Origin of the sequence: Acinetobacter sp. NIPH 2100 (assembly GCF_000369805.1) — a bacterium.
Classification (GTDB): Bacteria; Pseudomonadota; Gammaproteobacteria; order Pseudomonadales; family Moraxellaceae; genus Acinetobacter.
Genome location: NZ_KB850224.1, coordinates 3,123,822 through 3,181,492, shown reverse-complemented (window position 1 = coordinate 3,181,492; position 57,671 = coordinate 3,123,822). Strand labels below are relative to the sequence as shown.

49 protein-coding genes and 5 tRNA genes (2 of these 54 cut by a window edge) are annotated in these 57,671 nt (G+C 41.7%); 34 read left to right on the top strand and 20 right to left on the bottom strand.

The genetic code is table 11. The features are described from left to right. From F887_RS03410 to F887_RS03420, 3 genes are all read left to right on the top strand, one after another. A protein-coding gene (locus F887_RS03410) for a methyl-accepting chemotaxis protein (protein WP_005296573.1) crosses the window boundary here: on the top strand, positions 1-1,132 show its 3' portion. 953 nt of this gene lie to the left of the window's left edge; only the last 1,132 of its 2,085 coding nucleotides appear in the window; its start codon lies beyond the left edge, outside the window; its stop codon occupies positions 1,130-1,132. 157 nt (positions 1,133-1,289) lie between these two features. Then, positions 1,290-6,377 carry an Hpt domain-containing protein gene (locus tag F887_RS03415; RefSeq protein WP_005296571.1) on the top strand — a complete coding sequence of 1,696 codons (5,088 nt, stop codon included), beginning with the start codon at positions 1,290-1,292 and terminating at the stop codon, positions 6,375-6,377. A gap of 14 nt (positions 6,378-6,391) precedes the next feature. Next, positions 6,392-6,847, top strand: a complete 456-nt coding sequence (locus F887_RS03420; protein ID WP_005296569.1) for a hypothetical protein — start codon at positions 6,392-6,394, stop codon at positions 6,845-6,847. A 48-nt stretch (positions 6,848-6,895) separates the two neighbouring features. Here the strand turns inward: F887_RS03420 and dapE are convergent, their stop codons facing one another. The 3 genes from dapE to F887_RS03435 all read right to left on the bottom strand — a co-directional run bounded on the left by dapE (position 6,896) and on the right by F887_RS03435 (position 9,275). Further along, positions 6,896-8,029 (bottom strand): succinyl-diaminopimelate desuccinylase, encoded by a 1,134-nt coding sequence (gene dapE, locus F887_RS03425; protein WP_005296567.1) that lies wholly within the window; start codon positions 8,027-8,029, stop codon positions 6,896-6,898. A gap of 123 nt (positions 8,030-8,152) precedes the next feature. Then, complete coding sequence (locus F887_RS03430; RefSeq protein ID WP_016541456.1) at positions 8,153-8,296, bottom strand: entericidin A/B family lipoprotein; 144 nt, start codon at positions 8,294-8,296, stop codon at positions 8,153-8,155. 121 nt (positions 8,297-8,417) lie between these two features. Further along, entirely contained in the window at positions 8,418-9,275 is an 858-nt protein-coding gene (locus F887_RS03435; RefSeq protein WP_005296565.1) for a DUF1853 family protein, read from the bottom strand. Between the two features lie 100 nt (positions 9,276-9,375). Between F887_RS03435 and F887_RS03440 the strand changes: the two genes are divergently transcribed. From F887_RS03440 to F887_RS03475, 8 genes are all read left to right on the top strand, one after another. Continuing rightward, positions 9,376-9,741 carry a YbaN family protein gene (locus F887_RS03440; RefSeq protein ID WP_005288785.1) on the top strand — a complete coding sequence of 122 codons (366 nt, stop codon included), beginning with the start codon at positions 9,376-9,378 and terminating at the stop codon, positions 9,739-9,741. A 518-nt stretch (positions 9,742-10,259) separates the two neighbouring features. Further along, positions 10,260-10,769, top strand: a complete 510-nt coding sequence (gene elsL / locus F887_RS03445; protein WP_005296564.1) for a cell wall-recycling L,D-carboxypeptidase ElsL — start codon at positions 10,260-10,262, stop codon at positions 10,767-10,769. A gap of 163 nt (positions 10,770-10,932) precedes the next feature. Beyond that, a tRNA-Val gene (locus F887_RS03450) sits at positions 10,933-11,008 on the top strand. A 23-nt stretch (positions 11,009-11,031) separates the two neighbouring features. Beyond that, positions 11,032-11,108, top strand: a tRNA-Asp gene (locus tag F887_RS03455). 96 nt (positions 11,109-11,204) lie between these two features. Then, positions 11,205-11,280, top strand: a tRNA-Val gene (locus F887_RS03460). A 40-nt stretch (positions 11,281-11,320) separates the two neighbouring features. After that, positions 11,321-11,397: transfer RNA gene (locus tag F887_RS03465), tRNA-Asp, on the top strand. Positions 11,398-11,498: 101 nt separating this feature from the next. Further along, positions 11,499-11,574, top strand: a tRNA-Val gene (locus tag F887_RS03470). Positions 11,575-11,662: 88 nt separating this feature from the next. Next, positions 11,663-12,145: a DUF2750 domain-containing protein gene (locus tag F887_RS03475; protein ID WP_005296562.1), complete on the top strand. Its 483-nt coding sequence runs from the start codon at positions 11,663-11,665 to the stop codon at positions 12,143-12,145. Between the two features lie 22 nt (positions 12,146-12,167). Here the strand turns inward: F887_RS03475 and F887_RS03480 are convergent, their stop codons facing one another. From F887_RS03480 to yccS, 4 genes are all read right to left on the bottom strand, one after another. Then, complete coding sequence (locus tag F887_RS03480; protein WP_005296560.1) at positions 12,168-12,953, bottom strand: YdcF family protein; 786 nt, start codon at positions 12,951-12,953, stop codon at positions 12,168-12,170. Between the two features lie 121 nt (positions 12,954-13,074). After that, complete coding sequence (locus tag F887_RS03485; RefSeq protein ID WP_005296558.1) at positions 13,075-15,612, bottom strand: PepSY domain-containing protein; 2,538 nt, start codon at positions 15,610-15,612, stop codon at positions 13,075-13,077. Between the two features lie 162 nt (positions 15,613-15,774). Continuing rightward, positions 15,775-16,356, bottom strand: a complete 582-nt coding sequence (locus F887_RS03490; RefSeq protein WP_005150099.1) for a YcxB family protein — start codon at positions 16,354-16,356, stop codon at positions 15,775-15,777. Between the two features lie 79 nt (positions 16,357-16,435). Continuing rightward, on the bottom strand, positions 16,436-18,610 hold the full coding sequence (gene yccS, locus F887_RS03495; protein ID WP_005296557.1) for a YccS family putative transporter: 2,175 nt from the start codon (positions 18,608-18,610) through the stop codon (positions 16,436-16,438). A 107-nt stretch (positions 18,611-18,717) separates the two neighbouring features. Here yccS and F887_RS03500 point away from each other — a divergent pair, with 107 nt between their 5' ends. Then, positions 18,718-19,932 (top strand): multidrug effflux MFS transporter, encoded by a 1,215-nt coding sequence (locus tag F887_RS03500; protein ID WP_005296555.1) that lies wholly within the window; start codon positions 18,718-18,720, stop codon positions 19,930-19,932. Positions 19,933-19,954: 22 nt separating this feature from the next. Here the strand turns inward: F887_RS03500 and F887_RS03505 are convergent, their stop codons facing one another. After that, the gene (locus F887_RS03505; protein ID WP_005296553.1) at positions 19,955-20,659 is read right to left on the bottom strand and encodes a nitroreductase; all 705 of its coding nucleotides are present in this window, start codon (positions 20,657-20,659) and stop codon (positions 19,955-19,957) included. A gap of 423 nt (positions 20,660-21,082) precedes the next feature. Here F887_RS03505 and F887_RS03510 point away from each other — a divergent pair, with 423 nt between their 5' ends. The 6 genes from F887_RS03510 (at position 21,083) to F887_RS03535 (ending at position 30,263) form a co-directional block, all read left to right on the top strand. Next, positions 21,083-22,435, top strand: coding sequence for a DcaP family trimeric outer membrane transporter (locus F887_RS03510; RefSeq protein ID WP_005296551.1), 1,353 nt, complete (start codon positions 21,083-21,085; stop codon positions 22,433-22,435). A gap of 189 nt (positions 22,436-22,624) precedes the next feature. Further along, positions 22,625-23,860 carry a sodium/glutamate symporter gene (gene gltS / locus F887_RS03515; protein WP_005296549.1) on the top strand — a complete coding sequence of 412 codons (1,236 nt, stop codon included), beginning with the start codon at positions 22,625-22,627 and terminating at the stop codon, positions 23,858-23,860. A gap of 94 nt (positions 23,861-23,954) precedes the next feature. Beyond that, positions 23,955-25,436 (top strand): alanine/glycine:cation symporter family protein, encoded by a 1,482-nt coding sequence (locus F887_RS03520; protein WP_005296547.1) that lies wholly within the window; start codon positions 23,955-23,957, stop codon positions 25,434-25,436. A 157-nt stretch (positions 25,437-25,593) separates the two neighbouring features. After that, the gene (locus F887_RS03525; protein WP_005296545.1) at positions 25,594-26,577 is read left to right on the top strand and encodes a patatin-like phospholipase family protein; all 984 of its coding nucleotides are present in this window, start codon (positions 25,594-25,596) and stop codon (positions 26,575-26,577) included. Positions 26,578-26,798: 221 nt separating this feature from the next. Beyond that, entirely contained in the window at positions 26,799-27,992 is a 1,194-nt protein-coding gene (gene sbmA, locus F887_RS03530; protein ID WP_005296544.1) for a peptide antibiotic transporter SbmA, read from the top strand. A 219-nt stretch (positions 27,993-28,211) separates the two neighbouring features. Beyond that, positions 28,212-30,263: a M13 family metallopeptidase gene (locus F887_RS03535; RefSeq protein WP_005296542.1), complete on the top strand. Its 2,052-nt coding sequence runs from the start codon at positions 28,212-28,214 to the stop codon at positions 30,261-30,263. A gap of 56 nt (positions 30,264-30,319) precedes the next feature. Here F887_RS03535 and F887_RS03540 read toward each other — a convergent pair whose 3' ends face one another. Then, positions 30,320-30,835, bottom strand: a complete 516-nt coding sequence (locus tag F887_RS03540) for a chromate transporter (protein WP_005296540.1) — start codon at positions 30,833-30,835, stop codon at positions 30,320-30,322. After that, a complete protein-coding gene (locus F887_RS03545; protein ID WP_005296539.1) occupies positions 30,832-31,404 on the bottom strand; it encodes a chromate transporter in 573 nt (190 codons plus the stop codon). The genes F887_RS03540 and F887_RS03545 overlap by 4 nt, the downstream gene beginning before the upstream one ends. A 99-nt stretch (positions 31,405-31,503) precedes the next feature. Here F887_RS03545 and F887_RS03550 point away from each other — a divergent pair, with 99 nt between their 5' ends. Then, positions 31,504-32,403, top strand: a complete 900-nt coding sequence (locus tag F887_RS03550) for a LysR family transcriptional regulator (RefSeq protein ID WP_005296537.1) — start codon at positions 31,504-31,506, stop codon at positions 32,401-32,403. 13 nt (positions 32,404-32,416) lie between these two features. Here the strand turns inward: F887_RS03550 and F887_RS03555 are convergent, their stop codons facing one another. After that, on the bottom strand, positions 32,417-33,166 hold the full coding sequence (locus F887_RS03555; RefSeq protein WP_005296534.1) for a DUF4850 domain-containing protein: 750 nt from the start codon (positions 33,164-33,166) through the stop codon (positions 32,417-32,419). A 132-nt stretch (positions 33,167-33,298) separates the two neighbouring features. Here F887_RS03555 and F887_RS03560 point away from each other — a divergent pair, with 132 nt between their 5' ends. The 3 genes from F887_RS03560 (at position 33,299) to F887_RS03570 (ending at position 35,845) form a co-directional block, all read left to right on the top strand. Next, entirely contained in the window at positions 33,299-34,363 is a 1,065-nt protein-coding gene (locus F887_RS03560) for a DUF1176 domain-containing protein (protein ID WP_005296531.1), read from the top strand. Positions 34,364-34,399: 36 nt separating this feature from the next. Continuing rightward, on the top strand, positions 34,400-35,170 hold the full coding sequence (locus F887_RS03565) for a hypothetical protein (protein ID WP_005296529.1): 771 nt from the start codon (positions 34,400-34,402) through the stop codon (positions 35,168-35,170). Positions 35,171-35,323: 153 nt separating this feature from the next. Then, positions 35,324-35,845, top strand: coding sequence for a hypothetical protein (locus F887_RS03570; protein WP_005296526.1), 522 nt, complete (start codon positions 35,324-35,326; stop codon positions 35,843-35,845). 109 nt (positions 35,846-35,954) lie between these two features. Here F887_RS03570 and F887_RS03575 read toward each other — a convergent pair whose 3' ends face one another. Continuing rightward, positions 35,955-36,434 carry a hypothetical protein gene (locus tag F887_RS03575; protein ID WP_005296524.1) on the bottom strand — a complete coding sequence of 160 codons (480 nt, stop codon included), beginning with the start codon at positions 36,432-36,434 and terminating at the stop codon, positions 35,955-35,957. 141 nt (positions 36,435-36,575) lie between these two features. Beyond that, a complete protein-coding gene (locus tag F887_RS03580) occupies positions 36,576-37,442 on the bottom strand; it encodes a metal-dependent hydrolase (RefSeq protein ID WP_005296521.1) in 867 nt (288 codons plus the stop codon). A 111-nt stretch (positions 37,443-37,553) separates the two neighbouring features. Here F887_RS03580 and F887_RS03585 point away from each other — a divergent pair, with 111 nt between their 5' ends. Further along, positions 37,554-38,174, top strand: coding sequence for a TetR/AcrR family transcriptional regulator (locus F887_RS03585; protein ID WP_005296519.1), 621 nt, complete (start codon positions 37,554-37,556; stop codon positions 38,172-38,174). 44 nt (positions 38,175-38,218) lie between these two features. Here the strand turns inward: F887_RS03585 and gatB are convergent, their stop codons facing one another. Genes gatB through gatC form a run of 3 tightly spaced genes read right to left on the bottom strand, consistent with a single transcriptional unit; the run spans position 38,219 to position 41,537 of the window. Continuing rightward, positions 38,219-39,688, bottom strand: coding sequence for an Asp-tRNA(Asn)/Glu-tRNA(Gln) amidotransferase subunit GatB (gatB, locus tag F887_RS03590; RefSeq protein ID WP_005296517.1), 1,470 nt, complete (start codon positions 39,686-39,688; stop codon positions 38,219-38,221). Beyond that, the gene (gene gatA / locus F887_RS03595) at positions 39,688-41,166 is read right to left on the bottom strand and encodes an Asp-tRNA(Asn)/Glu-tRNA(Gln) amidotransferase subunit GatA (RefSeq protein ID WP_005296515.1); all 1,479 of its coding nucleotides are present in this window, start codon (positions 41,164-41,166) and stop codon (positions 39,688-39,690) included. Before gatA ends, gatB begins: the two co-directional genes overlap by 1 nt. A gap of 53 nt (positions 41,167-41,219) precedes the next feature. After that, on the bottom strand, positions 41,220-41,537 hold the full coding sequence (gene gatC / locus F887_RS03600) for an Asp-tRNA(Asn)/Glu-tRNA(Gln) amidotransferase subunit GatC (RefSeq protein ID WP_004652310.1): 318 nt from the start codon (positions 41,535-41,537) through the stop codon (positions 41,220-41,222). A 133-nt stretch (positions 41,538-41,670) separates the two neighbouring features. Here gatC and F887_RS03605 point away from each other — a divergent pair, with 133 nt between their 5' ends. The 6 genes from F887_RS03605 (at position 41,671) to F887_RS18505 (ending at position 46,438) form a co-directional block, all read left to right on the top strand. Continuing rightward, complete coding sequence (locus F887_RS03605; RefSeq protein ID WP_004652309.1) at positions 41,671-42,711, top strand: rod shape-determining protein; 1,041 nt, start codon at positions 41,671-41,673, stop codon at positions 42,709-42,711. A 17-nt stretch (positions 42,712-42,728) separates the two neighbouring features. After that, positions 42,729-43,586 carry a rod shape-determining protein MreC gene (mreC, locus tag F887_RS03610; RefSeq protein ID WP_005150135.1) on the top strand — a complete coding sequence of 286 codons (858 nt, stop codon included), beginning with the start codon at positions 42,729-42,731 and terminating at the stop codon, positions 43,584-43,586. After that, positions 43,573-44,064, top strand: coding sequence for a rod shape-determining protein MreD (gene mreD, locus F887_RS03615; RefSeq protein WP_005296512.1), 492 nt, complete (start codon positions 43,573-43,575; stop codon positions 44,062-44,064). The genes mreC and mreD overlap by 14 nt, the downstream gene beginning before the upstream one ends. Continuing rightward, positions 44,052-44,612, top strand: a complete 561-nt coding sequence (locus tag F887_RS03620) for a Maf-like protein (RefSeq protein WP_005296510.1) — start codon at positions 44,052-44,054, stop codon at positions 44,610-44,612. Before mreD ends, F887_RS03620 begins: the two co-directional genes overlap by 13 nt. Positions 44,613-44,674: 62 nt before the next feature. Then, the gene (gene rng / locus F887_RS03625; protein ID WP_005296508.1) at positions 44,675-46,129 is read left to right on the top strand and encodes a ribonuclease G; all 1,455 of its coding nucleotides are present in this window, start codon (positions 44,675-44,677) and stop codon (positions 46,127-46,129) included. Between the two features lie 135 nt (positions 46,130-46,264). Then, positions 46,265-46,438 carry a PA1571 family protein gene (locus F887_RS18505; protein WP_005296506.1) on the top strand — a complete coding sequence of 58 codons (174 nt, stop codon included), beginning with the start codon at positions 46,265-46,267 and terminating at the stop codon, positions 46,436-46,438. A 35-nt stretch (positions 46,439-46,473) separates the two neighbouring features. On the opposite strand, the gene F887_RS03630 is transcribed toward F887_RS18505, so the two are convergent. Further along, complete coding sequence (locus tag F887_RS03630) at positions 46,474-47,859, bottom strand: WS/DGAT/MGAT family O-acyltransferase (protein ID WP_005296504.1); 1,386 nt, start codon at positions 47,857-47,859, stop codon at positions 46,474-46,476. Positions 47,860-48,045: 186 nt separating this feature from the next. Beyond that, a complete protein-coding gene (locus F887_RS03635; RefSeq protein WP_005192766.1) occupies positions 48,046-48,666 on the bottom strand; it encodes a phosphoadenosine phosphosulfate reductase domain-containing protein in 621 nt (206 codons plus the stop codon). A gap of 208 nt (positions 48,667-48,874) precedes the next feature. Here F887_RS03635 and thrH point away from each other — a divergent pair, with 208 nt between their 5' ends. Then, complete coding sequence (gene thrH / locus F887_RS03640) at positions 48,875-49,492, top strand: bifunctional phosphoserine phosphatase/homoserine phosphotransferase ThrH (RefSeq protein ID WP_005296503.1); 618 nt, start codon at positions 48,875-48,877, stop codon at positions 49,490-49,492. A gap of 75 nt (positions 49,493-49,567) precedes the next feature. On the opposite strand, the gene F887_RS03645 is transcribed toward thrH, so the two are convergent. Continuing rightward, on the bottom strand, positions 49,568-50,797 hold the full coding sequence (locus F887_RS03645; protein ID WP_005296500.1) for an OmpP1/FadL family transporter: 1,230 nt from the start codon (positions 50,795-50,797) through the stop codon (positions 49,568-49,570). A gap of 252 nt (positions 50,798-51,049) precedes the next feature. Next, the gene (locus F887_RS03650) at positions 51,050-52,372 is read right to left on the bottom strand and encodes an outer membrane protein transport protein (RefSeq protein WP_005296498.1); all 1,323 of its coding nucleotides are present in this window, start codon (positions 52,370-52,372) and stop codon (positions 51,050-51,052) included. 487 nt (positions 52,373-52,859) lie between these two features. Here F887_RS03650 and kdpA point away from each other — a divergent pair, with 487 nt between their 5' ends. The 4 genes in view from kdpA to F887_RS03670 are tightly spaced (at most 16 nt apart) and all read left to right on the top strand, a layout consistent with a single transcriptional unit that may run on beyond the window. Beyond that, positions 52,860-54,557: a potassium-transporting ATPase subunit KdpA gene (kdpA, locus tag F887_RS03655; protein WP_032862972.1), complete on the top strand. Its 1,698-nt coding sequence runs from the start codon at positions 52,860-52,862 to the stop codon at positions 54,555-54,557. 16 nt (positions 54,558-54,573) lie between these two features. Next, positions 54,574-56,586 (top strand): potassium-transporting ATPase subunit KdpB, encoded by a 2,013-nt coding sequence (gene kdpB, locus F887_RS03660; protein WP_005296492.1) that lies wholly within the window; start codon positions 54,574-54,576, stop codon positions 56,584-56,586. Between the two features lie 9 nt (positions 56,587-56,595). Then, the gene (gene kdpC / locus F887_RS03665; protein WP_005296490.1) at positions 56,596-57,207 is read left to right on the top strand and encodes a potassium-transporting ATPase subunit KdpC; all 612 of its coding nucleotides are present in this window, start codon (positions 56,596-56,598) and stop codon (positions 57,205-57,207) included. A 12-nt stretch (positions 57,208-57,219) separates the two neighbouring features. Further along, positions 57,220-57,671, top strand: the 5' end (the start) of a protein-coding gene (locus tag F887_RS03670) for a sensor histidine kinase (protein ID WP_005296487.1). It continues 2,197 nt past the right edge of the window; 452 of the gene's 2,649 nt are visible here — the first part of the coding sequence; the start codon lies at positions 57,220-57,222; its stop codon lies beyond the right edge, outside the window.

The window sequence follows — 57,671 nt, the reverse complement described above, 5'->3', positions numbered from 1 at the left end:
AGGCGGTTGGGGTAATGTCATTGCGGGTATTGTACTGATTGGCGCTTTAGGCTTGCTAGTATTCTCTGCACTACAATTACTTGCGCTACGTAGTAATACTGATAAAGAGCGTGTGACACGCTTACAAGATGAATATGACCGTAACCAGAACGCGATTTTACGTTTACTGGATGAGATTGCCGACTTAGCGGACGGTGACTTACGTTCGTATGCAACGGTATCGGAAGATTTTACCGGTGCGATTGCGGACTCGATTAACTTCGCGATTGACCAGTTACGTGACCTTGTATCTCGAATTACAGATACATCTCAAGAAGTTGCACGTTATACCCAAGATACGCAAAGCATTACCAACCAGTTGGCAGAAGCTTCTGAACATCAGGCGCAAGAAATTGCAGGTGCATCTGCGGCGATGAACGAAATGGCATTGTCGATTGACCAAGTATCGGCCAACGCTTCTGAGTCTGCTGACGTAGCACAACGTTCGGTACAAATTGCAACCAATGGTGCGCAAGTTGTAAACCGTTCGATTGAGGGTATGGATCATATTCGTGAACAGATTCAGGAAACTTCAAAACGTATTAAGCGTTTGGGTGAATCTTCTCAAGAGATTGGTAACATCGTCTCGCTGATTAACGATATTGCCGACCAAACGAACATCTTGGCATTAAATGCTGCAATCCAAGCATCGATGGCAGGTGAAGCGGGTCGTGGTTTCGCGGTCGTAGCGGATGAGGTACAACGTCTTGCAGAACGTTCTGCATCAGCAACCAAACAGATCGAAAGCTTGGTAAAAACCATTCAAACAGATACCAACGAAGCCGTAATTTCAATGGAACAAACCACGTCGGAAGTTGTGCGTGGTGCGAACTTGGCAAAAGATGCGGGTATTGCACTGGATGAGATTCAGACGGTATCGGGTGACTTGGCGAAACTGATTGCAAGCATTTCGGATGCAGCAAAACTTCAGTCTGCTTCTGCCAGTCATATTGCCACCACGATGAATGTCGTGCAGGAAATTACTTCACAAACCACAACAGCAACGTTTGATACAGCACGCTCAGTTTCTGAGTTGGCAAATATGGCTGAATCATTACGTGAATCAGTAACTGACTTTAAGTTACCTGATTAAACCGAATTGGGAAGACAGATGGGGGTGTCTGTCTTTCCATTTATTTTAGAGATGTTGGATATCTCAACAAGGTGATGGCGAAATGGAACTACATCTTGTGTGATAGATATACGTAATTTTTACCCACGATTGGTGGATAAAAACGAAAGAAGCAGCTATGAAACAAATATTAAAAACGTTAGTTGAAACGATGACGCTTCCTGAAGACAGTTATCTTGAACAAGATGCAGAGATTCTTGAAATTTTTATTGAAGAATTAGATGAGATCTTTGTTGAGTTAGAACCATTATTAGTTCAATGGACGGAACAACCACATCAGCAAGATGTGCTTACAGACATTCGTCGCCATTTTCATACGCTGAAAGGCTCTGGAAGAATGGTGGGGGCGAAGTCGTCTGGAGAGTTGGCGTGGACGGTTGAAGATACCTTAAATCGTGTCATTGCCGGTACGATCACCTTAAATACTGATATCCAAAGCTATATACAGGCAGTTTTCAATCTTTACCGTTTTAAACTGATTCATGATTTTAAAGCAGTTCAAAGTCATCTGATCGATTTCAGACCACTGGTTTTATTGGGACAACAATTACAACAACAGCAAAGTCCTGAGCCAGCATTGGTCGAGTTATTTAAGCTTGCGACTGATCTGACACATGACGATGTGCTGACAGGTCTTGAATTGGTAGATGCAGAAACAGTTGAAGAAACTGTACCTGATAGCCTTGCAGTTGAATCCCTCGCTGCTGAGACAGCAGTTCATACAGATGATGAGGTTCTTGCGAAGGAAACTTTGGCCATCTTCTTGGAAGAAGCAGAAGAACATCTTGCTACGATTGATCAATTCTTGGTGAATGAACGTCCAAGCAATGATCACTATAATACACTGATTCGAGCATTGCATACCTTACGTGGTAGCTCTGCCATGGCACATGTTGATCATGTGTTTGAGGCCAGCTCAAAAGTTGAGAATCTGTTTAAAACATTATTACAAGAAGAACTAGATTCAAGCTCAGATGAAACAGCACTACTCACGCATTATGCTCAATTTGTACGTGATTATTTACACACCATGAAACTGCAAGGTTCACAGCAGAAATTTGATGAAATCTATGCAACCTTCAATGTTGCATGGGATAGCTACGATTTCCAATTAGAAGAAAAGAATGGAACGACTGTACGACCACAAGGCTTAGTTTCTGAGTTACTCGAACTGAATATTAATGACCTCTTAGATGTCGAGTTTGATTTTGAAAAACGCGCACGTCAGGAATTTCCTCAATATATTCAGTTACTCAGCCAGCAAGCTGAGACCTTGTTACAGCACACCCATCATCATGCAACCATTGGGATGTATCAATACACCAGTCAATTGCGTTCTAGCTATCAAGATATTCTCTTTAAGCCAAGCCTACTCAATCTTGATTATGCATTTGAGCTTTATCATCAAGTACATCAACAGTTTATCCAACTGTTTGATACCTTGGCGGCAGGACAGCGTGTTACCTTAAGCAAAGCGCATGAACTTGTTTTAAATGAATTAAGTTCATTCACTCAACAAAATGTTGAGTCTTTGGAAGCCCCTGTCGTTGAAGAGACGCTGACGGTTGAAGATACCAGTACAGTTGAATTACAGGCAGCTACACCTGTTATTGCGAGCACAGATCTAGCAGCCCAGTTCGCTTTAGATAAGCAACAGTTACAGTCGGATGATGCGAATCGAGACTTTGATCCTGACTTATTGGATATCTTCCTTGAGGAAGCCGATGAATTACTGGGTGGGATTGATACTGATCTGAATACATGGACTGCGGACCATCAAAATATCAATGCCTTGAAAAATTTGATGCGCTATCTGCACACCTTAAAAGGTGGTTCAAATATGATTCAAGCGCGTCATATTGGTTTGATTGCGCATGAATTAGAAACCATTTATGAAAAGTTAATCAACCAACAGATTCAGGCAACACCACAACTGATTTCTGTGATTCGCTCGGTTCAAGATGATATTGCTGATCGAATTCAAACCATTCGTGATCAAAAAATTGATTATCCATCAACGCATACTTTAACTGTTCTAGCCAATTTAGCTCAAACAGCGCCAGCTGCTGAACTGGCGGAAACTGAATCTGAAAGCATAAAATTAGAAGATCAGTTTGAATCCATCCAAGACGATACTGTAGAAGCAGAAACGATTGTTTCTGCGGCACCTGTTCAACTTGAAGCATCATCATCTACAACGATTGATGTCACTGCATTCGCTGCACAGTTGGCCTTGGATAAGCAACAGTTACAATCCAGTGATGCAAACCGAGACTTTGATCCAGACTTATTGGATATCTTCTTAGAAGAAGCTGATGAGTTGATGGGTGGGATTGATGCTGATCTCAATACATGGACTGGTGATCATCAGAATATCAATGCTTTGAAGAACTTGATGCGTTATTTGCACACCCTCAAAGGTGGTTCAAATATGATTCAAGCGCGTCATATTGGTTTGATTGCACATGAATTGGAAACGATTTATGAAAAGCTGATCAACCAACAAATTCAGGCAACGCCACAACTGATTGCGATTATTCGATTAGTCCAAGACGATATTGCCGATCGTATCCAAACCATTCGTGATCAGCAAACCGATTATCCATCAACCCATGTGGTGCAGCTACTTCAACAGGCAGATCAAACGGTTGCTGCTGCGGCGCTTGAGCCAGTTGTTGATACTGTAGACATCTTGGAAACAGCTGAAACTGAGACAGTCGAGACTCAAACGGAAGTGCCTGAGTCCGTCGAAACTGAAATCGAAGTACAGTCGATAGCACTTGAAGAGCTAGTCAGCAGTGTTGAAGTCGAAGAGGAAGTACTTGAAGATACTTCAGCAGCTCAAACCGTTGAGACAGAGACGGCATCGGCTGAAGATGATGTTCGCTCTCTAGTTGAACAAACCTTCCTTGAAGAAGCGGAAGAGTTAATAGAGCAGGCCCAAGGCTTATTAAAACAGTGGTTTGATCAACGTGGTAACCGTAGTTTACTGTTGCAGTTACAGCGTAACGCCCACAGTCTTAAAGGCGGGGCGCGTATGGCAGAAATGGATGCGATTGCCATTATTGCCTACCACCTAGAAAATGCTTTCGAGCAATTTGGTGTACATCATTTCAACTCGAATGTGTATGACAATCTGCTTAACACTGCATTTGCATGGCTTGAGGATGCGATCTCTAAACGCCAATATGCGAACTTTGATGGTTTAAAACAAAGTTTAGAGAAGATGGAGTTTGTAGACGTTTCTGCACAACTACCACAGAAGCTTTCTGCGAAAGATATCTTTACCCCTGACTATACAATGGAGTTTGTTCAGGGCGATGGTACTGAGCCACCGTCAATGTTAGGCGAGTGGGAAACCACAGAACGCATTGAACAGAATAATGAAATGATCCGTGTCTCTGCTGACGTCATCGAGAAGATGATTGATTTGTCAGGAGAAAATGCGATCAACCGTTCACGTATCGAGATGGACTTAGGTCAGTTGGGCGGTACCTTGACGGAAATGGAACTGGCGATCAAACGTTTGGCCGATCAGTTACGCCGAATGGAAGGTGAGTTGGAAAGTCAGATTATTGCGCGCCATGGTGGTGAAAACTCGCGTTATGCTGACTTTGACCCATTGGAAATGGACCAATACTCATCATTGAACCAACTGTCTAAATCATTGGCAGAATCTGCATCGGATTTGGTTGATTTTAAAACCACGCTGTCTGAAAAGATTCGTGATACCGAAGGTTTGTTACTACAGCAGTCTCGTATCCAAGCTGAAATTCAAGAAAGTTTGATGCGGACACGTCTGGTTCCATTCTCACGCTTATTGCCGCGTTTGCAACGGATCGTGCGTCAAACTGCTTCAACGTTAAACCGTCCAACAGAGCTGGTGGTCAATAATACCGAAGGTGAATTAGACCGCAGTATTCTTGAGCGTTTGGTGGCTCCGTTTGAACATATGTTACGTAACGCGATTGACCACGGGATTGAAGATCGTGAGCAACGTTTGCAGGCACAAAAGCCAGAAACTGGACATATCGTACTGAACATTGGCCGTCAGGGTACGGATGTGGTGGTGACCTTCAGTGATGATGGTAAAGGGATTGATGTTAACCGCATTAAAGAAAAAGCCTTACAAACGGGTTTGATGACCAAAGATCAGAAGCTGGATCAGGAAGAAATTCTACAATTTATCTTCCATCCTGGCTTTAGTACCGCAGCTCAAGTCACTCAAATTTCTGGACGTGGTGTCGGTCTGGATGTGGTGCAAAGTGATATTAAAACCTTGGGCGGTCATGTCAGTGTCGACTCAACTTTAGGCAAAGGAACCACTTTTACCATTCGCGTTCCAACCACCGTGGCGGTAAGCGATGCCTTGATGGTAAAAGCAGGCGATCAACAATTTGCTTTCCCATTGGCACAGATCGATCGTATTGTCCGTATTTCGCCAATGGCATTAGAGCAGTACTTCGATAGCCAAGAAGACTACTTCAGTATCGACCAAGAACGCTATCGTTTACGTTATTTGTCGGAGTTCGTTGCAGGGCAACCAATTCCACGTTTGAGTGGTGTAGTTCACTCATTACCTGTACTGTTGATTAAAGGGGCGCAAGGTCAAACCACAGCCTTGCTGGTCGACCAACTGATTGGTTCGCGAGGACAAATTGTTGTAAAACCTGTTGGTCAACAGTTCTCAAGTATTGGGGTCATTGCGGGTGCAACGATTCTCGGTGATGGTCAAGTCTGCTTGATTCTAGATGGTCAAAACATTGCTCGACAAGCACAGTCGACTGCCCGCAGTAAACAAGCGGATGAGACTTATACCAAGCAGCGTTATGATGAACGTCGCCTGATTATGATTGTCGATGACTCGGTAACGGTACGTAAGGTGACATCTCGCTTGTTAGAACGTCAAGGTTATGATGTGGTGACTGCGAAAGATGGTGTTGATGCGATCGAGCAACTTGAGACGATTAAGCCAGATCTGATGTTGCTGGATATCGAGATGCCGCGTATGGATGGTTTTGAAGTATCGAATCTGGTACGACACCATGAAATACACCGAGATCTGCCAATCATTATGATTACGTCACGTACCGGTGAGAAGCATCGTGAACGTGCATTATCGCTCGGTGTAAACCAATATATGGGTAAACCATTCCAAGAAGAGGCACTTCTGGAAAATATTGAAAGCTTACTGGCTGTGCGCTAAGAGGTGAAAAAATAATGGCTAAGAAAAGCGCAAATTCGACACTGGGGCAGATTGACCAGCAAGAGTTACAACATTTAATCACGGTTTCAACGGGATTTATTGATGCATATATTATTCAATGCCATCAAAAAGTGCCGATGCTGTTACCACAAAATATTGTGCTATCAGCAATGGATACGCAAACCAATGTAGATCATATCGAATGGCATGATCTAAAACTTCCTGTCTATGCGGTGAATGATCCGAAGCAGAAACAGGGGGTTGCATTGGTGATTGAAGGGGACGATGTTTCTGAGCGATTTGCCCTTGTCTGTAATGAAATGCCCGAATCGATTCGTGTGCGTATTTCGGAGATTGTAGATGAAGAGCGCGAAACCGATGATGACAAAGTCTTTAAATATGTAAAAATGGGTGAACATGAATTCTATGTTCCCCATCTACAAAATATACAGACCCAGCTTGGGTTGTAATAAAAACGGAACTCATTTGAGTTCCGTTTTTATTGATATCTTTTATTTTTAAGCAAGCAGCTCGATTAAAATCTGTTCATAGATTTCAGCCAGTGGCTCAAGCTCCGCCACATTAACATGCTCATTAATCTGATGAATCGTGGCATTCAACACGCCTAATTCAAGTACTTGTGCGCCTGTGGGTGCAATAAAGCGGCCATCTGACGTTCCACCGCTGGTTGAAAGTACCGTATCAACACCCGTGACATTTTTAATTGCAGTTTTTGCCGCATTCACCAATTCACCGACAGGCGTAAGGAATGGCAAACCCGATAAAGTCCACTGAATATCATAATTCAGTTGATGTTTATCTAAGGTCTCAAGTACACGTTGTTTTAAAATGTCAGCAGTGACTTCGGTTGAATAACGGAAATTGAAAGTGACTTTTAAGGTACCTGGAATAACGTTGGTTGCGCCAGTGCCTGCTTGAATATTGGAAATTTGAAACGAAGTTGCAGGGAAATATTCATTACCATTGTCCCAAGTCGTTTCACACAATTCATTGATAGCTTTAGACGCAGAGTGAATTGGGTTTTCAGCAAGATGTGGATAGGCAACATGACCTTGCTTACCATGAACCGTAAGTAGGGCATTGAGAGAGCCACGACGGCCATTCTTAACGATATCACCCAATTGATTTGTGCTCGATGGTTCACCCACCAAACACCAAGTCATCTTTTCATTACGCGCTTCTAATGTTTCAACGACTTTAACGGTACCGTTAATCGATGGGCCTTCTTCATCAGAGGTGATCAGATAGGCGATCGAGCCTTTATGATTCGGATGTTTTGCGACAAAGCGTTCAGACGCAACAATCATTGCAGCCAAAGCCGTTTTCATGTCCGCAGAACCGCGACCATATAACTTACCATCGCGAATGCTCGGCAGGAATGGATCTGAATTCCATGCATCTAAATGGCCAGTGGGTACCACATCGGTATGTCCTGCAAAGCAGAATACTGGATTTTCAGTACCGCGACGCGCCCATAAATTATCAACATCTTCAAAACGCATGTGTTCGATATTAAAGCCAATCTTTGCCAAGCGTTCAGCCATGATGTTCTGGCAATCATGGTCTACAGGAGTAACAGAAGGTTGACGTAGGAGTTGTAAACTAAGTTCAAGCGTATCGGAATGGTTCATGCGAGATGTAGCTAAATCTGGTGAAATGTGAACCGATATAATAGGGGAATATGCAGCAGAAAGGTATGGGAAAATAAACCTTATCTAGGTTTAGATAAGGTTTTGGTAAGTTGCTTTCAGGGATTACATTTTATCTTGTGTTTTCTCCGCAGTTTGTGTGACTTTATCACCTGCCTTAGACACATCTTTACCAATACCTTTGAATGTATTACAGCCAGTTAAAACAAAAGCAGTCATGATTGAAGCAACTAAAATTTTTTTCATCATCGTCTCCATTTCAATTTAATTATGATGTACTTAAGAGGCTAAAAAAGTTAACAGGAAATGACCATGTGGGTTTGATGGTAGATATGTTATAAAATGTTAATTTGTAGAATAATAATTCACTTTATTTCATAAATAAAAGTGAAGGTTGGCGGAACATATAAAAAGCACAGGTGGGAGTTTTTTGATGATAAAGCCCATTGGTCCACCAGACTGCGGTTTGTGATGAGGGCGCTAAATCAGGACAGAGCCATTCATGCCGTTGTAAGCGATAATAAGGCGTTTGCGGGATATGCGTACCCCATTGCCCTAAACGTCGTGATGCATTAATCCAAGACGGTAAACTTAAGCTGTTTTGTGGTTCAGGTAGATAGAGTTGGCCTTTCATTACGGCAAACTTTCTTTGAATTTGATGGTGACTGGCTTCTGAAAATTGAAATTGACGTTCGGTAAAATGTTTTAACTTTCGGTGCAAAGTATCTTCTCGATTCAGTCCGTACCATTCCGCTAAATCTAATTTGTTTTCACCTAGATAATATTTTAAAGCCACTTCCCAGTGTTCAATTTCATCTGTGTGTGTATTGAGTACAACAAAATCAAGTTCGCCTAATGTCACAGCACCTGCGATTTTTTGGATACTATGTCCTAACAGCTGATAAGGATGGTAAGCATCATCTTGTAGCCAAAACCACAATAAATTTTCAAAACGCAAACCGAGGCGTGTACTTTTTAATTGTGCAAGAAAATCCATTAGGGGCTTAGGCTGCTGATCGAGCTGTTTCAATCTCTGTTCATAGTTTTGGTAATGGCTGTGCCAAATCGAATCGTGATGCAGCTCAAAATGATGCTTTACATTTAGGTCGTTGGGAATTTGAGCCAAAATATTCGGACTGGCAATACAAAACGCTAAATGTCGTACGATAGGATGCTTAAACTGTAACCACGGTTCAAAATAACTGGAAGTGGTAATCAGGTTAGACATGAATTAACTCAATCATTGAAATAATAAGTGAAGTTTAAGAAAGAACGATAAAAACACTTTATACTAGCACGGTTGTAAATCGGTGTTGGTTAATTGCTCAATGAAAACATTATTCTGGCGTAGTTTAGTCGTGATTTTTATTACGTTAGGAATTATTGGTGCAATTCTGCCAGGGATGCCAACCACTGTATTTCTGATTTTGGCAGCATGGGCGGCGTCGAAAGGCTGGCCTGAAATGGATGCATGGTTATTGAATCATCCTAAATATGGTCCGACCTTACGCAATTGGCGTGAACATGGCACGGTTCCTCGTAAAGCAAAATGGATCGCCAGTATCATGATGTTGCTCAGTGGTATTTTGATGCTATTTACCAATGCGCCATTTTGGGTAAAAGTCTTTACTGATGTCACTATGTTTATCGTGGCAGTGTGGCTGTGGTTAAGACCCGAGCCTGAGCGAGGATAAACAAAGCAACGCTTTGTCCGAGCGCAAGACGAGCAGCTATGCTGCGAGTGGCGAGTTAAGAAGAGTAACGCTCTTGCGGAATATATTCCTCATGCGCAAGACGAGAACTATGTTCGAGTAAAGGTGTTAAGAAAAGCAACGTTTTGTCCGAGCGCAAGACGAGCGGCTATGCCGTGAGTGGTGAGGATAAAACAAACTTAAAGCTTTTCCTGAATCTCAAGACCTTACGCCAAATATGGCTCATATGCCGCGAGTGGCGAGTTAAGAACAGCAACGCTCTTGCGGAATATATTCCTCATATGCAAGACGATAAGCTTAAGAAAAGCAATCCTTTCTCCTGCGAATCGATTAAAGCGCTACTTAACGCCGATCCAAAGGATCAGAACAAGATCAAATCATGTTGCATTGTTTTGTTTCTATATTTAGAACTAACGAGCAATTAAAACTACCTAAAAATACAAGAAAAAGATTGTAGTCTATGTTGAAATAAAACTGTTCTATCATCTATCGAGATAAAAATGAGCTATACCCTAGATCAGGCAGATATCGTCATTGATTTAGCAAAACAAACCTTACATTTGCCAAAACATAATAAATTCTATGTGATCTCTTCTGGTAAAAACGGTATTGGCGAACAGGAAAATAGTGGTAAAACCCCAAGAGGCTGGCATCAAGTTGCACAAAAAATTGGGGGAGATGCCCCTAAAAACGCCGTATTTATTGCACGTCAGCCTACTGGTGAAGTGTATAACCAACAATTGGCGCAGCAATTTCCACAACGTGATTGGATTTTATCTCGCATCTTATGGTTGGATGGTTTAGAAGATGGTTTTAATCATGGGGAAGGGTGCGATACCTTTAAGCGCTATATCTATATTCATGGTACGCCAGATACAGAACCGATGGGCATTCCGATGTCACATGGCTGTATTCGGATGAAGAATGATGAAATTCTTGAATTGTATGAACTCGTTTCTGAGCAAGCTGTGGTTTATATTTCTGAGCAAGCCTTAGAAAATAATGCATGAAAATGCAAATAAGTGCTTAAATAAAATACGGAAATGTTGGTTTTTTCAAAGAATTACTTATTTTTTAATCATTCACACGGTTTTTTAGGAAAAGAGTGGCAAAAGCGTTTGACAGGCTGTAAAGATTCTCTATAATGCACCTCACAAACGATGAAGACGTTAAGGGCGCTTAGCTCAGTTGGTAGAGCGTCTGCCTTACAAGCAGAATGTCGGCGGTTCGATCCCGTCAGCGCCCACCAAGCCTTTACGTTAAAACTCAAGTGCAGCGGTAGTTCAGTTGGTTAGAATATCGGCCTGTCACGCCGAGGGTCGCGGGTTCGAGCCCCGTCCGCTGCGCCACTTAAATTTGCAAGAGTGAATACCTTAGGATACAAGATGGCATACTCTGTTTTCTTGCGTCATAAAGATTGATAGTTAATCAGTTTTTATTCCTTAGGGCGCTTAGCTCAGTTGGTAGAGCGTCTGCCTTACAAGCAGAATGTCGGCGGTTCGATCCCGTCAGCGCCCACCATAATTTGTGACATTTACTTCTCGCTATGAAGTAATCCAGTGCAGCGGTAGTTCAGTTGGTTAGAATATCGGCCTGTCACGCCGAGGGTCGCGGGTTCGAGCCCCGTCCGCTGCGCCATTCTCTTGATTCCCTGTTCAAGAGGGTGAAAATGTAAGACACTACGCACTCCGTTTGTCTTGCGTCATAAAAATTGATATTTAATCAATTTTTATTCCTCAGGGCGCTTAGCTCAGTTGGTAGAGCGTCTGCCTTACAAGCAGAATGTCGGCGGTTCGATCCCGTCAGCGCCCACCATATCTCTCTTCAAAGCTCATATCATTGTAATCAATACAAAGTTATTCTATGATTAGCGTCAATAATGATTCTAATATTGAAGTACTTTATGAGAAACCCTTATCAACGCAAGGCTGCGTCGAAATCTCAAACCACACCTTCTGGTTCTTCACTCAAAGACGCTTACCGTCAGTTTATTCAAAATATTATTATGCAACGCCACGTGATTGCGCTTTATCATGACGGGTGGGCTTTATGCTCAACGCCTTCTGGACAGCATGCATTATCCGTTTGGCAGAATAAAAGTTTGGCAAAATTACTGATTAAAGACAATTGGGCGCAATACGAAATCCAAGAAGTGCCATTCGTGGCTTTTATTGAAAAGATGATTCCATTTTTAAAAGAAAACAATACGATTTTATCTTTAGATTTAACACCAGAGGGAAATAATCTGTTGGTTTCCCCTGATGCTTTATTATTGGATATTAAGAATTTTTTATATCAAGTTTATTTACAACGCCCAGATGTATTTGCTGAGTTAAAACTACCATTACCACGTGATATTCGTTTGCATAACTCAGCATCATCCTGAGATTGAGAGAATAATCTCTCAATCAATACTCATTTAACAGCCAACCACTGGCATAGGCAAAGTATTCTCTTAACCATGCGTTATAACGTGTCGCCAAAGGTGTGGTTGCACCCAGCAGGGTGATATTGCTATAACCTTGTTTCTTGGCAATTGCTGAGGCGCGTAAAGTATGGAAATCACTGGTCACGATTGCAATGGGTTGCTGGATATTGATGTGTTGTGCCTGTAATAAGGTCTGACTATTTTTGAGATTTAGCTCAGTGCTGGTACTTTTGTCTTCTAAAATAATTTGTGATGCAGGTACATGATAGTGCTGTTGTACATAGCGTGACATCACTGCAGCTTCGCTATTAGTTTCACCAAAATCAATACCACCGGTCATAACTAATTTTGCTTGGGGCTGAGCTAAAGCAACCGGCGCGGCACGGTCTAGGCGTTTCGCCAATGTGGCAGAAGGTTGTCCGTTTTCAACACCACTACCTAATACAATGATGGCTTTAACAGGAGGGACAGCTTGAGTCTGCTCATTATTGTCTGAGAGATAATCAAAAAAATAGCCCAAGCTGACGATCCAGATCCAAAAGCAAAGCCAACCAAAACGCCAAATGGAATGCAAACGGAAATGATAGAAGAAGAAACGTTCAATGTGATAATAGAAATAAGCATACAGGCAGAAAAATAACCCAAGCAGCAGCGGGAGTACGGTTCCGATATGAATCTTTTTAAAGGCGATCAGAATTGCGCCATCGATGAAAAGAATTGAACCGATAAGGGCTAAAGCAATACGAACCCATGAACTTATTTGCATAATCTTAATTGTGTCGATTTGAACCGTGCTAAGTGTATGCAAAATTCTAAGAAAGGCAAATTCTCTTATCGTCTTATGAAAAAAACGAGTGACTGGCACTCGTTTTTTAGATTGAAAAGAATTAATACACGTCTCGACGATAACGTCCAGCTTGTCTTAATGCATCAAGTTTTTCTTCACTCAGGATATCAATCAACGCTTGATCAACGCCTGAAGCCATACCTTCAATGCTACCGCAGACGTAAATCACAGCGCCTTGATCAACCCATTTAATCAGTTCATCAGCATTGTTGCGTAATACTTCCTGAACATAGATACGTTGTTCCTGATCACGAGAGAAAGCCAGATCTAGACGCTGTAGTGTTCCCATGTTTAACCAGGCTTGAATGGTTTCTTGGTAGAAGAAATCATGTTCGCGTTGGCGCTCACCAAAGATCAGCCAGTTGGCTGTGTAATTTTGTCGATTACGCTGTTGTAACAAGCTCATCAAACCAGCAATACCTGTACCATTACCAATACAGATAATCGGGCGGTTATCGTCAATTAAATGGAAGGATTCATTGGTCCGAATACGTAAAGCAACCGTTTGCTTAAGCTCTGCAAATTCGGTTAACCAACCAGAACCAAGGCCGAGTTGATCATTTTCATCGCGTTTTTGACGAACCACCAGTCGCAGTATTTGTTGCGATGGAATACTGGCAATCGAATATTCACGCGTTGGTAAAGTCGGCAACTGTTCCAGTAAATCTTCAAGCGAACTGAAAGGCTTGATTTCAACCCGCAAATTTTTATCCCAAAGTGCTTGTTCAATATTTTGGTTCAATGATTTAACGATACTGTGGGCTGGGGTTTGGTACTTGATCAAGAAGTCTTGAATTTCAGCTAGGCTATTGGCTGGTTGAATCTCAGCAATATCGCCTGCATGCCATGTCATATCAGAAGCTGTAGTGAGTTCGATGTTATACGCTGCTTGCCCTAAACTGTCTGGATTGAGCAGGGAGCGTTCGCTTAAGGTCCATTGATCAAATACTTTCTCAATATTCATCGCATGTAGCTCATGCTGAGTCACCGCAGATAAGCCTTGATTCCAACGCTGAATATCGTTGGCATTGGCATTATCCACCTCGATCAAATCGAACAATGGTTGTGCTTTGCATTGTTTTAGCCATGCATCTACGGTATAACCAAAGCTGCAATAGCTATCTGGATATTCTTTTGATCCCATTGCCAAGACTGCATATTGCATTTGACTGAGGTCAAGGTTTTGCTGCATCAGTTTCTTGCTGAAACTTGCGGCGAGATCGGGTGCCTCACCTGTACCATAAGTACTTACAACAAATAAAACTTGCTCCGCCTGCAGTAGGTCTTGCTCGGTGAGCTGTTGAATAGGTTTAACCGTGGTGGGCTGCTGTGCTTCCTGTAAACTTGTTGCAGTACGCCAAGCAATTTGTTCAGCGACGCCTGTTTGCGTTGCGTAAGTGATGAGCCACGGTGTTGCATTCGGGTCAATGCGCTGAGCGCTTAAAGACTGACGTGCAGCTTGGGTGAGCTTCTTCTGCTTGCGACGTTTAAGATATAGCATCCAACCCGTCACGAAGAATAAAGGCATGGCCAATGAAGCCAGCATGGCAATAAATTGATAGGTTGAACCAAAGAAACTGCCACGATGCACAGGCAGCATGCTGCTCATGATTTTTTCATTGAGCTTCTTGTCTTCATACAGTTCAAATTTTTCGAATTTATTCTCTTGATAGTTATAAACTGCTTGGTTACGTGCACGTTCATGTTGAGGAATGACATCGACAAAGGATAATTCAACCTTGGCATCATCGTGTTTAGGAATATTTAAAGTAAGGCTAGAATATTCACGACCAATTTGAGCATTTACACCTGTCCATGTTTGGGTGAGGATGGTATTGACCTGCGTTTTTGCCAATTCAGGTTGTTTATCTTTACCACGTTCATTATTTTGTTGATTGCGTTGTGGCTGTTCAACCCCCATGACTTTGAACATACCTGCGCGCCACCAGTCATAAGACCAATATAAACCAGTGCAGGCAAATAACAGATAGAACACGATGACCCATGTGCCAACAACGGCATGTAGATCCCAAATGAAATTTCGGCCTTTAAGTTTTGGCTTAATAAAGAACCATTGTTTAATGGTATGTTTCTTTGGAAAGCGTAGATAGATACCACTCAATACAAAGAAAATCAGCATCAGGGTAGATGCCCCAGTAATCTGTGCCCCAAACTCACCAGCGGTTAAATTACGGTGCAAACGCTGAATAAATTGCAGCGTATCACGACCTTTAACTTCAGGTAATACTGCTGCTGTATATGGGTTTACCATCATATTATAGCCACGACGCGCACCTTCTTTTTTAATATTGACGGTTGACGATTCGGTTGGATCAGCAGCGATGGTAATACTGTTAATTTCAATCTCTGGTTGTTGTTGATTGAAATGCTGATACAGCTGTGCAGGGGTGAGTTTTGGTGTTTGGGCAGCCTCAACCACATAACTGTCTTGGTTGACCCATTTTAGAATTTGTGGCTCGTAAGAGTAAATTGCACCCGTCACACCCATTAAAGAAAGAATGAGCCCCGCGGTAATCCCTAAAAACCAATGGATTTGGAAGAAAACTTTTTTAAACATGGTCAAAAAATGGAAAGATAATGAAATTCATGTAAAAAATTATAACCTAAGAATAAGAACACAATATGGATTTTGCAGGTAATATTGATTTTGATTCTCATTTGTTTTAATGGGCATTAAAAAACCTCTCATGGCGAGAGGTTTTTTATAGTGATTAAGCTATTAGATTGATTTAGGCGCACCAACCGTTTCATTCAAGTGTCTACGTACGGTATTGAACGAGAAATTCTTCGAGTCCATACGCTTTGGTAAAATATAGGCACCTTGTTGTTCTTCGCCTTTTGTTTTTACCTTAAAGTTCACTAAAATAAAGTCTGGCGAGCTATACCATTCGTAAATGTCTTTCCAGCCAATCGTTGCAGTGCCTTCCTGAAGCCCCATTTTTTGGCGCATCACGATACCATGAGGTTGCACACCTAAACGAAGCCCTTTAATTTCTTGAACAGGGAATTCGGTCATCTTGCGTTTGACATACCATTCTAGACCAAATCGTTTGATGAGGTAGAAAAGTGCCACACCGATAATCACCACCCAACAAATCACAGTTGAGTAGGTGGAGTAATATTTAATAAGTCCTGCAGCAACTAAAGAAAGCACAACTAGTGCAATCATAATCATCCATGCTTTGCGGCTGAATTTGTTAGTACTACGCCAAATCATAAGTTGAGCTTGACGTTGTTCAGCTTCAGAAACTTCGTAAGGAACAGGTTGTAGCGTATAAGCGTATAGCGTTTTGGCGGTCATAGTGTAAAAAATGAGTTTAGAACTGGATTAAGTTTAACACCTATTGGCATGCAAAGATATTATGCCAAAGGTGGATACGTTACAGAGATGCAAACTCAGTGCCATCTTCATTGGGTTCATGGCTTAAACTTTGTTTCAGCATACTTAAACGGGTCAAGACACTGAGCATCAATGAAAGCTGCTGCAAAATAATTAATGCTTTGGGATCATGATCTTCATCTGTGTTTAAACGCTCACGGATGGTTTGCATCATATTTTGTGCCGATAAATCAGGGACTTCATCTCGGAGCAGCGCACCTTGAATATCATCTAAAGCCTGATCCAGTAAGGTCAATACTTGTTGATCTTGAATTTGCTCACGATGCGCACCTAAGGCAGCAATATAACTTAAAAATGTATGACTCAGACATAAAAACTCAAATGCCAAGCTTTTTTGATTCACATCAATATTTGGTTCAGTGGCAATCGTCGAAATGAGTGATGCCACTTCCGCATCAGTATTATGTGCAGCTCGTCGAACCACCCGATAATTCAAGGCATTGTTCCGCCCCTGATGATACTGTGCAACCACTTCTGCTAGATATTTACATTGTGCCTGTAACGAGCGTTGAATCGAACGGGGCAGTCTGCGGAATTTCCAGTCTGGCCAGATAAAGCTGACACCAAACCAAGCTAAGGCACAGCCAATTACAGTATCGATTAGGCGCGGCAAACCTGCTGCAAAAGCGGAACCATCTAGATTAAAGTTGATTAACGCTAGAATGGTAATAAATGCAGTGGCTTGCGCATATTGCTTACTACGTAATTCTAAAAATAGAACACCGCTCAGCACCAGCATCACCAATTGACCTTCTATTGAAGGAATAAAGTAGATAATCGCGAGACCAACAATAATCCCAACCAAAGTTCCGACGATACGTAAATATAAACGTCGTTTGGTAGCATTGAAGTTGGGTTGGCAGACAAACAGCGCGGTGAGTAAAATCCAGTAGCCATACGCAATATTGGTGAGCTGAATAAACAGATAACCAATAAATAAGACAATCGACAAGCGGATTGCATGTCGGAATAACACGGATTCAGGGGTGAGGTGTTGTTTCACTCGAACAAGGATGTCATTCCAACCTTTCAGATCGTCGTCCTTCAACTGGTTTTCTGCATGTTGGGCATTGATCTGTTGCAGATTTCGTTCGGTCTCTAAGTTTTGTAATTGTGCATCAATCGATTTAAGGTTTTGATACAGTGCAAATAGGGCATTAATTCGCACTTGATCGTAAAGCCCCTCTTGTTTGAGCTTTTCCAGCGATAAGCGTAGATTTTCAAAAGTATGTTTAAAACGTTTGTTATGCACATATCGGGTACGGCTCAAAATGGATTGAGCCAGATCCTGACAAGCTTTACCTTGAATCGACAAGATACGCTGGAAGCGAAACAAGATGTCGCTGTGCTGAAATACTTTGGCCAGCTTTTGATAATCAATATGTGCGGAATCAGCACGTTCATGGATATCTTGTGCCACAAAATAATATTGCAGACTACGCCGTGTATCTTTTTGTCCACGGTCACCTTTTAAGCGGGTCAACAGGGACATACGCATATCATTAAAGATCGCCACCAATTTGCCGTTTTCCAAGGCAATATCAATCATGCTTTGTTGATAGCTTGAGGGCGTCATATCCACATCAAATAAATTTGATTTGGCAAATAAGAAGCTGCCCAATGCCGTATAGGAGGCAGACAACTGATCTTGTACTTTTCGCACTGGAAAAAGCAGAAAGCTAATGGTAGACAGCAGTCCATACCAAGCTGCCCCAAGCACTAACAGCGCGGGTTGTAGATACCATTGTTCAAATAAGTGTACCCCGAGCATGGTATAGACCGAGACCACCAAACACCCGTAAGCAATCGTCGCATAGCGCCGACCTAAAGAGCCGAGTAAGATCCAGCCAATACATGAGGCAATCAGTCCAATTGCAAAAGCAACAGGGTAGGGAAAGAGCAGTTGAACCGAAGCAGCAGTAATGAAGAATCCAATATAGGTATAGATCAGATTCATGATCCGTACCGAAAAGCGGTCATCAATATCACTAATCGCTGCGGCAACCACACCCAAAGTTAGTGGAATAGTTGCCAATTGATAATTTAAAAGATAGGGAACAAAAGCTGTGCCCGTAAAGGCGATTAACATGCGCACGTTATACATTAACGTGGTGTTATAGGTTGCTTGTCTTAAACGTCCGAACCAAGGATTCAAAGTTTGTCCTTTTTATATTCTGCAATCGATTTTCTGATTCTTATTATGCACAAATATGTTGAGGATGCTAAGCTTAGAATCCAGTAATAAGTGAAAAGTAGTGCATTATGCAGGCCGAGCAAACCAATCAACGTCAATATTCAACAGCATGGATTTTGTTGCTTGCTTTGTTAACCGCATTAGGGCCGTTGTCGATTGATATGTATTTACCCGCTTTGCCTCAAATGGCAGACGAGTTTGGGGTAAGTACGCAAATGGTGGCGAATACCTTACCCGCGTATTTCTTGGGGCTGGCGATTGGACAACTGATTTATGGTCCTGTCAGTGACCGCATTGGACGTAAAAAACCGCTATATTTCGGTTTAAGCCTCTACGCTATCGCCAGTTTGGCATGTGCTTTTGCGACCAATGAATGGGCGCTGATTGCCGCACGTATTTTTCAAGCTCTGGGTGGTTGTGTGGGTGTAGTGATGGCCAGAGCAGCAATTCGCGATCGACTTGATATGCAAGGTTCTGCGCAAGCATTTTCAAGCATGATGATCGTCATGGGGTTGGCACCTATTCTTGCGCCAATGTTTGGTGCATGGATTTTGAATTTTTTCCCGTGGCAGGTGATTTTCATTACGTTATCTATAATTGGTGTGATTTGCTGGTTGTGTGTCCACTTCTTCTTTAAAGAGTCATTGCCTGTCGAGCGCCGTTTAAAATTATCTGCGTATCAAGTTACGACACTCTATGCTGCCATATTAAAAGATGAAAGTTTTCGCGTACCGATGCTTGCTGGCTGTTTAACAGGTGCGGCCTTATTCTGCTATATCAGTTCGGCTTCAGCGGTCTTTATGGGGCAGTATGGATTGTCTCAGCAGCATTTCTCTTATGCATTTGCACTGAATGCAGCGGGGATCATGTTGATGTCATCCATCAATAAACATCTCAACACTCGCATGGGAATTTTTCAACGCTTGCGTTTAGGTGGCTCAATTCAATGTTTTGGTGCATTGATTGTGTTGAGTGCAGGCTTGATGGAAGACGCACCACTTTGGTTGCTCATGTCGGGTTTATTCTTGGTGATTTCAGGTATTGGTTTGACTGGCCCAAATGCAATGGCATTGGCAATGTCTCAGCAAGGCGCACGTGCGGGAACTGCCAGCGCGATTATGGGCAGTATGCAATTTGCGTGTGGTTTATTGGGTGGCGTGATTCTTAATTTTCTGATCTGGAAAGCATCATTGAATATGGGCATCATGATGTTACTATTTACCAGTGCCGGTCTGTTTGCGATTATAAAGGTTGGAAAACAGCAAAGCAGTCTCTCAGTTTAGAGAAACTGCTTGAGTTAGCAGCTTAATCGAGAAACACCGTAAAGTTTTCTACGGGTTCGCGGGGCGTAATGAAGGTATTTACAATATGCTCAGGGTCTGCATAACCCAAAGCCACTGCACAGACTAACTCTTCATCCTCAGGCGCACCTAGGATATCTAAGACGATTGGATGGAAATGATTCCACGCTGCTTGAGGACAGGTGTCTAATCCACGTGCTTTGGCAGCAACCATGACATTTTGGATCATCATGGAAATGTCCATTTTCGAACCAATGCCCATGATTTTATTCACCGTGAAATACAACGCAACAGGTGCATCAAACAATTGAAAATTGCGCAGTTGCTGTGCTGCCATTTTTTCTTTTTCGCCTTTCTGGATACCTAGTAAACCATATAGTCCCCAACCGTTGGCACGACGACGATCAATAAAAGGCGAAATCCAAGTTTCTGGATAGTACGCAAAAGTTTCTGGATACTGTGCTGCAAGCTCAGGCTTTTGAAAAAGTTCAATTTGAGCTGCACAAACACGGTTAATCATTTCTGCACGTTTTTGCCCTGTAACCACATAGACTTTCCATGGCTGTACATTGGTGCCAGAAGGTGCACGACTCGCCACGGATAAAATATCTTTAATGGTTTGTGCTTCTACCGAGGTATCTAAAAAAGCACGTACGGAGTGGCGAGATGTGATGGCTTCATCTACATGGCGGACTTGTTCCGTGTTCATAAAAATTCCTTATCATTTGATCTTGTCATCTGAGCAAGACTATAAAGCAATCTGTTATATTTGATGAGGACTTTTCGTTTATTGATCTGATTTTGTTTAAAAAATGGCCATTAAAATAAATAAATTAAGCAAAGTTGTTGTGGCTTTTTTATGTTTTGTTAAGTTTGTGTGAAAAAGAAAACTAATAGTAACATAATGAAATCGAAAAATTATTTTATGATTTTAAGTCAAATGCCAAAAACTCCTTAAATAAAAAGTACACACAATATCCGAAATTTATGCATAATACGCCCTTTTTAAAATATTGATTAGGCCTTCCTTACTGATCAGGTGAGGGGATTTTCTATTTGCAGACATCTTGAATTTATCCAATTTATGTCTGTGGGAAATGTTGAAATATACACCATATACAAGGAGCTTCTCATGAGTTTATCTCTCATCCGTAAGCCGTTCGTAATGCAAGGTTTAGCAATCACTGTTGCAGCCTTAATGATGAACAGTACACACGCTGCTAGCGAGCAAGAACAGATTCAACAACTTCGTGATGAAGTGAAGGAATTAAGAGCACTATTACAGCAATATGTTCCCCAAGCAAAACAACAAAATAGCATTGCTCAAACGCAACAGCATTCCAATCTAGCAGAAACCCATCCTGATCACCCAGCGAATGTCTCGGTGGTATCTGAAGTACCTAAAAAATCACAATTGGTATTTAATACAGCTTCTGGCGCAGAAGTGAAATTGCATGGTTTCTTACGTGGCGATGCCTCTTACCAAGCCAAAGGTGGAGACGGAATCTTTAACCGTATCAATAAAGTCGATCTAGAAGGCGCTGAAAAGAACAGTGACCGTTTCTATAGCACGGCAACAGTAACGCGTTTAGGTCTTGATTTCAAAGCACCTGTTGAAGGCGCAAATGTTGGCGGAAAACTCGAAGTCGATTTCCGTGGCGGTACCAGCAATGACACCATTCGTATTCGCCATGCTTATTTAACCTTGAATGATTGGCTATTTGGTCAAACAACTTCAACCTTCTTGGCAACAGATTTACAGCCAGAGATGCTTGATTTTAACTCGCCATTGGGAATTGGTACTTATCGTACGCCAATGGTTCGTTACAGCGGCAAGTTTAATCCAGATACAAGTTATGCGATTGCTTTAGAAAAAGGCAATGATGACAATCGTGCGCCCGCATTAACGTCAAAATTGAAATATGATTTTGCTGAAGGTCAAGGGACCACGTCTGCACGTGCCTTACTGACCGAGGCGCGTAGTAAAGCGACTTATGACAAAGATAATAACCGTCTCAATGCGGGTGACTCTGAATTGGGTTGGGGTGTCGCAGTCGGTGCAAAATATAAATTCACTGATGCATTACAAGCCATGATTGACTATTCGCATGTCAAAGGTGATAGCAAATTCTTGTTGTATACCAACAATGCTTACAATGTAAATCCAAATAACTTTGGCTTAAATTTGAATGAATTTGATGCATTAACAGTGGGTACAACTTACCAAATCACGCCGAAACTACGCAGTACATTAGCCTATGGCGCAATGTTTGCTGATGACAGTAATGACTTTGCAAAACAGGCGATTGTCGCAAAAGATACTGCGCAGAATAAAACCTTGCAACAAGGTTGGTGGAATATCATGTATTCGCCGGTAACACCGATTACGTTTGGTCTAGAGTATATCTATGGCGAACGTAAAACCTTTGATGGGCAAAAAGGGAAGGATAATCGTGTAGGGGCAATGGCTCGCTATAACTTCTAAGCCATCTATCCTGTAGGTGTAATCATCCATGAAAACTTGATAGCTTATAATCACTGGAGTTCTTGCTTGGAACTGTATGCTTTTTATTAAGTTGATTGAGTTTTCACTCATTTTGAGAGTTACTATTTTATCTGTTATGGCGTGGTGAACAATCATCGCCATAACAAATAAAATAAACGGAAAGAAGATATGGAATTTACTTTTAATGGTTTCTATACCCTAATTTCGGCGGTTATCGTCTTGTTATTAGGGCGTTTGCTCGTTAATAAAATTGACTTCTTAAGACGCTATAACATTCCTGAACCTGTTGCAGGTGGTTTGGTTGCAGCTGTACTTTCACTACTTGTACACTCATTTTGGGGTTACAGCATTGTTTTTAGTAGTGAATTACAAACCAGTTTTATGTTGATCTTCTTTGCTTCGATTGGTTTGAGTGCCAATTTTATGAAGCTCAAAGAAGGTGGCATTGGGTTAGTGATCTTCTTGATCTGTGTCGCATCATTTATTGTGGTACAGAACGCTGTGGGTATAAGCCTTGCAACGCTGTTGGGTATTGATCCTTTGGTCGGTTTGATTGCAGGTTCAATCACATTGACGGGTGGGCATGGTACCGCAGGTGCATGGGGCGAGATTCTTGAAACTCAGCATGGGATTCAAGGTGCTTTAGCTTTAGGTATGGCAAGTGCAACTTTTGGTCTGATTATCGGTGGTATTATCGGTGGTCCATTGGCGAAATTGTTGATTAACCGCTATAGCCTGTCTCAAGCACATACACCAGCAGAGATCAAAGATCGCGATACGCATTTAGATCAACATCCTGACGAGTTAGCACCATTTGAAAATCCACATCAAGTCCGTTTAATCACTGCGGATAATGCCATTACGACTTTGGGTATGTTTGCTGCATGTCTCGCATTTGCAGAATTCATGACTGGTTTTAGTAAAGGAACTTGGTTCGAGTTGCCAACATTTGTTTGGGCACTTGGCGGTGGTGTGATTTTACGTAATATCTTAGAAAGCGTGCTGAAAATTGATATTTTTGATCGCGCAATTGATGTGTTTGGTAATGCTTCATTATCACTTTACTTAGCAATGGCATTGCTGTCATTGAAATTATGGCAATTGGCAGACTTAGCTGGTCCACTTGTGGTAATTTTAGGTGCGCAAACCATTACTATGGCATTGTATGCAGCATTCGTGACCTTCCGCGTCATGGGTAAAAACTACGATGCGGCAGTCTTGGCAGCAGGGCACTGTGGTTTTGGTATGGGGGCAACACCAACTGCAGTTGCAAACATGCAAGCGATTACCAATATGTATGGACCATCTCATAAAGCATTCTTGATTGTTCCGCTTTGTGGTGCGTTCTTTGTTGATTTAATTAACGCAACAGTAATTCAATTAATTTTGAAATTCTTTGCCTAAGTCGGATCAAAAGCCCCAAGTGGGGCTTTTTTGATTCATCCATTGTTATCGTATATGTACGGATGTACATAAAATATTTAAAAGCGAATAAGTGATGAATGAAAAATTAAATGACACCCTGATGGCTTGGGTAAGTTTTTTCAATGATCCTTTATGGGACTTCCTCGTTGTTTTCCTGCTTGCTGTAGGTATTTTCTATACTGTTGCGACCAAAGCTGTACAGATTAGAATGTTCTTCCACAGTATCAAGGTCATGAAGAGCAGCCGTACTAAAGGTGAAGAGAAAGATTCACATGGACTTACACCATTTCAGGCATTTGTAACGGGGCTAGCAAGCCGTGTTGGTGTAGGTAACATTGCGGGTGTTGCGATCGCGATTGCGATTGGTGGACCGGGTGCAGTGTTCTGGATGTGGTTTACTGCGATCTTGGGGATGAGCTCAGCATTTATTGAGTCATCACTCGCGCAGTTATTTAAGGTTAGAGATAGTAATAGTAAGCAGTTCCGGGGTGGACCAGCCTACTATATTACCCAAGGCTTACGTAGCAAGACCTTTGGTGTAATCTTTGCCGTTGCATTGATCTTTACTTATGGCTTTGTATTCAACTCAGTTCAGATCAATGCGATTGCCAATGCATCTTCACATGCATGGGGTTGGGACAAAGCCAATCTGATTGCACACTTAGGTGGTGTTGATCTAGAAATTTCATGGGTCGGTCTGGCACTTGTTGTTTTGGTTGCTTTGGCAATTTTTGGTGGTATTAAACGTATTGCTAAATTTGCAGAAATGTTTGTACCGTTAAAAGCAGGTCTTTATCTTGCAGTTGCAATGTATATTGCAATCAGCAATTATGAACTTCTACCAGGTATCTTTAAACTTATTTTCACTGAAGCATTCCAGTTTAATGCGGCAGCGGGTGGTTTCTTCGGTGCAATGATCTCGATGGCGATGATGCAAGGGATCAAGCGTGGTTTGTTCTCAAACGAAGCGGGTATGGGTTCTGCACCGAATGCGGCGGCAGCATCAGATGTAAAACATCCAGTGAACCAAGGTTTGGTTCAAATGCTCGGTGTGTTCGTCGATACCTTCATTGTGTGTACCAGTACAGCGATCATTATTTTGGTATCAGGTGTGTACCATGATGCGGGCTTCGTTGGTGTTGAACTGACCCAACGTGCACTGGAGACACAAGTAGGCAGTTGGGGCGGTGACTTCCTTGCGATCTTGTTATTCTTATTCTGTTACTCAGCTGTTCTAGGCAACTATGCTTATGCAGAAAGTAATGTGCAGTTTATTAATAACAACCCGAAAGTGATGTTCATCTTCCGAATCTTTGTGTTGGTGATGGTGTATTTCGGTGCGATCGGTAGTGTTCCACTGGTTTGGTCAATGGCGGACTTGTTCATGGGTATCATGGCAACCATTAACTTGATCGCAATCTTGCTGCTCACACCAATGGCGCGCACTTTGTTGAAAGACTATACCTCGCAGCTTAAGAAAGGGATTAAAGAGCCTGAGTTTAAGATTGATAACTATCCAGAGTTGAAGAAAAGAGTCGACTCTGATATTTGGTAATTCGATTTAACTCAAGTTTCGTCATATTAAAAAAGCTCCTTTCGAGGAGCTTTTTTGTGAAGTTTTTATGAAAAATACAAAAAATTGATACAGCATTTAGACTTGGCAAGCGCTAAAATTTGCTCAAGAAATATCGTAAATATGGCAATTGTTGCGTATGAAACAGCTTAAATTATGGACGCTTGGTCTTTCAATGACGATTTTGGCAGGTTGCCAAACCACATCTCATTTGACTCCAGTTGTTGAAGATGCCCAAGCTCAAGCTGTCAGCCAACCGTTTAGTTCGATTAAACAACAGCAAAAACGTCCCGTGATTGCATTGGTATTGGGCAGTGGCGGTGCACGTGGCTATGCACATATTGGTGTGATTGAAGTATTGGAGCGACAAGGCATTCGCCCTGACTTTATTGTTGGAACCAGTGCTGGCAGTATTGTTGGTTCTATTTATGCCAGTGGGAAAAGTCCTGCCGAATTACGCGATATTGCGTTAAAACTCAAAGCCAATGATGTTCGCGAAGTGAATGTCAGTCTAAAGGGTTTTTTTGATGGTAAAAAGGTTGAGGACTATATCAATCAACAAGTGCATAACATGCCATTAGAAAAGATGAAAATTCCCATGTATGTGGTCGCGACTGAATTAAAAGATGGCACCAGAACAGTCTTTAATTACGGTAATACAGGGCAGGCAGTGCGTGCTTCTGCATCGATTCCAAGTATGTTTGTACCAACCAAAATTCAGGATGTTGAGTATGTCGATGGCGGTTTAGTCAGTCCAGTACCTGTTCAGGTTGCACGTGAGCTTGGCGCAGATGTGGTTATTGCAGTTGATATTTTGGCTCAGCCGATCCATACCGAGACGAGCAATGTGTGGGGATTATTCAACCAAAACATCAATATCATGCAAGGGCGTTTGGCTGAAGAAGAGCTAAAGGATGCAGATATCGTGATTCAACCTGACCTACGTGAGAAGGCGCATATCTTTGATGTCAAAGGCCGTGAGCTAACCATGCAGGCAGGTGCGGATGCTGCAAATGAAAAGTTAGCTGAAATTCAATGGGCAATTCAAAGTAAAACTTTTTCATCGCCAACGGAACGGCAAGATATTGCCTTGAAAATGAGTACGGCATCACCGCGTCAATAAGTCTAGGGTAGCTTCGAATGGGCTTAACTGATTGAGTCCATTTACTAAACTGATATTCAGGCAAAAACAAATTGTAAATCATCAACAAAAAGCTATTAAAAAGAGAGAAAAACAGGTAAATAACTACAAATCATAAAACTTTTTTATCAGTTAATTTTAAGTTTTAGGTCATAGGATGACCTATTCGATTAATTGCAACATGACAAGGATTGTTAAACACGATGTTTAAGTCATTCTTTCCGAACCCACGCCTATTTTTTATTTCAGTGCTTGTGTGGTTAGCACTCAATATGCTGCTCTGGTATACAGGCGGTCATAGTTGGGGTGAATATCTAGGTTTTCCCAAAGGCTATGCTGATGCGGAATTACCCATTGATGTCAGTCGCTTTTGGGCTCCTTCCTTTATTTGGTTTTATACTTGGTTTTTTACCGCAACTGCTCTATTTGCTGGTTTCTGGCGTATCTTTTCAGACAATAAATGGCAGCGTTGGTCAATCTGGGGCTCTGCTTTTATTTTGTTTAACGTTTGGTTTTCGGTACAAGTCGATGTCGTATTGAATGCTTGGTATAACCCCTTTTATTCATTAATACAGAAAATGGTTTCGAGTGGTGGTGGTGATTTAAAGCAGCTTTATAGTGGAATGTTTACTGTTATTTTGATAGCCATGGTCTATGTCACCATCGCTATATTGAATTTATTTTTTGTTAGCCATTATATCTTTCGCTGGCGTACAGCAATGAATGATTATTATACCCAGTATTGGGAGCGACTACGTCATATAGAAGGTGCATCTCAGCGTATTCAAGAAGATACGATGCGATTTGCTGGGACTTTAGAGGGGCTAGGTGTAAGTTTGATTGAGGCGATTATGACTTTAATCGCCTTTTTACCGATTTTGATCCAGCTTTCAGTTCACGTCAAAGTTTTACCTATAGTTGGCGAAATTCCCCATACACTAATGATAGCTGCTCTAGGTTGGGCAATTTTTGGAACCGTAGTCTTAATGGTAGTTGGTGCTAAGCTTCCAGGGTTGGAGTTTAATAATCAAAAGGTTGAAGCTGCATATCGTAAAGAGTTAGTTTATGGTGAAGACCATGCTGATCGAGCTGATCCTTTAACGCTAAAAGAGTTATTTAGTAAGGTACGTTTGAACTACTTTAAATTGTATTTCCACTATACCTATTTTAATTTAGTGCGGATTTGGTATTTACAATTGGATAATTTATATGGGTTTTTTATTTTAGCACCATCAATTGCAGCAGGCGCGATTACTCTAGGGATCATGATGCAAATTCTGAATGTTTTTCAACAAGTAAGAAAATCATTTCAATATCTTATTGCCTCATGGCCAACGATTATTGAGTTGCTATCAATTTATAAACGTCTTCGCACATTTGAAAAAACGTTAGATTAGTTTGAATGACCTAATTTTAGTCAGCCTTCAGTTGATGTGAAGGCTTTTTTATTGGCTATATGCTGAGTGGATTTGTTTCTTATGTGACGTTTGCATATGTATTTCTGTGAAAATGACTTTATTTGAGCGTGTGCTTTAACTATAGTCCCTTGATAAAATTAATGATCTTTTTTCATTTCTCTCTTGCATAGCTTAGAACTTAAATAAATAGGATAAATCATGAAACCTGCATTGCTCAAAAGTGCATTAGCGCTTGCACTGACTGCTTGTACCGCACATGTATGGGCAGACCAAGCAATTAAATCCTCTCCAACTCAAAAAATCTCAGGTATAGACCAGCAATATATCGATCCAAGTGTAAGTGCCCATCAGGATTTCTATGATTATGTGAATGGAACCTGGCTTAAACAAACGGAAATTCCTGCTGATAAAGCAAGTTGGGGTGCATTCAATGAGTTGCATGAATTATCAACCAATCAATTGCATCGTATCGTTGACGATTTGGCTACACAGAAATGGGCCGCAGGTACGGTCGAACAAAAAGTTGCAAGTTTGTATGCCAGCTTTATGGATGAAAAAGCGATTGAAGCGCAAGGCATCAAACCTTTACAACAGGAGTTGGCACGGGTTGATGCACTTCAAAAGAAACAAGATTTTGCTCAATTAATGGGGCATTTCTCGCGTATTGGAGTCAGAACACCATTTGATGTCAGTATCGATCAAGATATGAAACGCTCTGATGTGATGATTGCAGGTTTAGTGCAACGCCGACTCGGTTTACCAGATCGCGATTATTATTTAAAAGATGATAAAAAGTTTGTCGAAACGCGTGCCAAATATCTCAAGCATATTGAACGAATGCTTCAACTGGCAGGTGATCAGCAAGCCGCTCAGCATGCAAAAGACATTCTAAAGCTTGAAACGGAATTGGCCAAAATCCAATGGAGCAATGTTCAGAATCGTGATTTATCTAAGCGTTACAATATTTATCCGCTCAAAGACTTAACTAAGTTAAGTCATCGCTTTGATTGGGATACTTATCTAACGACTGTGGGTGTAAAAGATAAAGTTCAGACGATTCAAGTTCACCAGCTCAGCTATTTCAAAGCGTTTGATCCAGTCTTGAATAAAACACCGTTAAATGTTTGGAAAGCCTATTTCAAATGGAACTTGATCAGTAATTTTTCACCATTCTTAAACAAAGCGTTTGTAGATGAGAGTTTTGAATTTTACGGTAAAACCTTACGTGATGTCGCAGAGCAAGAAGTTCGCTGGAAGCGTGGTGTACAAACCGTGAATGCAGTATTGGGTGATGGTCTGGGCAAAATCTATGTGGAAAAACATTTTTCTGCAGATAAAAAACAGCGCATGGATACATTGGTTCAGAATCTGATACAGGCTTATGATCAAAGTATTAGTCAACTGGATTGGATGAGTCCTGAAACCAAAGTACAGGCCAAAAAGAAATTAGCCAGCTTATCGATTAAAGTGGGTTATCCAAAGAAATGGCGTGATTATTCAGCTCTGGATATTAAAGAGGGTGATTTGATTGGCAACGTGATTCGTGCCAGAGAGTTTGAACATCAAGATGATTTAGATAAGTTAGGCAAGCCAGTTGATCGTGATGAGTGGTTTATGACACCTCAAACCGTGAATGCTTATTACAATCCATCCTCAAATGAAATTGTATTTCCTGCTGCGATTTTACAACCGCCATTTTTTAATATCGATGCTGATGATGCGGTGAATTATGGTGGAATTGGCAGTGTCATTGGTCATGAGATTAGCCATGGCTTTGATGATCAGGGCAGCCAGTTTGATGAATTGGGCAATATGCGTAATTGGTGGACCACACAAGATCACAAACGCTTTAAAGCTAAAACACAGGCTTTGGTGGCGCAGTACAATGCTTATGAACCAATTGCAGGTTATCACGTCAATGGTGAACTGACTTTGGGTGAAAATATTGCAGATAACTCAGGTCTATCGATTGCTTATAAAGCCTATCAAATTTCCTTAGCAGGCAAGCCCGCACCCGTGATTGATGGGCAAACAGGTGAGCAGCGTTTCTATATGGGCTGGGCGCAAGTTTGGCGTGCCAAAACCCGTGAAGCTCAAGCGATTGTGTATTTAAAAACAGATCCACATGCACCCGATAAAGTTCGCGCCAATGGTGCTTTAGTCAACCAAGCGCCGTTCTACGATGCCTTCAAAATCAAAGAAGGGGATAAAATGTATTTGGCACCTGAACAGCGCGTCAGTATTTGGTAGTTCAATTTTTAGCAATAAAAAAACCTGCATCGGGCAGGTTTTTTATAGCTGCTGACTTAAAGGAAGGCAATTCCAAGTCCTGCACCCGCAGCCATCACCCAGAGCGGATGAATCTTTTTAAACATGCCGAGGATTGCAGTAACAATCACGATCATCACCAGTAACAGGTTTTGTGCAGATGCATCGGCAATCAACCACGCACTGACCAGAACCAAACCCACGGTAATCGGTTTCAAAGCTTTTTCAAAACGAGCACGTAACGGATTAGCTTTAAAACGCTCCCAGAATTTAAGTGCATAAATGGTAATAATTGAAGAGGGCCCAAACTTGGCCAGTGAGGTGACCAATAATCCTGCTGGCCCTGCGACATGCCAACCAACCAAAGGCACAATCATCATATTGGGGCCAGGTGCCGCTTGGGCCATCGCAAACAGTGAACTAAATTGCTCCGCAGACATCCATTGATGTACTGTTACCACCTGATGCTGCATCTCAGGCAAAATGGCATTACCGCCACCAAACGCCAGTAGGGAAAGTTGAGTGAATACAATGGCAAGGGTGAGTAGGATCATGATTTTTTCACTCCTAAAACCAACATGTTAATGGCGAGCAAAATAGCCAAAGTCAGTGCCAACGGTAGCTTGATCCAAATCATAAACACGAAGGTCAATCCAATCGTGAAAATGGTCAAATAACTTTTTAAAATGGGCCTGAGCATTTTAAATCCTGTTGCAAACAATAAGCCTGCTGCCGCTGCGGCTAGACCTTGGATCAGATGTTTGACTGCGGGGAGGTATTGAAAATACTCGTAGACTTGGTAGATGATCAGGACGATTGCAGTCGGTGCGGAGATCAAACCAAGCACTGAACTGATTGCACCTTTTACACCTTGGAATTCCATACCAATTGCAACTGACATATTGATGATGTTTCCACCCGGTAATAATTGGCAGACACCAAGTAAGTCGGTAAATTTACCTTCATCAATCCATTTGTGCTCTTCAACGATGATGCGATGTGCCAAGGGTAAAACACCCCCAAAACCCATCAATCCCAATTTCATAAATCCCGTGAATAGTGCCTTACAATCAGGAGCAGTGGTGAGGGGCTCATTCTGTATTGATAGGGCTTGGGCTTTCATTGGACGACCTTTTGTTCAACCTTGTGAGCTATAGAATGGATGATTTGTGGTATATTCACAAATGCTATTTTTGCTGTTATCTATACTTTTAAGGTATGTATGATTGATATTCACAAGCTCAATGCATTTGTTGCGGTTGTTGAAGAAAGTAATATTTCTAAAGCAGCTGTTCGGTTACACATGCAACAACCTCCACTGACCCGATTGATTAAAAGTTTGGAAGAGGAGCTAGATACCGCTTTGCTCAAACGTCTGCCACGAGGTGTGGAAGTGACCGAGGCAGGCAAAGCTTTATATCAAGAAGCGATCACGATTTTGGCGCATGCACAGTCGATTCCGAAACGGGTTAAAAACATTGCCCAAGGCTTGGAAGGACAGATCAATATCGGTTTTACTAACTCCGCAGGTTTGCATCCCTTTCTTCCTGCATTATTGCGTCAGTTCCGAGAGAAGTTTCCTGCTGTTGCCATCCATTTGGAAGAGGACAGTAGTACGGCTTTAACCGATGCGGTGATCAATGAAAAACTGGATATCGTATTTTTACGTAAACCCGCCCCAATCCATGCACAAGTACAAAGTATTCATGTTTTGAATGAACCTTTAATTGTCGCATTACCTAGCAATCATCCGTTAACGGACAAAGAGGGGGTAATCCGCTTAGTCGATTTAGAGCCTTATGAGTTTGTGCTGTATCGCCGTATTGCTGGGCAAGATCTGTTTGATAATATTTTGGCAAATTGCTATCAGGCGGGGTTTAGTCCCAATATCGTACAAGAAGCACCACGCTTAACCTCCAGCCTGAATTTGATTGCTGCGGGGATTGGGCTTTCGATTGTGCCTGCTTCGATTCAGGACTTTTGGAATAAACAGATTATCTATCGACCTTTAGAAGCAAAGAAACCCTGTATCGCACCGATTTATGCGATTTGTCGAGCCAAAGAAAATAATATTCGGGTTGAACATTTCTTGACTCTACTCAAAGCCAGTCAAGCGGTTTGAAAGCTATTGGCTGCTAATGGCTAAAGTGATAGAAGTTTAAAACCGGCCCAAGCAAGTGCTGTTGTGATTTATCCAGAGTTACGATGATTTCTCTAAAATCGAATGTGTCCTCGTCATGGTATTTGGCGACGCCATGGGTTTTATTATTCAAGTTAGGAATTTGATAACTAAAGAAAGCCACTTGTTTCGAAGGATGCACTACATTGATTAATTTCTGCGAATCTTTATAGCCGCCAAATTCATTTTCAACACTTTCTTTTAACAGGCTAGGAAAATAAAGCGTGGCATTGGGCATGCCGCAACCGACACAGAAGGATGAATCGTATAATTCTATGGCTTGTTTTTGATTTGGGCTCATTAACAGAGCCGAACCTGTACCATTTGCCCCAGCACTTGCTTCCGCGTCGCGCCAATCTTTAGGGACAAGGACCAGACCAATTTCAGGAAGCGCAAATAATTTAAGTTGCTTGGCCAGATTAGGTGCAAGCTTGAAATCAAAATGACAGCTTTTTGCGGTACAGCTTTTAAAGTCTTTGAGTAGACCATCATCAGCAGGATTGAGTGCGGTGACGCCATAAAAAGGAACGCGGACATCATTGGCAAAGGATACTTCACCAAGTGCATAAATTTGATTTATGGCTTTTCGCTCTTGGGCTGTATTTGAAAATTTGGGAAAAACTGGTGTGAAATTACGCACCTCTGCATGTGCCATTGCAGTTGAGCCAGCCAGTAAAATAATAGAGAGTAAGTGGGCTATTTTCATTTTAATTCAGTGTTTTGAGTTTCAGTTCAAATTAACATATTCTTGAATACAAGAACCTACAACCAGATCAATTGAAAAGATTTAGAATATTTTGACTGAATAATAAATAAATTGCATTGAGAAATACGTCTTATGAACAAGATCCTTTCAGCCTGTTGCTTGCTTGCGATAAGTGCCAGTGCTTTTGCCCAAGACATCAAGGGGATTTCATTCTTTCACCAAGATTGGGAAATTTATTGTAGCAACACTGGGACTTGCCGTGCCGCGGGTTATCAGAATGAAGAATATCGTAATGAACCTGCTTCTCTGCTGTTAACGCGTCAGGCTGGCGCACGACAGCCTGTTCAAGTCGAATTTGCACTGGCGCGTTATGAAGAGCCTTCTTTTCCCGCAGCCAAACTTAGAAATATTCACTTCTATGTCAATGGTAAAGATTTTGGGCCAGTTGCGGTAGAGGGAACTGAATTCCCATTGATGGGACGTTTGTCCGGACAGCAGGTCAACGCCTTATTGCAGCAGTCCAAGAAAAAGACTGAAATCATTTTTAAAAATAATACATTGCAATGGCAAATATCCGATTTGGGCATGACTGCTGTATTGCTCAAAATGGATGATTTTCAAAAACGTATTGGGACTGTGGGTGCATTGATTAAAAAGGGAAAAGCGGATGAATCACATGTCTTAACGGCACAGCCAAAATTTACGGTAAAACAGATCAAAACCCCAAATAAGCCATATTTAACTTTGCAGCCGAATCATAAACGCTATCCGGCGTTATATAGTAATTTGATGGCAGCACAGCCTATCCCAAAACAGGAGGGATTTTGTGAGGGGATTTATGATGGTGATGCAACAAAGCCTCAACCGATAGAGTTGTATAAACTGACCAATAAAAAAGTGTTGGCGATGACCTTATGTTGGCGTGGTGCCTATAACGAAGGTTATGGTGCATGGGTTTTGGATGAATCACTCGTAAACAAAGCCAGCTTTGTGACTGAACATGCTTCTGAGTTTTATGCAGGCATTATCAGTAGTTCACAAAAAGGTCGTGGCATTGGTGACTGTTGGTCGAGTGATGAATGGGTGTGGGATGGACAGAAGTTTGTACATACTAAAGATATGTGGACGGGGATGTGTAAAGGACTTGCTGCGGGTGGCGTATGGGAGCTCGATCAAGTTGAATCCATTGTCAAATAATGCGGTAAGTCTATAAAAATAGCCTAAGGAAATATCATGCTGAAGAATAAGATTGCGCTGGCTACAATGATTTTGGTGGGGACATCCGCCTGTTTTAGTACATCTGTTTTTGCTGCACCTTTACAGATTCTTGAATTTAAAAAGGGGCAATTGAGCTCAACTGAACAAAAACAACTCTGTGAACAAGTGAAAGCGCTGTGTCAGCAAGGTGTGCAATCGCGTAGCCTAAAAACTTCAGACCAAAATTTATGGATATTATCAAGCCGTAATGATATTGCTAGATTTAAATCTACATCTGCAGGTCTTAAATTAATCGGTAAATGGAGTATTGTGACAGTTGCAAGCGACGATAGTCGCCATAAGCAATATATATTTCCTAAGCTTTTTCCACTCACTCAACAGCGTTATGCGATTGCAATCATCGATCAGTTTTCTGAGATGTATTCAGGTGGTGGGGCTGGAATTGAACGAGCCAGCTTTTATGAGTTAGAGGATTCGGGCAACGAACGTCCTTTTATTAAAAATTATCCTTTTAGCTTTAATCGTATGATTCGAGCTTGTTTCTCGGAACAGGATTATGAAAGTTCTAAAGGTAAGTGCCATGATGAAGATGGTCTGAGTCTGGATATTCATCCGATCAAGCCGATGGTCTGGCAATTTCGTTATCGCTATAGTCTGGATGTCTCACCTGCATCAGATTCGGGTGGGAAATCGTTTGAAGGTAGTCGCAATCTGAATATTGATTTAAATAAAGCGCCCGAGCAGCCAAATATTCCAAAAGAATGGGATTATGCTGGTATGGAATAAATGTGCATTCAGGAATATAGGATTGTTTTAGCGGGACATTTTACATTTTGCCAAAGCTTTAAGGGCGTGGGCTTACGTAATTTACAGCGTCATAACAGATGATCTAGACAGAGCGTGGTACAAAGGGAAAGATTGCAATTTGGAACTGTGCTTATGTCTCGTGTTAATTCTTCTGCCCGTGGTAAATTTTCTCATTTGAGTCGTTCTGTGTTGATGGCTGTGGCTGTGTTGGGTACGACCCAAGTGGCAATGGCAGGGCCAACAGTTGATCAACTCAGTGATTGTTTGGTAAAAGCGACCACCGCAGCGGATAAGACTACGGTTTTGCAATGGACCTTTACTGCTTTGGCAGCGCATCCTGATTTAAAGTCTTTTAGTAATGTCACGCCTGAGCAGAAAACCCAGTTGGATCAGAAGTTGGCACAGGTGTTACAGCGTGTGATTGTAGAGCAGTGTTCGACACAGACTAAGGCTGTGATTCAGGCGGAAGGTGTGAAAGCGGTTGGAGAGGCTTTTCAGCAGTTAGGTCAGAGTGCAGGTCAGGATATTGTTAAAGATCCAGCGGTCAGACAGCAGTTGCAAGGCACCTTACGTTATATCGATTTGAATAAATTGGTGACGACTTTTTTAACCCCAGATATCTGGAATAAGTTGGGTGTGTTAAGAGGGCAGTGATTGATTTCATATTGCTGAATTTGATTTAAAAAACCCGCTTTGAAGCGGGTTTCTTATTGATTGAATTTAGCTATTTAGTTCTTCATCAATCTAAGTGGAGTTCTGTCAGTTACAGCTCACAAGCCTTACCTTCATATTCATAACGATGAACTTTATATTCTTGACCATCCCAACGATAAACTGCAAAGCAGAAACCAGGGCCACCATTTTCAATGTCAGGCCAGCCATTTTTTCCTGTCGTTTTCAGAAGTTCTGGTATACCAGAATTACTAAATAATGGCTTCCATTTCCCATTTCGTTGTTGCGAAACAATATAGTAGCCTACACCAGTTCGGCCATAACACACTGAGCTACTATCTTTAATAATCGCATCCTTTCTTCCATCACCATTTAAGTCTTTATATGTAGTGATTTCACCTATATCGCAGTTACCTTCCCAACCATATTTTGTTTTTGAAAAGCCCGCTGCTTTAAAAATAGCCTCAGTATCAGTTTTAGGAACTTGAGGTGTTTGTGCAAAATTAGAATTGCTAATTAAAAGTAAACAAGTGCTAAGAAATAATCTCTTTTTCATAAATTTAACGATCATGTTAGTTTGATTTGAAAAATTATTGTGCAGGTATTTTACCTTATAAAATAAGAAAACCCGCTATAAAAAGAGGGCTTTCTCGTAGATGTTTTCATTACTTGTCTAGCAAGACCGTTAAGGATTTTCTAACTCTAAAATCAATCAGCTTTTAAACGCACTTTTTAAAATACCATTTTCACCAAACAATTTTTCTCGATATTCTGCTTCGAGCTGCTCAGTTTGCATGTGTATGGGATTGAAATCTTTATCTCGTACATCCAACATCTCAACCATTGCTTTAGTGATAATCCCTACACGATTAATTCCTCCAAAGCCTAGATATATACCATCTTTGAGCTCTCGAAGCGAAAACTGAATATCACTCCGTCTTAATATTTTAATCCAGTAATGAAAAAGTACAGGAGAAAGAAGTTTGGTAACCCTACTGAGTGCAATCCTTCTATTTTTAGCCGTATTGCCACCTATGGCATTCAATACATCAAATGCCACAGATTTATGTTCTAACTCTTCCAGCGCATGCCATTCCCATAGGTTTCTACTGTCTTGCGTCGTTCTCTGTTTAATTAACGGATCAGTTAATAATAATCGTGCAAGCGTTGCCGTATAGTGTTCCATCACCACGGTTGCGGCTAATTGTTCAACTTTAGGAAGTTTCCGAAACTCATCTAGTCTTGCTTTGGTCTTGGCTTCTATCTCTATAACTTCTGGATAATCCGAATGAATAAGATGCTCATTTAGAGATTGATGTTCCCGACTATGAAATGCTTCTTGCGCAATAAAATTTCGGATATCTTCTAGTAATTTTTCATCTTTAATTTGATCACGGACATTTCGAATACTCTCGATAAAAAACATTTCTCCAGGTGGAAACATGGCGGAAAGAACCACAAATAATGAGGTAACAACGAGATTATCTTCATAGTAAAAAGAAAACTTTTTGCTTTTATCAAAAGGAATAATCACATTACGACGAACGATTTTTTGTAGAGATTGTGCCGCTATATTCATTTTCTTTTTCCTCAGTGGTTGATGATAATTTGAATGGTTTAAAGTTTATCGATATAATCTATCAATGAATTTATACGGAAAAAAGACGGATTTTATAAGGAGAATTTTAAAGTGGTAACTATAAGAAAACCAAAGCAAAGTAGATCAAAAAATACCTATAATTCTATAGTTGATGCAGGATTCATATCAGTAAAAAATAACGGGTTAGATCATACAACTGTGCTGAAAGTCTGTGAGATTGCAGGGGTTGGGTCAGGAAGTTTTTATGAGTATTTCAAAAACAAAGAGGCGCTGTTTATCGAGATGCAGCAACATTTCATTACTGAGTTGGCGAATGTGATTTATGCAGTCATTCCAGAGATTCAGGATATGCAAATCCCTGACGCGATCAGATCAATTTTTTTGAAAATTGGTGATTTTTTGGCGAAGGATGATAATAAATATTTTTATTGGGTGAGTGTTTCTAGTAAATATAGTACCGAAGCCAGCCATGTGAAGGCAGTCAAAGCCATCAATACCTTAGCGATTGAATATGCGGTAAAACATCCAGAGGTTTTGAGAATAAAAAATCTGAAATTGATGGTTTATATTTTAATTAACTCAAGTGTTGCGCTCACGATGAACTTCTTTTCATCTCAAAATACAGGCTTTACGTTTGAAGACTTAATTGATTGCTTAATTGATATTACGATGTCTTATATTGATGATGATCGCAATAAGTTACAAATATAAAAAAACCCGCTCTAAAGCAGGTTCTAATTTGAAATCAAATGGTATTAACCAATCAATTTTTTCATTAATTCATTCACTTGAGCTGGGTTGGCTTTACCTTTTGCAGCTTTCATGACTTGACCAACTAGGCCGTTAAAGGCTTTTTCTTTACCAGACTTGTACTCTTCGACCATTTTTTCATTGGCTGCAAGCACGTCTTTGATGATCGCTTCAATCGCACCTGTATCGGTTTCTTGCTTCAAGCCTTTCTCAGCAATAATGTCATCCGCAGATTTTCCTTCTGCTTCCCACATAAATCCAAACACTTGCTTCGCAATTTTGCCGTTAATGGTATTGTCGACAATACGTGCAATCATGCCACCTAATTGCGCAGCTGAAACAGGAGAGTCCGCCAATTCTAGGCCTGCTTTGTTTAAAGCACCTGAAAATTCACCCATCACCCAGTTTGCAGACACTTTACCTTGCTTCGCACCGCCCGCAGCAGCCACAACCGCTTCGTAGAAGTCCGCCATTTCGCGTGACAGCGTCAATACATGTGCATCGTACTCAGTCACAGCGAAGTCAGCGATAAAACGCGCACGACGCGCTTTAGGCAATTCTGGAAGGGCAGCGCGTGCCGCTTCGATCTGCTCGTCAGCAATGATCACGGGTAACAAGTCTGGATCTGGGAAGTAGCGATAGTCGTTCGCTTCTTCTTTCGAACGCATTGAACGGGTTTCCATCTTGTTTGGATCAAACAAACGGGTTTCCTGATCGATCGTGCCGCCGTATTCCAAAATTTCCATTTGGCGTTCGATTTCAACATTGATCGCTTGTTCAATGAAACGGAATGAGTTGAGGTTTTTCAACTCGCAACGCGTACCGAAGGGTTGACCCGGACGACGGAGTGACACGTTACAGTCAGCACGGAATGAACCTTCTGCCATGTTACCGTCAGAAATACCTAACCAGCGTACTAAAGTGTGAATCGATTTGATATAGGCAACCGCTTCTTCAACTGAACGCATATCTGGCTCAGATACGATTTCAAGCAATGGTGTACCCGCACGGTTTAAGTCGATACCCGACATACCTTCGAACTGGTCATGAATCGATTTACCTGCATCTTCTTCAAGATGGGCACGGGTTACGCCAATACGCTTCACAGTGCCGTCTTCAAGCTGGATGTCGATATGACCCAAGCCCACAATAGGATTGTCCATCTGGCTGATCTGGTAGCCTTTTGGAGAATCTGGATAGAAATAGTTTTTACGCGCGAATACAGACGCTTGGTCGATATAAGCATCGATACCCAAACCGAAGCGAATCGCAAGATCAACCACTTCCGCATTCAATACAGGCAATACACCCGGCATGGCCAAGTCAACAAGGCTGGCTTGCGTATTTGGGTCTTGACCAAATTCAGTCGATGAACCAGAGAAGATTTTAGACTTGGTCGCCAGCTGTGTGTGGATCTCGATCCCGATAACGACTTCCCAACCGTCAATTAACTTTAACTTTTGAGCTTCAGTCATTATGCATTCTCCTCAGCAATTGCCGCACGTTTGGTATGCCAGTCTGTATTTTGTTGATATTGATGCACAATTGAAAGCAATTGTGATTCTGACCAGTAGTTACCAATCAACTGTAAGCCTACAGGCAGGCTGTCTTTATCAAAACCAACAGGTGCGTTGATGGCGGGTAGACCTGCCAAGTTCACAGCAAGCGTATAGATATCGCCTAAATACATTTCAGTCGGGCTGAGGTTTGCACCGATTTTGTAGGCAGTGGTTGGCGCAGATGGTGCAGCAATCACGTCAACATTTTCAAATGCTTTCAAGAAATCTTGTTGGATCAAACGACGTACTTTTTGTGCTTTGACGTAGTAAGCATCGTAATAACCAGCAGAAAGGGCATAGGTCCCGATCAAGATACGACGTTGTACTTCTGCACCAAAACCTTCTGAACGTGAACGTTTGTATAAGTCCATCAGGTCCACTGGATTTTCACAACGGTAGCCATAACGAACGCCATCAAAACGTGACAGGTTCGAAGATGCTTCCGCAGGTGCGATCAAGTAGTAAGTTGGTACATAGGCTTCAGTCATGTTGAGATCAATCTCAACCAAGGTTGCACCCATGTCTTCAAGCTTTTTCAATGACTCTTCAACGCGTGCTTTCACATCTGCATCTAAACCAGCGACATTGAAGTACTGTTTTGGAATACCAATGCGTAAGCCTTTCACTGCTGTGCCGTTTAGGTTTGCAACGTAGTCATCGACTTCTTTGTTGATCGAAGTAGAGTCTTTGGCATCATGGCCTGCAATGACATTCATCAAGTACGCGCAGTCTTCCGCCGAGCGCGCCATTGGGCCGCCTTGATCCAGTGATGATGCATACGCAATCATACCGAAGCGAGACACACGACCATAAGTCGGTTTTAAGCCTGTTAAGCCACAGAATGAAGCAGGTTGACGAATTGAGCCACCTGTATCCGTGCCTGTTGCGATTGGCGCAAGATCAGCCGCCACAGCCGCTGCAGAACCACCAGATGAACCACCCGGAACATGATCTAGTGCCCAAGGGTTAGACGTTGCACCGACATACGAGTTTTCAGAGGTTGAACCCATGGCGAATTCATCCATGTTCACCTTACCTAAAGTCACGAGACCCGCAGCTTTCGCTTTTGCAACGACGGTTGCATCGTAAGGAGAAATGAAGTTATCCAGCATTTTTGAACCAGCAGTGGTTTTAATGCCTTGGGTACAAAAAATATCCTTGTGGGCAAGTGGAATACCCGCCAACGCATGTGCATGACCTGCTTTCAGTGCAGCATCGGCAGCATTTGCTTCAGCAAGGGCCTGTTCTGCAGTCACTGTTACATAACTTTTTACTTTTGGGTCAATGTGGGCAATACGCTTTAAATAATGTTCAGTCAATTCGCGTGATGAAAATTGGGCCGTTTTTAAGCCTTCAGAGAGTTCACGGATTGATAAGCGATGTAAATCTGTCATATGAAAAATTTCTTTACATTCTAAATATAAAATATTGACTAATTGAATAAATCTTATTCAATTACGCGAGGTACGAGGTACAAACCTGCTTCTGTAGCAGGCGCGACCGCTTGATATTCATCACGATGGTTGCTTTCAGTCACAACGTCAGCGCGTAACGGTTGAGGGTTGTCAAATGGGCTCTTTAAAGGCTCAACATCATCGGTATTAATGCCTTTCAAGCTTTCCATCATGCCAAGGATTTTATTTAAACTTTGAGCATATTCAGCAGATTGCGTGTCATTGAGAGATAAACGGGCAAGGTGTGCAATTTGCGATACCGTTTGCGCATTTAAGTCTGTTGTCTGCTGAGCATCTGATGATGTAGACATAACTTTACCTAATTCAGTATTAAAAAATTTCAAAATATCGTGCGTTATAATAAGCGATTGACTTGTTCAAATCATCACATTTAGTTAAAGTTGCCACCTTGTATTCACACAAAGTTTAATTGAGAACGCCCCCGTGATTCTAAAACGACTAATTGGCTTGTTTTCGCCGGATTTAGCCATTGATTTAGGTACTGCAAATACACTTATTTATGCACCAGGCCGTGGCATTATATTAAATGAACCAACTGTTGTGGCAATTCGCCATAGTGGTTCACAAAAAATTGTTGCCGCTGTAGGTATTGATGCTAAACAAATGTTAGGCCGTACACCAGCGAATATTTCAGCAATTCGTCCGATGAAAGACGGTGTGATTGCTGATTTTGAAGTCACTGAGACCATGTTGAATCAGTTTATCGGCAAAGTGCATGAAAAGCGGTTATTCCCGCCTGCACCGCGTGTCGTTGTCTGCGTACCTTGCAAATCAACACTGGTTGAGCGTCGTGCGATTCGTGAAGCTGTATTTAATGCAGGTGCGCGTGATGTACGTTTAATCGAAGAGCCAATGGCTGCTGCGATTGGCGCAGGTATGCCAGTTGAGCAAGCATGTGGTTCGATGGTTGTGGATGTTGGTGGTGGTACCACTGAAATCGCAATTATTTCATTACAAGGTTGCGTCTACGCTGATTCATTACGTATTGGTGGTGATGTATTTGATGAGCAAATCATCAATTATGTGCGTAAAGCACACGGTTGTGTGATCGGGGAAACAACAGCCGAAGTCATTAAAAAAGAAGTGGGTATGGCTGTTGCTGACGGTAAGACCCTCGAGATTGAAGTTCGTGGTCGTAACTTGGCAGAGGGTGTACCTCGCGCGATTACCGTGACTTCTGATGAAATCACTCAGGCAATTTCTGATCCGTTACAAAGCATTGTAAGCGCTGTAAAATCTGCACTTGAGCAAACACCACCTGAATTGTCTTCGGATATTGCAGAGCGTGGTATTGTGTTGACAGGTGGCGGTGCATTATTGCGTAACCTTGATAAATTACTTGCGCAAGAAACAGGTTTACCTGTGATTGTTGCAGACGATCCTTTAACTTGTGTCACTCGTGGCGGCGGTAAAGTATTAGAGTTCTTTGACAATCCAAACCACGACATGCTTTTCGTTGGTTAAATCATAAGGACTAGGCGGTGCAACCGAATCTTTTTTCAAGACAACCGCCATCTTTTCGCTCATTTGTCATTGCGGTGATTACATGCTTGGTGGTGCTTTTCTTTGATTGGCGCATGCCTTATGTGATTCAACCTGCAAGGGATGTCTTGTACGCCGCGTATAATCCAATTTATGCGCTGGCAAGCTATCCTGTACTGTCGCGAGAATGGCTTAACCAACAAACCAAATCTGAAGCGCAATTGCGACGTGAAAACACGGCAATGCAAGCTGAGCTGCTACAAGCACAAGTCCGTCTACAAAAACTTTCAGAACTTTCTGCGGAAAATAACCGTTTGAGAGGGCTTTTGGATACGCCATTGATTATTGATGGTCGTATGCAGATTGCGGAGGTGATCGGCACTGATGCTGATCCATTGCGTCATATTATTATAATTAACCGTGGTTCAGTTGATCATTTAAGTACAGGGCAAACTGTGCTCGATGACAAAGGGATTATGGGGCAGATTATTAATGTGTACCCACATAGTGCCCGTATCATGTTGCTGTCTGACAAAGAGCATTCATTGTCTGTGCGTTTAGAACGTACTGGCATGCGTGCGATTATTTCGGGCACAGGTGATTTAGGTCAGCTCAAAATGGAATATGTGCCGACCAGTGCCAATATTCAGGTTGGGGATAAAGTCTTTAGTTCAGGCTTGGGTGAACATTTTCCTGCGGGTTATTTAGTGGGGACAGTGTCTAAAGTCAGTCGTCATACTTCAGGTGAATTTGCTGAAATTGATGTCACACCTGCTGCTCAACTTGCCAGTGGTCATCATGTTGTGGTGCTCTTCTCTGAATCCTTAGCGCAGGAGCAACCTTATGCCGATCGCTAAGCTTAATTACGAGAAACGCAAAGATCCACTTTGGATGATTATCCTCTCCATCGTGATCGGCTCTGTATTGATGGTTTATCCTATGGCCTATGAGGCCTCAGGCTGGCGACCATCAATCATGCTGATGATTATGCTGTTCTGGATTTTATATCAGCCTGTATGGTGTGGTGTCTGGTTTGCTTTCGGTATGGGGCTTTTTGCCGATTTGCTGTTGGATGCACCCTTTGGCTTAAATGCACTCAGTTTCGTTGTGATCAGTTTCGGGATACGTTACTTAATTCGTGAACGCCGTATTCTGACTTTTGGAAATTCGTGGGTGATAGCCGTTATCGCGGTTGTGACACACATTACGTTCCTCTGGATTAGCCAGACCATTTCAGGCACACATTTTTCGATTGCACGCCATTGGCAACCAGTTGTGACAAGTGTATTGATATGGCCACTGGTTTATTATTGCTTACATAAATGGCGCATATAATTCTCGCATCGAGCTCGCCTCGTCGGCAGGAGCTATTACAGCAACTGGGTCTGGACTTTGAAATTTATAGTCCTGATATCGATGAGGCTGTGCGAGATGGGGAAGCGGTTGAACAATATGTGGAACGTCTAGCACGAGCGAAGGCGCAGACAGTTTTAAATCAGTATCCTGACGCTATTGTGATTGCGGCAGATACCAGTTTAAGTTTTGCAGGGCAGATTATTGGTAAGCCAGAATCAAAACAGCATGCCTTTGAAATCTGGTCAACACTTTCCGGACAATGGCATGAGGTCTACTCTGGAATTTGTGTGGCAAGCTCTGCTCGCATATTGAGTCATGTTGTAAAAACTCAAGTTGAGATGCAACAACTCAGTCATGCAGAAATGGAACAATATTGGGCGACGGGTGAGCCTTTAGGCAAAGCTGGTGCATATGCCATACAGGGAATTGCGGCGAAATATATTCCGCAGATTCGAGGCAGTTATAGCAATGTTGTTGGCTTGCCTTTATATGAGATTGCACAGTTATTAGAAAGCGTTAAAGCATAGGCGTTAGATGCCTGAGCTGACACTTTCGGATATAAGAATTTTTATAAAATTTTGAGTTTGTTATGGCAGAAGAGTTGCTGATTAACGTCACGCCGATGGAATGTCGTGTGGCATTGATTGAAAATGGAACAGTCAATGAATTATTCGTTGAACGCACTGTAAAGCGTGGCTTAGTGGGTAATATTTACAAGGGTAAAGTGGTACGCGTACTCCCTGGTATGCAGGCTGCCTTTGTTGATATTGGTTTATCTCGAACTGCTTTTCTACATATCAACGATATGGTGTGGTCTCGTTCGCAACCAACGCCAAACGTTTTTGAACTTTTACATCCAGGGCAGATGCTCACTGTCCAAGTCATGAAAGATATGCTGGGTACCAAAGGTGCTCGTCTAAGTACCGATCTTTCCATCCCATCGCGCTATCTCGTTCTCATGCCTTATGGCAATCACATTGGCGTGTCTCAGCGCATTGAGTCAGAAGAAGAGCGTGACCGTTTACGTGGCATTATTGAACATATTCAGGCAGAACATAATTTGCCGGGAAGTGTGATTGTTCGTACTGCGGCAGAAGGCGTGGATGAAGCTGCGATTGCACAGGATATGTGTTATCTGAGTAAACTGTGGGAGTTTATTCAGCGTAAGCAAAAAGAAGCGGCAACGGCTGAACTGATTTTTGAAGAACTCCCTTTACCACAACGCATCATCAGAGATTTAGCCAGTGATGAAACTGCTAAAATCTATGTGGATTCACGTGAGATTCATGGCAAGCTTAGTGAGTTTGTAGATGAGTTTGTTCCAACCATTCAAAATCGCCTAATCCACTATCCTGGTGAAAAGCCACTTTTCGATTTGTATAACGTCGAAGAAGATATTCAAAAAGCGTTGCAAACCCGTGTCGCTCTCAAGTCTGGTGGCTATCTGATGATTGATCAGACCGAAGCCATGACCACGATTGATGTCAACACAGGTTCATATGTTGGTGGACGTAGTTTAGAAGACACCGTATTTAAAACCAATATGGAAGCAACTCAAGTGATCGCACGACAACTGCGTCTGCGTAATTTGGGTGGTATTTTGATTATTGATTTTATCGACATGCAAGAAGCTGAGCATCGTGAAGAAGTGATGCGACAGTTTGAACGAATGCTGGAACGTGATCACGCCAAGACTAAAATTACCCAAGTTTCGGAACTGGGTTTGGTTGAAATGACCCGTAAACGCACCCGTGAATCGCTGGAACATTTGTTGTGTGAGTCATGTCCAACCTGCCAAGGGCGGGGCTATGTGAAGACAGCAGAGACAGTATGTTACGAGATATTTCGAGAGGTCATGCGTTATGCGCGTGCATTTGATTCCAAGGGTGGCTTTACTGTCGTTGCTCATCCAGCCGTGATAGATCGGCTATTAACAGCAGAAGCCCCAGCTGTCGCGGATTTAGAACATTTTGTGAATCGGGTGATCAAATTCCAAGTGGAAAATCTATATACGCAAGAGCAATACGATATCATTTTGACCTAAAGTTGTAACAAGATTTCGCTTAATCCTTGTTACAACTGAAATTTTACTTTCTATCACGAATTTTAAATACTAGAACCATAAAATGAGCCATAGGTACTTTTCGGTGCCTTAGCAAATAATATGAGGTATCTAATTATGAATGTGAGTGAAAGATTAGTGAATCACGGTTTTAAGCATGTATTAGACAGTAACCCTGTAAACACATGTTATATGGTAGATAGCCAAGGTAAAGAAGTTCCAATTACTACGGCAATGATTCGTTCAGCCTGCCATCAGCTATTACAGCGTTGCCGCACAATTAAAAAATAAGGGGCTATTCGAAGCCCCTTAATTTTTCTCTATACTTAATTCGCAACTTTTTGTTGAGGCAAGCCTTGAATTGCTTGTTCAAAACGTTGAATTTCTTCTTCTAAATGTGTCAGTAGATTTTGCATTTTTGGCAAAGCATTACGACATGCAATCAGACCCACTTCCAGTTTATCTAAATAACTGGTCATGGTGATATTCAGTGCCTGACCATCCATCACAATAGATGCAGGGTAGAGCGCATCGAGTTTGGCGCCATTCCAGTACAGCGGTTCACGCGGACCTGGTACGTTTGATATGACAAGGTTAAATGCCTGACGTTTAGGTAACATGCCTGATGCAATGTTTAAACCTGCTGGGCCATACACCACCGCACTATAATTCAAAATTTCATTGGCAGTCATACGGCTAAAACGTTGTTTCGAGTTCTGCACGCTGCGACGAATGATTTCCAGACGTTCAATTGGATCTTCAATATGAGTTGCCAGATTTGCCAAAATCATGGTGATGCGGTTACTGACATCTGAATCATCTGTACGAAGTGATGCCGGCACCATCGCAATCAACGGTTTCTTTGGCAAGCTATTGTGACTGATTAAGTATTCACGCAATGCACCAGAACATACCGCCAAGATAACGTCATTCAACGTTACACCCAAAGATTTGGCAATATGACGGAAACGGCCGAGCTCAAAAGATTGCGCTGCAAAACGACGTGAAGAGCTTACACGTTGATTAAGAATCGATGGTGGGGCTTGGAAGGTTGAGACATAGTCAGGATTTTTGCCAATCTCTTTAAAGATGGTTTGAGAAAGCTCTTGCATCACTTTTGGTGCAACTTCAAGTTGAGATTTAATCCCTTCCATGACACTCTTAATTTTGCTGACTGTCGGTGGCTTAGGGGCTTTTAAACGCTTGGTTCGTTTTCCTTCAACACACCAAAGTGGCACAACATGCTTTTCATTTGGATCATGAGAGAGTGATTTTTCAATCAGACGCATACCCGCCACGCCATCTACCATGGCATGATGGATTTTGAAATACATGGCAAAGCGATTGCCTTCAATGCCTTCAATCACATCACAGGTCCAGAGCGGCTTAGCACGATCGATTAATGAGCTATGCTGCTGCGAAATATACACAAGTAATTCGCGAATACGTCCTGGATTAGGCAAAGCGATATGACGGAAATGATGGTCGATATCAAACTCGCTATCTTCACCCCAAAACAAACCATTCAACTGATTGTTAAATGGCGGAACAGGAATACTTTTAGATTGGCGAATTTCATTGACTAGATCGTGCACAAATGTGGGTGAAGCATTCTCTGGAAGCTCGAATAAAAACAATCCACCTACATGCATAGGTTGTTGCCTTTTCTCTAGCGAGAGAAAGATAAAATCAATCGGGTGTAGTGGGCGCATAGCAGACCTAGCCTCTTCATCGCATTTTTTCTAAGATACTCTCATGGAGCTCTTATTAGAATTATTGGAACCGTTCTGCGCAGTATATACTGTTTGTTCTGGTTAAAATATGACTTTAGACAAGCGAGTCAGAAAAAGTAAAACCACTGACGAATCAGTGGTTTTATTTTAATAAAGGTCTTGAATTTAGTGATTTAGATGCAAACCACATTCGCGGTGTTCTTCACCTTTGGTCGGATCAAAATAATCTTCATTGTCGGGTAAGTTATGTTTTTGCATATATTCCCATAAGTCTTTTGAAGTCCATTTTAATAATGGGGCAACTTTGATAAGACCATCTGGATTAATACTTACTGGATCCATTTCTGCACGAACAGCAGTATCCGTTGCACGTAAAGCGGTAAACCAAACTTTTGGTGCAGTTTCACGTAAGGCACGTTCAAATGGTTCTAGCTTTACTTCAGCAGTAAAGGCTTCATGTTTTGGATCATCAAGCGCAGGAACAGTACCTTCCAGTGCCTCTCGATGAGCACGTGAACGTTTTGGTAAATAGGTGAGAAGGTTCAAATTGAGTAATTTGGTAATTTCATCGACATACTTATAAGTCGTTTCAGTATTGTAGCCATTGTCCATCCATACCACTTGGATATCAGGTTTGACACGGGTCAACATATGTAAAATGACAGCTTCAAATGGACGAAAATTAGTGGTCACAATAGCTTTTTCATTTAAGCTTAATGCCCATTCAACTAATTTTTCAGCATCATTGCCAAATTCTGTATTGATTTGATCCAAGTTTAAAGTCATAACGCGTTGCCTTTTATGCTCATCGGTCTTCGTCGTATACACGACACACTACGCCATATAGTAATGCAATTATGTTGAGTCGGATATGTTCTCCAAGGAAATTCTTATTCAAAAAATCTATGGTTAGAGCATGAAAAAAGGGCAATTGTTGAGCACATCTCCATGTTAAACTAGCGCAATTTTTAACAGATAGGACAGTCGGATAAGCATGGAAATTGTATGCCTAGATCTTGAAGGGGTTTTAGTTCCAGAAATTTGGATTAACTTTGCAAAAAAAACAGGGATTAAAGAACTTGAGGCAACCACACGTGATATTCCAGATTACGATGTGCTCATGACTCAACGTTTGAATATCTTAAAACAGCATGGTTTGGGCTTAAATGATATCCAGGCAGTGATTGCAGATATGGGGCCTTTTGAAGGTGCCAAAGAGTTTGTGGAGTGGGTGCGTACTCATTTTCAACTGATTATTTTATCTGATACGTTCTATGAGTTCGCTCATCCATTGATGAAACAATTGGGATGGCCAACGATTTTCTGTCATAAACTTGAGACAGATGAGAACGGCATGATTACTGCGTATAAATTGCGTCAACCTGATCAAAAGCGTCAGGCGGTAAAAGCATTACATGGCTTAAACTTCCGCGTTATTGCGGCGGGCGACTCTTATAATGATACCACCATGCTGGGTGAGGCTGATCATGGTTTCCTGTTTGATGCGCCAGACAATGTGATTGCTGAGTTTCCACAATTCCCACCACTGCATGGCTATGAAGCTTTAAAGCAGGCGATTCGTTCTGTATCGCAACGTGATATCCCAGAATAACGAATCCTCCCCAACCCTCCTTTAGAAAAGGAGGGAGTTTCCCCTCTTTTTTAAAGAGGGGTTAGGGGAAATTGCTTAGAACTTATAACCAATTTTTAGGCCATATGCGATTGCATCATTATTCTCAAATTCAGCTACATAGCCGGGTGTATTGAATTGAGAACCTGATTGCGCTTTCGCATCGCCAAGCCAGAAGTATTTCACACCACCCGCAATAAAGGTCGCAGGCGTAGGGCTATATTGAACACCCACACCAACATTCCAGTAACCTTCTGTTGGACCCAATGTAGTGACTGGGTTACCTGCACCTGAGTCCCAGCCCACTGATAGATTGCCTGCCCATTGGTCATTGATTTTACGACCGACACCCGCAGTAATCGAGTATTGATCTTCGGTATAGGCTACAAGATCAAAACCGTCTTTTTTACCTGTAATTTTTACAATATCTGATACAAGTGAAGCTTCACCAAATTTATATGGACGGATGGCAAAGTCCTTCCAGTTCACCCAACGTAAGTTCGCAAATGCAATCGTGTTTTCCATAATGCCAGTTTGGAAATCAAGATTGACAGATTGTGGTGTAGTGATTTCCGTTTGACCTTCAGCGTTATTAATCTGAGCTAAACCCGCATTGAGATCTGCTGACTGCGTCATTCCTGCAATGCCATGTTTTTCATAAGCATTCATTTCATGCTTGATTTTTGCACGGTAAGTTAAAGAGGCTTTGAGTGCAATTTCAGGAATTTGATAAGCAACACCAGCTAACCAACCTACAGCTTCATCACGGCCTGTTTTAAAATCATAACCACTGTAAGCACTATAGCTTTGGCCACGTAATAATACGGTGCTGTCTAAAGTTTGGTAAACCGCACCTGCATAGAGGTTCCAGTTTTGATTCGGTTGGTAACCAAATAACAAGTTTAAGTTTTCAGTATCAACCGTAACTGATGTACCACCCTTAAATGGAACAGGACGGCTTTCGATAAAGTTACTTGTGCCCGTATATTCTGCATCTGCTCCATAAGGCTGGTCATAAATAAGACCAATCGAGAATTTTTCGGTTGCTTGAATTTTTAAGGCTGCATTTGGCGAGTAGTAATGATTCGCCATATTCCCTGTATTATTTTGAGATATGTCTTTACCTGATACATTTGGATCAAGAACTGTAATACCCGCTTCAAAATAATTGTTTGGCTGTAGGAACGCTGCAATTGATTGGCCTGAGCGATCCAGTGCTGCGGCAAATGTTGTCGTTGTTGGGACTAAGCTAAGTAGTAGAGCCGTTTGAATAGCATTCAGCTTCATTAATATGTTCTCTCAAATCACTTTGTAACAGAATGGCGCGGAAAGTAACATAATTTTTATTCGCTTAAATATTTTACAAATGTCAATAAATGAACTGGTAAGGTCACGAAAAATAGTTGAGCATTCAAGTTTTACCTTGATGGTTTTGATGTTTGAAATGAGTTAAGGGTATTGACCTATTATTTTGATTTTATTTATTAAAGCACAATAAAAAAGGCCATCCGAAGATGACCTTTTTTTTATAAATTCTGATTAGAATTTATAACCAATTTTTAAGCCGTATGCGATTGCATTGTTGTCTTCGAATTTTCCAGCATCAGAGTGAGCACCTGTTACAGCATCAGCATCACCCAACCAGAAGTATTTCACACCACCCGCAATAAAGGTCGCAGGAGTAGGGCTGTATTGAACACCAACACCAACATTCCAGTAACCTTCTGTTGGGCCAAGTGTAGTTACAGGATTACCTGCACCAGAATCCCAGCCTACAGAAACGTTACCAGCCCATTGTTCGTTTAGCTTACGGCCAACACCTGCATTTACAGACCATTGGTCTTTACTATAATCAACTAAGTTAAAACCGTTCGGCTTTCCTAATTGAGGTAATAATTGGCCAGCAGCTTGAGAAACGATACCAAATTTATATGGTTGGATAGAGAAGTCTTTCCAATTTACCCAACGGATATTCGCAAAAGCAACAGTATTCGCCATGATCCCTGTTTGGAAATCTAAGTTTACAGATTGAGGTGTTGTGATTTTTGTTTTGCCACTACCACCTAGGGCTGCAAGTTTTTGTCCAATCGCTTGTTGTTGAGCTGGATCTGTAATATTTAAAGCACTAAATAATAATGCAGGGTTCGCAGCAACTAAGTTAACAATAGGAATATTTTCATTAATATTAATATTATGGTCGATTTCTGAGCGATATGTCACAGATGCTTTTAATGCAATTTCAGGAATTTGATATGCAAGACCTGCTAACCAACCTACATCGCCAGTTTCTTTAATATCAGCATCATAGCCATTATATAGGCTATAAGCACTACCACGTAATTTTACTTTACCTTTCACAGTTTGGTAGACAGCACCACCATAAAAATTCCAGTTCACTGTTGGTTGATAACCAAAAATTAAGTTAAGGTTTTGAGTATCAACATCAACTGAAGTACCACCAGTAACAACATTTCCTAAGCCAGCTTGACCAAGTGTTGGACTTTTTGGTGAAGGTAATAATAGGTTATTTGGGTTAGCAACAAAATTATTATTCCCTTTATATTCAGCATCAGCACCAAATGGTTGATCATAAATCAAACCAAAAGAGAAGTTTTCAGTGGGTTGCAATTTTAACGCTGCATGAGGGAAATAATAATCACCAGCCATATCGCCTGTGTTATTACCAGCAAGATCTTTACCAGAAACATCAGGGTCTAGAACCGAAATACCCGCTTCAAAATAGTTACCAGGCTGTAAAAAAGCAGAAATAGATTGACCTGAACGGTCTAACGCAGCTGCAAATACTCCAGTTGCAGGTAGCGTTGCTAAGATCATGGCAGTGCTAAGATGTTTTAATTTCATTGTAATCTTTCCTTGAACTTCAAGATTCTTAAGTGTTAAGAAGCTATGATTTGATAACAAAAAAGTTATCTATCGTGATTGGCTATAACTTCATGTAACAAAAATACCATAATTAAAATAAGAGTAAATGTTCTAAATGAACTAAGCAGTACGAAGGATTAGATGAAAATGGACAAAAATAAATCTTAAAAAATTTATATACATATGTGTATTTATTTGTAAAATAATGATAAATATAAATTATTATTTTAAAATAAGAATCATTATTTTTTGCATTTTTCAAAAAAAAGTTTTTCATATGGTCAAAGATTTTTTGTAAAAAGTAGGATTTATTTCTCCATATTTACTTTTTAGGTATTTTTTTAAGCATTCTAAATAAGATTCAAATAATTTACGCAAAATTTACGCCTTCCGATTCTTTCAATATAGAGAATTTACGTCTCCAATTTCCATACTAAAGCTGACCTATTTTTAAATGGCATTTGCTATGTGGGAATTTATTTCTGTATTTGTCCTTTCTTTGATGTTGGCTTATCCGCTTGGTGCTTATCTTGCTGATGTGATGCAAGCAAAGCCAATGAAAAGTGACCGATTGTTTAACTGGATCGAGCAGCCAATTTATGCCGTACTTGGCGTAAAACGCTGTGGTATGAACTGGCGGCAATATCTTGCTGCTTTTATCTTTAGCAACATTTTACTGCTTGGAACAAGTGTCACCATTCTAATGACACAGGCATGGCTACCATTAAATCCAGATCATATTCCCAATATGAACTGGGATTTAGCATTGCATACCACAATTTCATTCCTCACCAATACTAATCAGCAGCATTATTCAGGGCAGGCTCAACTGTCTTATTTATCGCAAATGACCGTGATTGTTGGTTTGCAATATTTATCGCCCATTATTGGGCTTGCATTATTGGTCGCAATGCTAAGAGCGCTGTTCCTGCAATCAGATCAAAACAAAGCTTCAAACCCAAACAATTGGAATCAGATCAATTTAGGCAATTACTGGATGGATATCATCCGACCATTGTTTAGATTCTTTATTCCACTTGGTTTAATTTTTTCTTTGCTGCTTACTTTTCAAGGTGTGCCAGCAACCTTGTCTGCGGGGCCAACAGCGCAGGTCTTAGATCAAAGCGCTGAGGTGCAAACACAACATATTCCACTGGGTCCAGTTGCGCCCATGGTTGCAATTAAACAGCTTGGCAGTAACGGTGGTGGTTGGTATGGCCCAAATAGTAGTGTGCCTTTAGAAAACCCAACACCGTTGTCCAATGTGATTGAGATGATTGCGATCTTACTGATCCCATTGTCAGTGGTGTTTATGGTCGGACGCTTTATCCAACGTAAAAAACTGATGTGGATGATTTTTGGCAGTATGTTATTGATGTCATTGATTTCCACCTCTTTGGCTTTCTGGGCTGAAAAATCATCTTTGATTCCTAATATTGCTTTGATGGAAGGTAAGGAAGTCCGTTTTGGTGCGGATGCATCGGCACTTTGGGCAAGTCTCACCACACAAGTGAACAATGGTTCAGTCAACATGATGCATGACTCCGCCTCACCACTGACAGGCTTGGTGGAACTGTGCAATATGCTGATCAATGCCATATGGGGTGGGATTGGCTGTGGTTTATTACAGTTCTTTATTTATCTATTTTTAGCAGTATTTATCGCAGGTTTAATGACAGGCCGGACCCCCGAATTGTTTGGTCGAAAAGTGGAAGTCACTGAAATCAAGCTTTTAGCTCTGGTGATCTTGTTACAACCCGTGGTGATTCTTGGTTTGACTGCGATCGCAATCGCATTTCCAACGCTGACAGGCAATTCCAATCCAGCGTTTCATGGCATTAGCCAAGTGTTTTATGAGTATGTCTCTGCTTATGCCAACAATGGCTCTGGTTTTGAAGGTTTAGGCGATAACACCTTATGGTGGAATCTGAGCGCCAGTGTGGCTTTGTTGGCAGGTCGTTATAGCGTGTTGATTATTCCTGTTTTAATTGCGGTCAGCCTAGAAACCAAACCACAAGCTGCTGAAAGCAAAGGATCTTTACACATCGAATCCCCCACATTTGCACTGACCTTAATTGGGATCGTGTTGATTCTCACTTTATTGCAATTCATGCCAGTGTTGGTGATCGGACCAATTGCTGACTATCTGTCTATAAAAGTTTAAGTGTGGAGCAAGCACAATGAAACATTCAAATGCGACACAACACATGGATATTTTGAATAAAGAAATCCTTCAACAAACTTTTTATAAGCTATTGCCGCAATATGCCTTTAAAAATCCAGTCATGGCATGTGTATGGGTGAGCACACTCTTAACAATTGCAGCGACCTTGATGGGAAGTACCAGCTTCGGTTTCGGTTTAGTGTTGAGCTTGATTCTATTGGTCACTGTATTATTCGCCAATTATGCTGAAGCAGTCGCAGAAGCTAAAGGACGCGGGCAGGCAGCGTCCTTACGTCAAGCGCGTGAAAACTTAACTGCTAATCGGATTACCGATCTGGATGCAGCGCCGGTGGTCATCTCTGCAAATCTACTCAAAAAAGATGATTTAGTCATTGTCAAAGCGGGTGAAATTGTCCCTGCGGATGGGGAGATTATTCAAGGTTTCGCGACCATTAATGAGTCTGCGGTGACTGGTGAGTCTGCACCTGTATTGCGTGAAGCCAATACTGACCGTTCAGGGGTGATTGGGGGGACCAAAGTCTTATCTGATGAGATTATGATTCGGGTCAGTAATGAAGCGGGACATAGTTTTCTAGACCGTATGATTGCATTGGTTGAAGGAGCCAATCGTCAAAAAACACCAAATGAGATTGCACTGAGTATCTTACTCAATATCATGACCATCACCTTTATTGTCGTGGTCGCGACCTTGCCATTCATTGGGGCAATGGTCGGGATCAAAATCAGTCTAGTCTTGTTGATTGCTTTACTGGTGTGTTTGATTCCAACTACGATTGGAGGATTACTGCCTGCGATTGGGATTGCAGGCATGAACCGCGCCTTAAAAGCCAATGTTCTCGCTAAATCAGGCAAGGCTGTCGAAGTTGCTGGTGATATTGATGTGCTGCTATTAGATAAAACAGGCACGATCACCTATGGTGACCGTCAAGCCACTGCCTTTTATCCTTTGGCAGGCGTAAGCCCAAGTGAGTTACGCCAAGCCGCAATATTAACTTCTTTTGCTGACCCAACTCCTGAAGGGAAATCCGTGGTGAGTCTGGGCAAAGAATTGGGTGAAAGCATTAAAGAACCAGTAGGTGCAGAATTTATCCAGTTTAGTGCTGCAACACGCTTGTCTGGAGTGGATTTAGTCACAGGGCAAAGCATTCGTAAAGGTGCTGTGGATGCGATTCTTAAATTTACCAACCAAGACATCAGGGATAACGTTGAGCTTAAAACCCGCGTAGAACAGGTTGCTTCGAAAGGTGCGACCCCATTAGTGGTTGCTTCGAATCACAGTATTTTAGGGGTGATTGAACTCTCAGATGTGATTAAACAAGGGATTAAAGAACGCTTTGCACTATTACGTGAGATGGGCATTAAAACCATTATGGTCACAGGGGACAATCCATTGACTGCTGCTGCGATTGCAGCTGAAGCAGGGGTGGATGATTATATTGCTGAAGCACGACCTGAAGATAAACTGGCTTGTATTCGCAAAGAACAAGCGGCTGGTAAATTGGTGGCGATGGTCGGTGACGGAACCAATGATGCGCCTGCTTTGGCTCAAGCAGATATTGGCTTGGCCATGAATTCAGGCACCCAAGCAGCCAAAGAAGCAGGCAATATGGTGGACCTTGATTCAGATCCAACCAAACTGCTTGATGTCGTGGAAATTGGGAAGCAGCAATTAATCACCCGTGGTGCATTAACCACCTTTTCTTTGGCAAATGATGTGTCTAAATACTTTGTCATTTTACCTGCATTGTTTGCTGTGGCAATTCCTCAACTTGGGGTGCTCAATATCTTGCAACTGAGCAGTCCAAGCAGTGCGGTGATTTCAGCATTGATCTTTAATGCGCTGATTATCCCGATGTTGATTCCATTGGCACTAAAAGGGGTGCAGTTTAAGCCTGCCAGTGCCTTGCAATTATTACGCCGTAATATGTTGATCTATGGTGTGGGTGGGGTGATTTTCCCTTTTATTGCAATCAAGTTGATTGACCTTGTTGTGTCATTGTGGATTTAGGAGAAAGAAATGAATACATTAGAAAATCTGCCGTTATCAACCGAAGTTCAGTCTGCGCTACGCCCGAGTATAGGTTTGATCTTGGTTGGCTTTTTGATTGCAGGCGTGTTGTATAGTGCGGTAAGCGTTTCTATCGCTCAATTGCTCTTTCCAAAGCAGGCGAATGGTAGTTTGATTGAGCTGAATGGAAAGATTGTGGGCTCAAGTTTGGTAGGGCAAAATTTTGTCAGTGAGCAATATTTTCATGCTCGCCCCAGTGCGGTAAGTTACAGTGTAGATGGGATGGCAGGGAGCAATTTAGCGGTCTCCAATCCTGATTTGCAAAAACAAATTAAAGAAAGAACACGACACTTTGCGCATTACAATCAGATTGCTGAGCCGCAGGTGCCATTGGACATGATCACTGCATCAGGCAGTGGGATTGACCCAGATATTTCACCTAAAAGTGCCTTGTTACAGGTGAAACGAGTAGCACAGCAGCGTCATTTATCAGAATCACAGGTCAAAAATTTAGTACAGCAACAGATTCAGCCTGCACAGTTTGGTTTATATGGGCAAGCGAGGGTTAATGTTCTACAACTGAATTTGGTCCTAGATCAATTGTCATCGACCACACGTTGATAGAGCGTAATTATGCAGATCGACCGTAATAACAAAGCTGATGCATGGCTGGCACATAGTCAACGTGAACAGTCTGGACGTCTGACCATTTTCTTGGGGGCTGCGCCTGGCGTAGGGAAAACCTATGCGATGCTGACTCGAGCACATGAGTTGATGCAGCAAGGGCAGCAGGTTGTGGTTGGATTAGTCGAAACCCATGGTCGATCTGATACCGAACGTTTGATTCAGGGGCTTAATGTTATTCCTAGAAAGATTATGGAATATCAAGGGCGAGACTTGGAAGAGATGGATCTCGACCAAATTCTTAAGTTAAAACCTGAAATTGTGTTGGTCGATGAGCTGGCACATCGCAATGTACCGAATAGTCGGCATGAATATCGCTGGCAGGATGTGAATGAATTATTAGATGCGGGTATCGATGTCTATAGCACCTTGAATATTCAGCATCTGGAAAGTCTCAATGA

What these genes read in the sequence shown, in the direction of transcription:
- F887_RS03620 (WP_005296510.1), top strand. Translation starts at nt 44,052, where the DNA reads ATGGCGCATATAATTCTCGCATCGAGCTCGCCTCGTCGGCAGGAGCTA.
- F887_RS03650 (WP_005296498.1), bottom strand. Translation starts at nt 52,372, where the DNA reads ATGAAATTAAAACATCTTAGCACTGCCATGATCTTAGCAACGCTACCT.
- F887_RS03565 (WP_005296529.1), top strand. Translation starts at nt 34,400, where the DNA reads ATGCTGAAGAATAAGATTGCGCTGGCTACAATGATTTTGGTGGGGACA.
- F887_RS03580 (WP_005296521.1), bottom strand. Translation starts at nt 37,442, where the DNA reads ATGAATATAGCGGCACAATCTCTACAAAAAATCGTTCGTCGTAATGTG.
- kdpC (WP_005296490.1), top strand. Translation starts at nt 56,596, where the DNA reads ATGAATACATTAGAAAATCTGCCGTTATCAACCGAAGTTCAGTCTGCG.
- sbmA (WP_005296544.1), top strand. Translation starts at nt 26,799, where the DNA reads ATGTTTAAGTCATTCTTTCCGAACCCACGCCTATTTTTTATTTCAGTG.
- dapE (WP_005296567.1), bottom strand. Translation starts at nt 8,029, where the DNA reads ATGAACCATTCCGATACGCTTGAACTTAGTTTACAACTCCTACGTCAA.
- F887_RS03550 (WP_005296537.1), top strand. Translation starts at nt 31,504, where the DNA reads ATGATTGATATTCACAAGCTCAATGCATTTGTTGCGGTTGTTGAAGAA.
- F887_RS03630 (WP_005296504.1), bottom strand. Translation starts at nt 47,859, where the DNA reads ATGCGCCCACTACACCCGATTGATTTTATCTTTCTCTCGCTAGAGAAA.
- thrH (WP_005296503.1), top strand. Translation starts at nt 48,875, where the DNA reads ATGGAAATTGTATGCCTAGATCTTGAAGGGGTTTTAGTTCCAGAAATT.
- rng (WP_005296508.1), top strand. Translation starts at nt 44,675, where the DNA reads ATGGCAGAAGAGTTGCTGATTAACGTCACGCCGATGGAATGTCGTGTG.
- F887_RS03435 (WP_005296565.1), bottom strand. Translation starts at nt 9,275, where the DNA reads ATGTCTAACCTGATTACCACTTCCAGTTATTTTGAACCGTGGTTACAG.
- F887_RS03535 (WP_005296542.1), top strand. Translation starts at nt 28,212, where the DNA reads ATGAAACCTGCATTGCTCAAAAGTGCATTAGCGCTTGCACTGACTGCT.
- F887_RS03570 (WP_005296526.1), top strand. Translation starts at nt 35,324, where the DNA reads ATGTCTCGTGTTAATTCTTCTGCCCGTGGTAAATTTTCTCATTTGAGT.
- F887_RS03510 (WP_005296551.1), top strand. Translation starts at nt 21,083, where the DNA reads ATGAGTTTATCTCTCATCCGTAAGCCGTTCGTAATGCAAGGTTTAGCA.
- F887_RS03540 (WP_005296540.1), bottom strand. Translation starts at nt 30,835, where the DNA reads ATGATCCTACTCACCCTTGCCATTGTATTCACTCAACTTTCCCTACTG.
- F887_RS03635 (WP_005192766.1), bottom strand. Translation starts at nt 48,666, where the DNA reads ATGACTTTAAACTTGGATCAAATCAATACAGAATTTGGCAATGATGCT.
- F887_RS03505 (WP_005296553.1), bottom strand. Translation starts at nt 20,659, where the DNA reads ATGAACACGGAACAAGTCCGCCATGTAGATGAAGCCATCACATCTCGC.
- gatB (WP_005296517.1), bottom strand. Translation starts at nt 39,688, where the DNA reads ATGACTGAAGCTCAAAAGTTAAAGTTAATTGACGGTTGGGAAGTCGTT.
- F887_RS03525 (WP_005296545.1), top strand. Translation starts at nt 25,594, where the DNA reads ATGAAACAGCTTAAATTATGGACGCTTGGTCTTTCAATGACGATTTTG.
- gatC (WP_004652310.1), bottom strand. Translation starts at nt 41,537, where the DNA reads ATGTCTACATCATCAGATGCTCAGCAGACAACAGACTTAAATGCGCAA.
- F887_RS03560 (WP_005296531.1), top strand. Translation starts at nt 33,299, where the DNA reads ATGAACAAGATCCTTTCAGCCTGTTGCTTGCTTGCGATAAGTGCCAGT.
- F887_RS03490 (WP_005150099.1), bottom strand. Translation starts at nt 16,356, where the DNA reads ATGACCGCCAAAACGCTATACGCTTATACGCTACAACCTGTTCCTTAC.
- F887_RS03440 (WP_005288785.1), top strand. Translation starts at nt 9,376, where the DNA reads ATGAAAACATTATTCTGGCGTAGTTTAGTCGTGATTTTTATTACGTTA.
- mreD (WP_005296512.1), top strand. Translation starts at nt 43,573, where the DNA reads ATGCCGATCGCTAAGCTTAATTACGAGAAACGCAAAGATCCACTTTGG.
- F887_RS03545 (WP_005296539.1), bottom strand. Translation starts at nt 31,404, where the DNA reads ATGAAAGCCCAAGCCCTATCAATACAGAATGAGCCCCTCACCACTGCT.
- F887_RS03485 (WP_005296558.1), bottom strand. Translation starts at nt 15,612, where the DNA reads ATGTTTAAAAAAGTTTTCTTCCAAATCCATTGGTTTTTAGGGATTACC.
- elsL (WP_005296564.1), top strand. Translation starts at nt 10,260, where the DNA reads ATGAGCTATACCCTAGATCAGGCAGATATCGTCATTGATTTAGCAAAA.
- kdpB (WP_005296492.1), top strand. Translation starts at nt 54,574, where the DNA reads ATGAAACATTCAAATGCGACACAACACATGGATATTTTGAATAAAGAA.
- F887_RS03645 (WP_005296500.1), bottom strand. Translation starts at nt 50,797, where the DNA reads ATGAAGCTGAATGCTATTCAAACGGCTCTACTACTTAGCTTAGTCCCA.
- F887_RS03480 (WP_005296560.1), bottom strand. Translation starts at nt 12,953, where the DNA reads ATGCAAATAAGTTCATGGGTTCGTATTGCTTTAGCCCTTATCGGTTCA.
- F887_RS03575 (WP_005296524.1), bottom strand. Translation starts at nt 36,434, where the DNA reads ATGATCGTTAAATTTATGAAAAAGAGATTATTTCTTAGCACTTGTTTA.
- kdpA (WP_032862972.1), top strand. Translation starts at nt 52,860, where the DNA reads ATGTGGGAATTTATTTCTGTATTTGTCCTTTCTTTGATGTTGGCTTAT.
- F887_RS03420 (WP_005296569.1), top strand. Translation starts at nt 6,392, where the DNA reads ATGGCTAAGAAAAGCGCAAATTCGACACTGGGGCAGATTGACCAGCAA.
- gltS (WP_005296549.1), top strand. Translation starts at nt 22,625, where the DNA reads ATGGAATTTACTTTTAATGGTTTCTATACCCTAATTTCGGCGGTTATC.
- F887_RS03500 (WP_005296555.1), top strand. Translation starts at nt 18,718, where the DNA reads ATGCAGGCCGAGCAAACCAATCAACGTCAATATTCAACAGCATGGATT.
- gatA (WP_005296515.1), bottom strand. Translation starts at nt 41,166, where the DNA reads ATGACAGATTTACATCGCTTATCAATCCGTGAACTCTCTGAAGGCTTA.
- F887_RS18505 (WP_005296506.1), top strand. Translation starts at nt 46,265, where the DNA reads ATGAATGTGAGTGAAAGATTAGTGAATCACGGTTTTAAGCATGTATTA.
- F887_RS03520 (WP_005296547.1), top strand. Translation starts at nt 23,955, where the DNA reads ATGAATGAAAAATTAAATGACACCCTGATGGCTTGGGTAAGTTTTTTC.
- F887_RS03430 (WP_016541456.1), bottom strand. Translation starts at nt 8,296, where the DNA reads ATGATGAAAAAAATTTTAGTTGCTTCAATCATGACTGCTTTTGTTTTA.
- F887_RS03555 (WP_005296534.1), bottom strand. Translation starts at nt 33,166, where the DNA reads ATGAAAATAGCCCACTTACTCTCTATTATTTTACTGGCTGGCTCAACT.
- F887_RS03475 (WP_005296562.1), top strand. Translation starts at nt 11,663, where the DNA reads ATGAGAAACCCTTATCAACGCAAGGCTGCGTCGAAATCTCAAACCACA.
- F887_RS03415 (WP_005296571.1), top strand. Translation starts at nt 1,290, where the DNA reads ATGAAACAAATATTAAAAACGTTAGTTGAAACGATGACGCTTCCTGAA.